Source organism: Pseudomonas sp. WP18, assembly GCF_036689585.1.
Lineage (GTDB): Bacteria > Pseudomonadota > Gammaproteobacteria > Pseudomonadales > Pseudomonadaceae > Aquipseudomonas > Aquipseudomonas chlororaphis_E.
The window spans coordinates 2,048,446-2,105,228 of record NZ_CP144758.1; the positions used below are offsets into that span (position 1 = coordinate 2,048,446).

Annotated in this window: 50 protein-coding genes, 4 tRNA genes and 1 pseudogene (2 of these 55 only partly in view); 23 read left to right on the forward strand and 32 right to left on the reverse strand. The window is 61.5% G+C overall.

Annotated features, from left to right (window positions below; genetic code table 11):
- The 6 genes from purF to V5F23_RS09045 form a co-directional block, all read left to right on the forward strand.
- A protein-coding gene (gene purF / locus V5F23_RS09020; protein WP_042728273.1) for an amidophosphoribosyltransferase crosses the window boundary here: on the forward strand, window positions 1-1,209 show its 3' portion. It extends 297 nt beyond the left edge of the window; the window shows 1,209 of its 1,506 coding nt (coding positions 298-1,506); its start codon lies beyond the left edge, outside the window; the stop codon is at window positions 1,207-1,209.
- 50 nt (window positions 1,210-1,259) lie between these two features.
- A complete protein-coding gene (locus V5F23_RS09025; protein WP_042728274.1) occupies window positions 1,260-2,471 on the forward strand; it encodes an O-succinylhomoserine sulfhydrylase in 1,212 nt (403 codons plus the stop codon).
- Complete coding sequence (locus V5F23_RS09030; protein WP_042728275.1) at window positions 2,468-3,241, forward strand: SDR family oxidoreductase; 774 nt, start codon at window positions 2,468-2,470, stop codon at window positions 3,239-3,241. Before V5F23_RS09025 ends, V5F23_RS09030 begins: the two co-directional genes overlap by 4 nt.
- Before the next feature lie 103 nt (window positions 3,242-3,344).
- Window positions 3,345-3,420, forward strand: a tRNA-Val gene (locus V5F23_RS09035).
- Between the two features lie 58 nt (window positions 3,421-3,478).
- Window positions 3,479-3,555: transfer RNA gene (locus tag V5F23_RS09040), tRNA-Asp, on the forward strand.
- 87 nt (window positions 3,556-3,642) lie between these two features.
- Window positions 3,643-3,719 (forward strand) — tRNA-Asp (locus tag V5F23_RS09045).
- A gap of 168 nt (window positions 3,720-3,887) precedes the next feature.
- Here the strand turns inward: V5F23_RS09045 and V5F23_RS09050 are convergent.
- The 7 genes from V5F23_RS09050 to ilvD all read right to left on the reverse strand — a co-directional run bounded on the left by V5F23_RS09050 (window position 3,888) and on the right by ilvD (window position 12,860).
- On the reverse strand, window positions 3,888-5,183 hold the full coding sequence (locus tag V5F23_RS09050; protein WP_123578641.1) for a hypothetical protein: 1,296 nt from the start codon (window positions 5,181-5,183) through the stop codon (window positions 3,888-3,890).
- A gap of 16 nt (window positions 5,184-5,199) precedes the next feature.
- Window positions 5,200-6,453, reverse strand: a complete 1,254-nt coding sequence (locus V5F23_RS09055) for an OprD family porin (RefSeq protein ID WP_123578642.1) — start codon at window positions 6,451-6,453, stop codon at window positions 5,200-5,202.
- 108 nt (window positions 6,454-6,561) lie between these two features.
- The gene (locus V5F23_RS09060; protein ID WP_123578643.1) at window positions 6,562-7,932 is read right to left on the reverse strand and encodes an MFS transporter; all 1,371 of its coding nucleotides are present in this window, start codon (window positions 7,930-7,932) and stop codon (window positions 6,562-6,564) included.
- Between the two features lie 82 nt (window positions 7,933-8,014).
- Window positions 8,015-9,292 carry an FAD-dependent oxidoreductase gene (locus V5F23_RS09065; protein ID WP_123578644.1) on the reverse strand — a complete coding sequence of 426 codons (1,278 nt, stop codon included), beginning with the start codon at window positions 9,290-9,292 and terminating at the stop codon, window positions 8,015-8,017.
- 96 nt (window positions 9,293-9,388) lie between these two features.
- Window positions 9,389-9,871 (reverse strand): DUF126 domain-containing protein, encoded by a 483-nt coding sequence (locus tag V5F23_RS09070; protein ID WP_123578645.1) that lies wholly within the window; start codon window positions 9,869-9,871, stop codon window positions 9,389-9,391.
- On the reverse strand, window positions 9,868-11,151 hold the full coding sequence (locus V5F23_RS09075; RefSeq protein ID WP_123578646.1) for an aconitase X catalytic domain-containing protein: 1,284 nt from the start codon (window positions 11,149-11,151) through the stop codon (window positions 9,868-9,870). Before V5F23_RS09075 ends, V5F23_RS09070 begins: the two co-directional genes overlap by 4 nt.
- Entirely contained in the window at window positions 11,151-12,860 is a 1,710-nt protein-coding gene (gene ilvD, locus V5F23_RS09080; protein WP_123578647.1) for a dihydroxy-acid dehydratase, read from the reverse strand. Before ilvD ends, V5F23_RS09075 begins: the two co-directional genes overlap by 1 nt.
- 124 nt (window positions 12,861-12,984) lie before the next feature.
- On the opposite strand from ilvD, the gene V5F23_RS09085 reads away from it, so the two are divergent.
- Entirely contained in the window at window positions 12,985-13,926 is a 942-nt protein-coding gene (locus V5F23_RS09085; RefSeq protein WP_123578648.1) for a LysR family transcriptional regulator, read from the forward strand.
- Window positions 13,927-13,948: 22 nt separating this feature from the next.
- Here the strand turns inward: V5F23_RS09085 and V5F23_RS09090 are convergent, their stop codons facing one another.
- Window positions 13,949-15,232, reverse strand: a complete 1,284-nt coding sequence (locus V5F23_RS09090; RefSeq protein WP_338498105.1) for an FAD-binding oxidoreductase — start codon at window positions 15,230-15,232, stop codon at window positions 13,949-13,951.
- Window positions 15,233-15,415: 183 nt separating this feature from the next.
- Between V5F23_RS09090 and V5F23_RS09095 the strand changes: the two genes are divergently transcribed.
- From V5F23_RS09095 to V5F23_RS09105, 3 genes are all read left to right on the forward strand, one after another.
- Window positions 15,416-15,492, forward strand: a tRNA-Val gene (locus tag V5F23_RS09095).
- Between the two features lie 291 nt (window positions 15,493-15,783).
- Complete coding sequence (locus V5F23_RS09100; protein ID WP_047737331.1) at window positions 15,784-16,026, forward strand: hypothetical protein; 243 nt, start codon at window positions 15,784-15,786, stop codon at window positions 16,024-16,026.
- Window positions 16,027-16,125: 99 nt separating this feature from the next.
- On the forward strand, window positions 16,126-16,746 hold the full coding sequence (locus V5F23_RS09105; RefSeq protein ID WP_338498107.1) for a hypothetical protein: 621 nt from the start codon (window positions 16,126-16,128) through the stop codon (window positions 16,744-16,746).
- A 610-nt stretch (window positions 16,747-17,356) separates the two neighbouring features.
- Here the strand turns inward: V5F23_RS09105 and V5F23_RS09110 are convergent.
- The gene (locus V5F23_RS09110) at window positions 17,357-19,255 is read right to left on the reverse strand and encodes an acyltransferase family protein (RefSeq protein ID WP_338498109.1); all 1,899 of its coding nucleotides are present in this window, start codon (window positions 19,253-19,255) and stop codon (window positions 17,357-17,359) included.
- A gap of 488 nt (window positions 19,256-19,743) precedes the next feature.
- Between V5F23_RS09110 and V5F23_RS09115 the strand changes: the two genes are divergently transcribed.
- Complete coding sequence (locus V5F23_RS09115; protein WP_338498112.1) at window positions 19,744-21,120, forward strand: D-glucuronyl C5-epimerase family protein; 1,377 nt, start codon at window positions 19,744-19,746, stop codon at window positions 21,118-21,120.
- A 95-nt stretch (window positions 21,121-21,215) separates the two neighbouring features.
- On the opposite strand, the gene V5F23_RS09120 is transcribed toward V5F23_RS09115, so the two are convergent.
- A complete protein-coding gene (locus V5F23_RS09120) occupies window positions 21,216-21,641 on the reverse strand; it encodes a GTP pyrophosphokinase (protein WP_338498114.1) in 426 nt (141 codons plus the stop codon).
- Window positions 21,642-21,803: 162 nt separating this feature from the next.
- On the opposite strand from V5F23_RS09120, the gene V5F23_RS09125 reads away from it, so the two are divergent.
- Window positions 21,804-22,004, forward strand: coding sequence for a hypothetical protein (locus V5F23_RS09125; protein ID WP_338498115.1), 201 nt, complete (start codon window positions 21,804-21,806; stop codon window positions 22,002-22,004).
- Between the two features lie 25 nt (window positions 22,005-22,029).
- Here V5F23_RS09125 and V5F23_RS09130 read toward each other — a convergent pair whose 3' ends face one another.
- Window positions 22,030-22,929: a LysR substrate-binding domain-containing protein gene (locus tag V5F23_RS09130; RefSeq protein ID WP_338498116.1), complete on the reverse strand. Its 900-nt coding sequence runs from the start codon at window positions 22,927-22,929 to the stop codon at window positions 22,030-22,032.
- A 106-nt stretch (window positions 22,930-23,035) separates the two neighbouring features.
- Here V5F23_RS09130 and V5F23_RS09135 point away from each other — a divergent pair, with 106 nt between their 5' ends.
- Both V5F23_RS09135 and V5F23_RS09140 read left to right on the forward strand, forming a co-directional pair.
- Window positions 23,036-23,479, forward strand: coding sequence for a PACE efflux transporter (locus tag V5F23_RS09135; protein WP_338498117.1), 444 nt, complete (start codon window positions 23,036-23,038; stop codon window positions 23,477-23,479).
- A 299-nt stretch (window positions 23,480-23,778) separates the two neighbouring features.
- Complete coding sequence (locus tag V5F23_RS09140; RefSeq protein ID WP_042728285.1) at window positions 23,779-23,979, forward strand: hypothetical protein; 201 nt, start codon at window positions 23,779-23,781, stop codon at window positions 23,977-23,979.
- A gap of 267 nt (window positions 23,980-24,246) precedes the next feature.
- Here V5F23_RS09140 and V5F23_RS09145 read toward each other — a convergent pair whose 3' ends face one another.
- Both V5F23_RS09145 and V5F23_RS09150 read right to left on the reverse strand, forming a co-directional pair.
- Complete coding sequence (locus V5F23_RS09145; protein WP_042728304.1) at window positions 24,247-24,678, reverse strand: DUF2628 domain-containing protein; 432 nt, start codon at window positions 24,676-24,678, stop codon at window positions 24,247-24,249.
- A 214-nt stretch (window positions 24,679-24,892) separates the two neighbouring features.
- Window positions 24,893-25,099 carry a hypothetical protein gene (locus V5F23_RS09150; RefSeq protein ID WP_042728286.1) on the reverse strand — a complete coding sequence of 69 codons (207 nt, stop codon included), beginning with the start codon at window positions 25,097-25,099 and terminating at the stop codon, window positions 24,893-24,895.
- 513 nt (window positions 25,100-25,612) lie between these two features.
- Between V5F23_RS09150 and V5F23_RS09155 the strand changes: the two genes are divergently transcribed.
- The gene (locus V5F23_RS09155) at window positions 25,613-26,107 is read left to right on the forward strand and encodes an anti-virulence regulator CigR family protein (protein WP_042728288.1); all 495 of its coding nucleotides are present in this window, start codon (window positions 25,613-25,615) and stop codon (window positions 26,105-26,107) included.
- 128 nt (window positions 26,108-26,235) lie between these two features.
- On the opposite strand, the gene V5F23_RS09160 is transcribed toward V5F23_RS09155, so the two are convergent.
- Window positions 26,236-28,086: a sigma-54-dependent Fis family transcriptional regulator gene (locus tag V5F23_RS09160; RefSeq protein WP_042728289.1), complete on the reverse strand. Its 1,851-nt coding sequence runs from the start codon at window positions 28,084-28,086 to the stop codon at window positions 26,236-26,238.
- Between the two features lie 423 nt (window positions 28,087-28,509).
- Here V5F23_RS09160 and V5F23_RS09165 point away from each other — a divergent pair, with 423 nt between their 5' ends.
- Genes V5F23_RS09165 through V5F23_RS09190 form a run of 6 tightly spaced genes read left to right on the forward strand, consistent with a single transcriptional unit; the run spans window position 28,510 to window position 34,461 of the window.
- Window positions 28,510-29,604 carry an ABC transporter ATP-binding protein gene (locus V5F23_RS09165; protein WP_042728290.1) on the forward strand — a complete coding sequence of 365 codons (1,095 nt, stop codon included), beginning with the start codon at window positions 28,510-28,512 and terminating at the stop codon, window positions 29,602-29,604.
- Window positions 29,604-30,713, forward strand: coding sequence for an ABC transporter ATP-binding protein (locus V5F23_RS09170; protein ID WP_042728291.1), 1,110 nt, complete (start codon window positions 29,604-29,606; stop codon window positions 30,711-30,713). Before V5F23_RS09165 ends, V5F23_RS09170 begins: the two co-directional genes overlap by 1 nt.
- Entirely contained in the window at window positions 30,710-31,576 is an 867-nt protein-coding gene (locus tag V5F23_RS09175) for a sugar ABC transporter permease (RefSeq protein ID WP_042728292.1), read from the forward strand. The genes V5F23_RS09170 and V5F23_RS09175 overlap by 4 nt, the downstream gene beginning before the upstream one ends.
- Window positions 31,577-31,586: 10 nt before the next feature.
- Window positions 31,587-32,387 (forward strand): carbohydrate ABC transporter permease, encoded by an 801-nt coding sequence (locus V5F23_RS09180; protein ID WP_042728293.1) that lies wholly within the window; start codon window positions 31,587-31,589, stop codon window positions 32,385-32,387.
- Window positions 32,388-32,397: 10 nt separating this feature from the next.
- On the forward strand, window positions 32,398-32,670 hold the full coding sequence (locus V5F23_RS09185) for a DUF2160 domain-containing protein (protein ID WP_042728294.1): 273 nt from the start codon (window positions 32,398-32,400) through the stop codon (window positions 32,668-32,670).
- A 48-nt stretch (window positions 32,671-32,718) separates the two neighbouring features.
- On the forward strand, window positions 32,719-34,461 hold the full coding sequence (locus V5F23_RS09190; RefSeq protein ID WP_042728295.1) for an ABC transporter substrate-binding protein: 1,743 nt from the start codon (window positions 32,719-32,721) through the stop codon (window positions 34,459-34,461).
- 302 nt (window positions 34,462-34,763) lie between these two features.
- Here the strand turns inward: V5F23_RS09190 and V5F23_RS09195 are convergent, their stop codons facing one another.
- The 18 genes and pseudogenes from V5F23_RS09195 to V5F23_RS09280 form a co-directional block, all read right to left on the reverse strand.
- Entirely contained in the window at window positions 34,764-35,705 is a 942-nt protein-coding gene (locus V5F23_RS09195; protein ID WP_042728296.1) for an alpha/beta hydrolase, read from the reverse strand.
- An 89-nt stretch (window positions 35,706-35,794) separates the two neighbouring features.
- Window positions 35,795-35,948 (reverse strand): annotated as a pseudogene (locus V5F23_RS09200) (transcriptional regulator); the annotation flags it as partial.
- 163 nt (window positions 35,949-36,111) lie between these two features.
- Window positions 36,112-36,906 carry a ChbG/HpnK family deacetylase gene (locus V5F23_RS09205; protein ID WP_042728297.1) on the reverse strand — a complete coding sequence of 265 codons (795 nt, stop codon included), beginning with the start codon at window positions 36,904-36,906 and terminating at the stop codon, window positions 36,112-36,114.
- The gene (locus V5F23_RS09210) at window positions 36,878-38,047 is read right to left on the reverse strand and encodes a GNAT family N-acetyltransferase (protein ID WP_212803593.1); all 1,170 of its coding nucleotides are present in this window, start codon (window positions 38,045-38,047) and stop codon (window positions 36,878-36,880) included. Before V5F23_RS09210 ends, V5F23_RS09205 begins: the two co-directional genes overlap by 29 nt.
- Window positions 38,047-38,736 (reverse strand): hypothetical protein, encoded by a 690-nt coding sequence (locus V5F23_RS09215; RefSeq protein WP_047737317.1) that lies wholly within the window; start codon window positions 38,734-38,736, stop codon window positions 38,047-38,049. Before V5F23_RS09215 ends, V5F23_RS09210 begins: the two co-directional genes overlap by 1 nt.
- Window positions 38,733-40,628: a hypothetical protein gene (locus V5F23_RS09220; protein WP_338498883.1), complete on the reverse strand. Its 1,896-nt coding sequence runs from the start codon at window positions 40,626-40,628 to the stop codon at window positions 38,733-38,735. The genes V5F23_RS09215 and V5F23_RS09220 overlap by 4 nt, the downstream gene beginning before the upstream one ends.
- Window positions 40,629-40,789: 161 nt before the next feature.
- A complete protein-coding gene (locus V5F23_RS09225) occupies window positions 40,790-42,094 on the reverse strand; it encodes an oligosaccharide flippase family protein (RefSeq protein ID WP_338498122.1) in 1,305 nt (434 codons plus the stop codon).
- Window positions 42,091-43,095, reverse strand: coding sequence for a polysaccharide deacetylase family protein (locus tag V5F23_RS09230; protein WP_042728301.1), 1,005 nt, complete (start codon window positions 43,093-43,095; stop codon window positions 42,091-42,093). Before V5F23_RS09230 ends, V5F23_RS09225 begins: the two co-directional genes overlap by 4 nt.
- A 15-nt stretch (window positions 43,096-43,110) precedes the next feature.
- A complete protein-coding gene (locus tag V5F23_RS09235) occupies window positions 43,111-44,247 on the reverse strand; it encodes a glycosyltransferase family 2 protein (RefSeq protein ID WP_047737311.1) in 1,137 nt (378 codons plus the stop codon).
- Window positions 44,240-45,199, reverse strand: a complete 960-nt coding sequence (locus tag V5F23_RS09240) for a glycosyltransferase (protein ID WP_212803594.1) — start codon at window positions 45,197-45,199, stop codon at window positions 44,240-44,242. Before V5F23_RS09240 ends, V5F23_RS09235 begins: the two co-directional genes overlap by 8 nt.
- Window positions 45,196-46,566, reverse strand: a complete 1,371-nt coding sequence (locus V5F23_RS09245) for an O-antigen ligase family protein (RefSeq protein WP_042732882.1) — start codon at window positions 46,564-46,566, stop codon at window positions 45,196-45,198. The genes V5F23_RS09240 and V5F23_RS09245 overlap by 4 nt, the downstream gene beginning before the upstream one ends.
- Window positions 46,563-47,666: a glycosyltransferase family 4 protein gene (locus V5F23_RS09250; protein ID WP_338498124.1), complete on the reverse strand. Its 1,104-nt coding sequence runs from the start codon at window positions 47,664-47,666 to the stop codon at window positions 46,563-46,565. The genes V5F23_RS09245 and V5F23_RS09250 overlap by 4 nt, the downstream gene beginning before the upstream one ends.
- Window positions 47,663-49,255 carry a Wzz/FepE/Etk N-terminal domain-containing protein gene (locus V5F23_RS09255; protein WP_212803595.1) on the reverse strand — a complete coding sequence of 531 codons (1,593 nt, stop codon included), beginning with the start codon at window positions 49,253-49,255 and terminating at the stop codon, window positions 47,663-47,665. The genes V5F23_RS09250 and V5F23_RS09255 overlap by 4 nt, the downstream gene beginning before the upstream one ends.
- Before the next feature lie 14 nt (window positions 49,256-49,269).
- Window positions 49,270-50,295, reverse strand: a complete 1,026-nt coding sequence (locus V5F23_RS09260) for a polysaccharide biosynthesis/export family protein (RefSeq protein ID WP_042729728.1) — start codon at window positions 50,293-50,295, stop codon at window positions 49,270-49,272.
- Window positions 50,296-50,315: 20 nt separating this feature from the next.
- Entirely contained in the window at window positions 50,316-50,960 is a 645-nt protein-coding gene (locus V5F23_RS09265; protein ID WP_042729729.1) for a CpsD/CapB family tyrosine-protein kinase, read from the reverse strand.
- Entirely contained in the window at window positions 50,961-51,707 is a 747-nt protein-coding gene (locus tag V5F23_RS09270) for a sugar transferase (protein WP_042729730.1), read from the reverse strand. It abuts the gene before it with no gap.
- Window positions 51,704-52,774, reverse strand: a complete 1,071-nt coding sequence (locus tag V5F23_RS09275; protein WP_338498128.1) for an NAD-dependent epimerase — start codon at window positions 52,772-52,774, stop codon at window positions 51,704-51,706. The genes V5F23_RS09270 and V5F23_RS09275 overlap by 4 nt, the downstream gene beginning before the upstream one ends.
- Window positions 52,771-54,135 carry a UDP-glucose/GDP-mannose dehydrogenase family protein gene (locus tag V5F23_RS09280; RefSeq protein WP_042729732.1) on the reverse strand — a complete coding sequence of 455 codons (1,365 nt, stop codon included), beginning with the start codon at window positions 54,133-54,135 and terminating at the stop codon, window positions 52,771-52,773. Before V5F23_RS09280 ends, V5F23_RS09275 begins: the two co-directional genes overlap by 4 nt.
- A gap of 429 nt (window positions 54,136-54,564) precedes the next feature.
- On the opposite strand from V5F23_RS09280, the gene V5F23_RS09285 reads away from it, so the two are divergent.
- Window positions 54,565-56,262, forward strand: a complete 1,698-nt coding sequence (locus V5F23_RS09285; protein WP_338498132.1) for a sulfatase-like hydrolase/transferase — start codon at window positions 54,565-54,567, stop codon at window positions 56,260-56,262.
- Window positions 56,263-56,452: 190 nt separating this feature from the next.
- Window positions 56,453-56,783: the start of an ABC transporter ATP-binding protein gene (locus V5F23_RS09290; protein ID WP_047737297.1), read on the forward strand. It continues 338 nt past the right edge of the window; 331 of the gene's 669 nt are visible here — the first part of the coding sequence; it begins with the start codon at window positions 56,453-56,455; its stop codon lies off the right edge, out of view.

Below are 56,783 nucleotides of genomic sequence, written 5' to 3' on the forward strand. Positions count from 1 at the left end.
CACAACGGCAACTTGACCAACGTCGAGCAGCTGGCCAAGGAAATCTACGAATCGGACCTGCGCCACGTCAACACCAGTTCCGACTCGGAAGTGATGCTCAACGTGTTCGCCCATGAGCTGGCCCAGCGCGGCAAGCTGCAGCCTACCGAGGAAGATGTGTTCGCGGCGGTGACCGACGTGCATAACCGTTGCGTCGGCGGCTACTCGGTGGTGGCGATGATCACCGGCTACGGTATCGTCGGCTTCCGCGATCCCCACGGCATTCGTCCGATCGTGTTCGGCCAGCGTCACACCGACGAAGGCGTCGAGTACATGATCGCCTCCGAAAGCGTGTCCCTGGACGTGCTCGGTTTCACCCTGATTCGCGACTTGGCCCCAGGCGAAGCGGTCTACATCACTGAAGACGGCAAGCTGCACACCCGCCAATGCGCGACCAACCCGAGCCTGACCCCCTGCATCTTCGAGCACGTCTACCTGGCGCGCCCGGACTCGATCATCGACGGCATCTCTGTCTACAAGGCCCGCCTGCGCATGGGCGAAAAGCTGGCCGAGAAGATCCTGCGCGAGCGCCCGGACCATGACATCGACGTGGTCATCCCGATCCCGGACACCAGCCGCACGGCGGCCCTGGAGTTGGCGAACCACCTGGGCGTCAAGTTCCGCGAAGGCTTCGTGAAGAACCGCTACATCGGCCGTACCTTCATCATGCCGGGCCAGGCTGCGCGGAAAAAATCCGTACGCCAGAAACTCAACGCCATCGAGCTGGAATTTCGCGGCAAGAACGTGATGCTGGTGGATGACTCCATCGTACGCGGCACCACGTGCAAGCAGATCATCCAGATGGCCCGCGAAGCCGGCGCCAAGAACGTGTATTTCTGCTCGGCCGCTCCGGCGGTGCGTTATCCGAACGTCTACGGCATCGACATGCCGAGTGCCCACGAACTGATCGCGCACAACCGCAGCACCCAGGACGTGGCCGACCTGATCGGCGCCGACTGGTTGATCTACCAGGACCTGCCGGACCTGATCGAAGCGGTGGGCGGCGGCAAAATCAAGATCGAGCAGTTCGATTGCGCGGTGTTCGACGGCAAGTACGTCACCGGCGACATCGACGAGGCCTACCTGAACCGGATCGAGCACGCGCGTAACGATGCGTCCAAGGCCAAGACCCAGGCGGTCAGTGCGATCATCGATCTGTACAACAACTGAGTGACGAACCGGCCCCGAGGGGCCGGTTTGCGATTTGAAGGAGTGGCAGCATGAGTCAGGATTGGGATGCCGGTCGGCTGGACAGCGACCTTGAGGGCGTAGCGTTCGACACCCTGGCGGTGCGCGCGGGTCAGCACCGCACACCGGAAGCCGAACATGGCGATCCGATGTTCTTTACCTCCAGCTACGTATTCCGCACGGCCGCCGATGCGGCAGCGCGGTTTGCCGGCGAGGTGCCAGGCAACGTCTACTCGCGCTACACCAACCCGACCGTGCGCGCTTTCGAAGAGCGCATTGCCGCCCTGGAAGGCGCCGAGCAAGCGGTCGCTACCGCTACCGGCATGGCGGCGATCATGGCGGTGGTGATGAGCCTGTGCAGCGCCGGCGACCATGTCCTGGTTTCGCGCAGTGTCTTCGGCTCGACCATCAGTCTGTTCGAAAAATACTTCAAGCGCTTTGGCGTGGAAGTCGACTACGTGCCCCTGGCGGACCTGTCCGGCTGGGACGCGGCGATCAAGCCCAACACCAAGCTGTTGTTCGTTGAATCGCCCTCCAACCCCTTGGCCGAGCTGGTGGACATTGCCGCGCTGGCGGAAGTCGCCCATGCCAAGGGCGCCATGCTGGTGGTCGACAACTGCTTCTGCACCCCGGCGCTGCAACAGCCGCTGAAACTGGGGGCTGACGTGGTGGTGCATTCGGCGACCAAGTTCATCGACGGCCAGGGCCGATGCATGGGTGGCGTGGTGGCCGGTCGCGGCGAGCAGATGAAGGAAGTGGTGGGGTTCCTGCGCACTGCCGGGCCGACCCTCAGCCCGTTCAACGCCTGGATCTTCCTCAAGGGCCTGGAAACCCTGGGCCTGCGCATGAAGGCGCACTGTGCCAACGCCCAGGCCCTGGCCGAATGGCTGGAGCAGCAGGACGGCATCGAGAAGGTCCATTACGCCGGTCTCAAGAGCCATCCGCAGCATGACCTGGCCCAGCGCCAGCAGCGCGGCTTTGGTGCAGTGGTGAGTTTCGAGGTCAAGGGGGGCAAGGAGGGCGCCTGGCGCTTCATCGACGCGACCCGGTTGATTTCCATCACCGCCAACCTGGGCGATAGCAAGACCACCATTACGCACCCGAGCACCACGTCCCACGGTCGCCTGTCGCCCCAGGAGCGTGAAGCGGCGGGTATTCGTGACAGCCTGATTCGCGTTGCGGTCGGCCTGGAAGACGTGGCCGACCTGCAAGCCGACCTGGGTCGCGGGTTGGCGGCCTTGTGATCGAGTTGGCAACGCCGCCGGGCGGCACTCACGGCCGGGTTGCACTGGTCACGGGGGCCGCGCGGGGCATCGGCCTGGGCATTGCTGCCTGGTTAATTTGCGAAGGCTGGCAAGTGGTGTTGACCGACCTGGATCGCGAGCGCGGTTCCAAGGTTGCGAAGACCCTGGGCGACAACGCCTGGTTCATCGCCATGGACGTGGCGGACGAGGCGCAGGTCGCCACCGGTATCGCCGAGGTGCTTGGCCAGTTCGGCCGTCTCGATGCGCTGGTGTGCAATGCGGCCATTGCCGACCCGCACAACATCACCCTGGAAAGCCTGGACCTGGCCTACTGGAATCGGGTCCTGGCGGTGAACCTGGGTGGGCCGATGCTGCTGGCCAAGCATTGTGCGCCGTACCTGCGTGCCCACAACGGCGCGATCGTCAACCTGGCCTCGACCCGCGCCGCACAATCGGAGCCGGACACCGAAGCCTATGCGGCAAGCAAGGGCGGCCTGCTGGCCCTGACCCATGCCCTGGCGATCAGCCTCGGGCCGGAGATCCGCGTCAACGCCGTCAGTCCTGGCTGGATCGATGCGCGCGACCCTTCGCAGCGCCGTGCAGAGCCACTCACCGATTCCGATCACGCCCAACATCCGGCGGGCAGGGTAGGGACCGTGGAGGACGTGGCGGCGATGGTGGCATGGCTGTTGTCGCGCAATGCCGGTTTTGTCACGGGCCAGGAGTTCGTGGTGGACGGCGGCATGACCAAGAAGATGATTTACAAATAAGTCCATGGGCGCGCGGCGCTTGAAACTGTTTTGAAAAAACTTCAACCCTGCTATTGACTTAGCTTCGGTACCTGCGTAAATTTCGCGGCCTCAGCGAAGCAAAGGGTGATTAGCTCAGCCGGGAGAGCGTCTGCCTTACAAGCAGAATGTCGGCGGTTCGATCCCGTCATCACCCACCATGTTTCAAGAGAGTCTTGCGAAAGCAAGATGGAAGCTGTCAAAAGCCTCCACCGACGCGCAGCGGTAGTTCAGTCGGTTAGAATACCGGCCTGTCACGCCGGGGGTCGCGGGTTCGAGTCCCGTCCGCTGCGCCATATTTTCCGAAGCAGGTTCGCCTGGTTCGAGATCAATCCCAAGGGGCTGGTCAGACGAGTTAACTGGACGCAAGTCCACAGCGATACGCAGCGGTAGTTCAGTCGGTTAGAATACCGGCCTGTCACGCCGGGGGTCGCGGGTTCGAGTCCCGTCCGCTGCGCCATATCTGCTTCGAGGCACACTGAACGCCTTGAAGCTACGAAACAAGCGGCCTAAGGCCGCTTTTTTCGTTTTTGGCTTCCATTGAATTCAGTACCCACCCCGATTTTTCCAGTCAAACATTCAAATATGCCGCCCGGCGCCAGGCCGAGCGGCGTGCCTCGACGTGCCTTCAAGAAAAGGCTTCGATCATGGCTTTATGGGCTTCCACCACCGGTACCAAGAGGCAGGCATCGACTTTTTCCAGGGTGTCCTCCTGGGTATGGAACCAGCGATGTACGCCCAGCACCGCGAAGGCATTGAGGTATCCGCGCTCGATGATGCCGGATAGTTCTCCTTTGCCTTTCAAGGCATTGAGGGGGCGCTCCAAGCCCGACAGACCGGCGAATACCCGTGTCGCCTTGTCCATGAGCGCAGGCGATACCATCAACGCGCGTTGCGGGTCAGCGGAGGGTAGGAAGAAGGGCTTGTCCCGGCTCGCCAGGTCGAGACAGTCGCGCGTAGCCAAGCCTGCGCCGATATGGGTCCAGATCGCCGTGGCCTCTGGTGACGGCGCGAGCGGCACGGCTTTGTGCATACCGGCAAAATCCATTTCATGGCCACCGGAATTGATGACACAGATGGAGTGGTCGGCAAAGCGCTTCGCTGCCCATTGAGCAAGATGCAAAAAAGCGGCAGTTCCCGTGCCGCGCTCGGCCACGCAGGAGAACCAGCCGGTGCGTGGCGTGGAAATGACCAACCATTTCTTGCCTGCCACTCTTCGTCCTATCAGGTTGACGGTGTCGCGCTGGCTTGCCTGCCCCGACACTGTCAGCGTGATGCTTCTGTCCTGCACGATTGCCGGTATCAATGACGGCAGGTCACTGGGGGCCATGACGACGATGGGCACATCGGCCATCGGTTTCAGTCGTGTATTGAGACCGACGATCCCTCCTGTCGGCCCGACCGGGACGATGACGATGGCGGCAGGAGCTGCCTTGACGGCGGCCTCAAGAAAACGCCCCGCCTGCCCCATGAACAGCGCCGCATGTTTGTCATGGGGCAGCACCAGTATTGCAATCTTTCCCGAAGCCTCGGGCGCCTGGGAGGGGTCATGGATCAGGACGGCCTTTGCAGTCAGCCCTGCCGCCGACGTCGACACCACGACAGGTTGGGGTTTCACCTCGACTTTATGCCCTTCCCAGGCGAGCTCGGAACGCACTGATTCGAAGTACGGGAGCGACACGTTCTGCTCTTCGACGACGTACCCGGACGCTTTGAGCCGCGATGCAATCCAATCGGCTGTCGCACGGTCGCCTTTGCCCCCACTGCCTTTGTCACCCAGGGCCGCGTGTTTCTCGAGGTCGCGTTGCAGTTGCTGCAGCAAGTCGTCGTTGGTCATCGCCAGCGTCATCTCCTGCGCTTGTGCGATCGTGGCCAACGAAGCCAGCGCCAGCGAACTGCCCAGTAATTCCCGTCGATTCATCATCGCAATGGTCCCTTGATTACCGGAGTTTCCAGGTATAGGCGGCAATGAGCCGGTTTTCGTCCAGGTCTTGCGTCAAGCCATTGCTGGAGCGAAAGGTCGCATTGCGCCAGCGCAGGTCCAGGCCCTTGAGCGCGCCGCTCTGTATCACGTAGGTGATGTCGGTATCGCGTTCCCATTCAGTGCCGCTACTGACCGTACGACTTTCCACGCCTGTGCCTTTTACGTAACGCGTCATGAACGTCAGCCCGGGTATGCCCAAGGCGGCAAAATCATAGTTGTAACGCAATTGCCAGGAGGTTTCGCCGATCTTGGTGAAGCTGTTGTAGGTGACCAGGTTCACCACGTAGGGCGTGCCGGTTTCGATGACAGGAAACGCCGTATCCCCGCGCATTTCCTGATAACCCATGGAGAACTTGTGCGCTGCCACACCCAACGTGACGATGCCGTTGAAGTTGCGGTTATCGATGCGCCCGGCCTTGGCATTGCCCGTATCGCGGCTATCGAAATACCGCAGGTCACTGCGCAGGCTGACGCCTTCACCCAGGGGTAGGGTGTGGATCAGGCCGGCAAATTGCTGGACATAAATATCGTCCAGTTCGCCGTGATGGTAACGCAGCGTCAGTTCCTTGGTCAGCGCAAAGTCCCCCCCTACCAGATCCAGATGGCTGGATTTCTGGCCCGCATAACCGATGTCATCGTTGCTGGATGAATCGCGCGCATTGCCCTTGGTCAGGCGTCCGGTGGTGAAGGTCAATCGGTCTATGTCATTGGAGGTCAGTAATCCGCCTGTGAATGTCGAGGGCAATAGCCGCATATCGTTGTAGAAGGCCAGCGGGTGGGTCGGCATAAGCGTGCCGATCTTCAGCTCGCTCTTGGCGAGGCGTACCTTGGCGGTGGCGCCCAATTCGCTGTAGTTGTCGGTTGGCTCATTGCTGTCAGGGCCGTAGGGCAACAGGCCTGAGCCGCGTCGCCCTGCACCGGAGTCCAGCTTCACACCCAACTCAGCCAGCGCGTCCAGCCCGAAACCGACGGAGCCCTCGGTGTAACCGGACCGCAAATCTATGATGAAGCCCTGGGCCCATTCCTCGGTTTTGGACTGAGGTGCGTTGTCTTGTCGGAAGTCGCGGTTCAGATAGAAGTTGCGGGTAGTCAGCGTTGCGGTGCTGTCTTTCAGAAATTCTGCATTTGCCGGTTGGCTGATGAGGAGCAGAACGCTGGCGGCCAGGGCAGCGTTGCGTCGTGACAGCAGTAAAAACGGGATCCTGATCATTGTTATTGGTCTCCAGGAATGGAATGAGGCGAAATTTGCGCACACGCCTTCCGGGCCACGGTGTTGGCCGTGGCGTTTTACGAATCGTTATGTTCTGAAGCCCAGGCGTCAGGCTTGGGAGGTGTCCGGTACTGGCTCGGCGGCAGAAGGCTCGCCTTTTTCAACCAGCCGTCCGATGACGAAAGCGCAGACGGAGAGCAGGGCCGGACAAATCGCCAATACCAGGAAACTCTTCACCACCGGCAGGCCGCTGTTGAGCACGTAGGCACCGAGCAGTGGGCCTAGGATCGAACCGATCTTGGCAATTGACGTGGCCCAGCCGGCGCCATTGGCGCGGATGGCGCTGGGATAGAAGATCCCGGCAATACTGAGGATGCCGTAGTGTGAGCCTTTGACGAACAGGCCGCCGGCCAGGCTCAGCATCAGGAAGGCGGTGCCCTGCATGCCGGTAACGCCGAGTACCAGCAGGAAAGGCAAGGCCAGCAGCGGATAGACCATCACCATGTAGGGCCCGCGGGTGTCGACGAAGCGCATCATCACCAGCCCCGCCATCGCCCCGCTGAACGACGCGATCGAGCTGACCCACGACGCGGTCGCGCGATCGAATCCTGCGTATTGATAGACCAACGGGCTCCAGGAGGCGAGGAAGTACATGGCCATGGAGCTGGCGGAGTAGCCCAGCCAGATCATCGGTGTGATCCATTTCAGGCGGCCGATGAACAGTTGGCTGACACGAAAGGGTTGGCGGCCGATGTCCGGCTCGTCCAGCAGGACGAACTGGTCGTCGGGGCGTACATCCAGGTGCCGGTCCATGCGCTTGAGAATCGCCGCGATTTTCTCCGGCGCCTTGCGCTTGCTGGCCAGGAAACGAACCGATTCGGGCAGGGTGAACAGCAACAGCACCCAAGCGAGCAGCGTCAGCACGCCGCCGAACACGAATACGCCTTGCCATCCGACATGCGGCGCCAGCCATACCGTCAGCGGCCCGGCTACTGCGCTGCCAAGGCTGAAACCGACCATGATCACGGTGACGACCGTGGAGCGGTAGCGCTTGGGGACGAACTCAATGTTCAACGCCCAGCACAGGGGCAGCATGGCGCCCAGGGCAAAGCCGTTGAAAAAGCGCAGGACCATCAACGATTCATAGCTGTCGGCCATGACAAACAGCAAGGTCAGCAGGCCAAACGCGCAGTTTGAGAACAGGATCGTGGGGCGGCGCCCGATGCGGTCGCCCAGGTAGCCGAAGAAGAACCCGCCGAGCATCATCCCCAGCAGGCCGATGGAGAAGATTTCGCCCAGTTGGATCTTGTCCAGGCCGACCTCATCGGCGATATAGGACGCCGTGTGCGAGAGCACCAGCAGATCGAAACCGTCGAGGAAGGTGATCAGGACCGAGACGAGGATCACCACATAGTTGAAACGTGACAATTTGCGGCCTTCTATGAGTGCCGCGACATCCAGGGGGCGTGACTGTGACATGTACGTTCTCCACCGCATTTCTTATTGTTGTTGGAGTGGCGCCCGCGTTTGCACGACGGTCGCATCGAACCGCTTGAAAAAGCTATTCCAGGTTGAACGCAAGTCGCTCACGCAACGCGTGGGCGGGTATATCGGCCAGCCGGCCGCCGGGGCCCGCAAGGTCCAGCGCATGAGCGGCCGCGGCGCCCATCGCGATACACGGTCCCATCACGCGCACACTCGACAGCGCGGCCGCGTCGGCGTCGATGCAGCGGCCGGCGACCACCAGATTGTCGCTGCCCTCGGGGAGCATACTGCGCAGCGGCACGCTGTGGATGTGATCGTCGCCGAAGGGTTCCCATTGATAACCGCTGGTATTGCCGTGCAATTCCACCGGCCAGGAGGTGCGAGCCACTGCGTCCGGGAACATCGTGGCGGCCCGTACTTCATCGGCCGTCAGGTGATGCAGCCCGACAATCCAGCGCGTCTGGCGAATGCCTGGCAGTGCATACGAGCGCACTCTGGCCTTGCCATAGGCCTCGGGGTATTCCGCCTTGAGGAACTCGATCACCTGTTCCACCTGTTGGCGACCGGCGATGGCGACGTGGGACGCGGCAATCGGGTCCAACGGGGTTTCGATGTGAGTCATGTTGAACGCCGCCGTACCCCGGCCGGGAAACTGGAAGAACAAGCCATCATCGCGCTCGATACCGTAGTGCCTGGCTGCTTGTTTGACCCGTTCGGTGAACTGCGCGCGGGTAGGCAGGTGTGCTTCATTAATGTGTTCCAGCACGAACATTTGAGTGCCGTAGATTGGTGTATCCGGTTCGCGGCAGGCAAACCCGGCATTCCAGACCAGCGCAGCATCGCCACTGGCATCGATAAACCCGTCGGCCGCCACGCGTACGTCGCCATAGCGGGTGGCCAACTCCACTTCCTGGACCCGCGGGCCTTCGCGTACGACATCCCGCAATACCGCGCCGAGCACCACGGTGATACCGGCGTCGAGCACCTTTTGTCCCATCCAACGGCCCAGGGCGACTTCGTCGTAGTAGACCACGGTGGTCAGCGGACCAATGGCCTGGTGCAGGTCGCCCGAGGCACCCAGGTCACGCAGGATGCCGTCGGCGATGCCGTGGGTCAGCAATTGACGGTTCGGGCCATTGGAGAACAAGCCGCAGAAGGTGCCGATGATCGAGCCGACCGCCTGGCCGCCCAGCATCGGCAGGGCGTCGAACAGCACCACGCGCTTGCCGAGGGCGGCGGCTTCAAGGGCGGCGGAAATGCCGGAGATGCCGGCGCCGGCGATGCAGACGTCGGCCTGCAGGCGTTGAACGGTGGGGGCGCTGGTGCGACGCACCGTGCGAATAACATGAGCCATGACATTACCTTTGGGGTGACAAAAGGGCGGCCGAGCCCGAAACCGTTGGCCAGAGGCCTCGGTGGTGGTTGTTTCGGCAAACAAAATAGTTGTGGGCTACGACGGGTCTGGCGGTCGCGTCGTCCTGTCCAGTGGTTGCTCTATGGGTTGGGCTGGGCGGGGTTGTTGCGGGGTCACTTCGACGATCCCGGCGTCGGCATCGACGCGCACCCAATCTCCGGTGCGGATCCGGCCCAGCGGATCCTCGGTGAAGTCGGTCATGGCGGGTGCGTGCACGACGACAACCCCCAGGCCTATTTTCGCGGTCATTTCATTGAACAGCATGGCGCCGGGCGCGACACCGGCGAGGCGCGCGATATGAAACTGCGAGGACCAGCCGGACGACCCCTTGGCACCGGGAAACACCAGGACCTTGCCCGCAAAACTGATGCCCTTGAGTTCGTGACGTGTTTCGATGACGGTGCCACTGCGCGGGTCGATGCCGCCCCAGCCGGAGATGCGCTCATGGGTCACCAACGCTTCGCCTTCGAAGCAGCCGCCGACCACTTTGCGGCCTTTGATCGTAAAGGGTGTGCTCATTGCAAACCTCCTTGCCAGCGGCCTTCGATGGCCGCCTCGACGCAGTCGGCGGTGGTGCCGAACCACGCCTGGATACCCATGATCGCGGGCAGGTAATGGGCCTGTTTGGCCGAGTCCACGGCCGCTACCCGGGTGCCCTTGGGAATCACCCTGCCAATCGCGGAGCAGGTGTCTGTCATCACGTGCCCACCCGCCTGTTCGATGATGCGCGTATAACCGGCGACGTCGGCCAGGTGCTTGATCGATGCGGCGGTGAACAGCCAGAGTTCGGTATTGGGACTCAGGCGTTGGCCTTCGAGCAGTTGGCAGACTTCCCAGATCTGTTCGAGGCTGTAGTGCGGACAGCCAAGCATGACGAAGTCGACCTGCGCATCTCGCGCGGTGACGTTGACTTGTTCGTAGGCCCAGCGCCGTTCGGCTTCACCGAAGCTCAGGATCGTCGAAGGCCGGGATCCGCCGAATGCCTGCTCGCGGGTGCGGGCTTCGGGGGTGACACCCACCAGGTGGTACATCTCCACGCCGCCGCTGGAGGCCGCCGCAGCGCCGAAGTGCTTGAGACGAGCCAAGTTGGGTTGGTGCGTCACGCCTTCGATGACCGGGATGCGATCCTGCACCTGTTCACCCACCCAGTAGCCGAGCAGCCCCCAGTCGGCTGTGGTCGTCACATCGGTCTGCAGATGGATCAGGTGGCTACCGCGACGGTTTTCATCGAGGTGCAGGCCCCAATGGGGGATCTTGCCGGTCAGCATCGCCGCGCCGGTGCTTTCCCGGCCTTCGGCGTTGGTACGCGCGCCAAGTACCGAGTTGATGTAGATGACGGCGGAGGATTCCATCCAGGCGCAGTGTTCGCCTTTCACTGGCACGTTTCCTACCTGGTAGGGCGTGCACGTGTTCAAGGGCTGAACGCCCAGGCTGCTGCTGTAGGCCTGGCCTGTCTCGTAGATACGCACCACGTCTTCGCTGACGCCCTGGCGTTCGGCGTGGTGCGGGTCGATGCCCTGTTGCAGGTGGCTGCTGGGCACCTTGACCCTAGGGATCTTGACCACTTCGGCGCTGTCGAGATTGAACTCGCTGAACACGGCGTCCATGCCGCCTTCGCGCTCGGCGTAATGACGCAGGAACGGCGTCGTGGCGCCGATGGTCCCGGCCACGTTGCGGGTGTTCACCAGGTATCGCGCGCCCAGGGCTTCGCCATAGCGCACGAGCAGGTCCATGGCCTTCTGCACCGCCGGGCCTTGATCGCCGGCGAGCATGGCTTTTTCGTCGTCGAGCAATCTCATCACTGCGGTTCCCGCTGGTCGGTGCGGTCGAGCGGCTTGATCAATACGGCACCGTGCTCCATGGCCGAGACGCTGTTGCGATAGATATCCAGCCAGCCTCCGCCGAACTGCGGTGCCCGAGGCTGCCAGCGGGCCCGGCGGGCCTCCATTTCAGTGTCGCTGATGGCGGCATTCAGGGTGTGGAGGTCCAGGTCGATGTCGATGATGTCTCCGTTTTCAATCAACGCCAGCGGGCCCCCGACAGCGGCTTCTGGCGCCACTTCAGCCACCACCAGGCCTTTGCAGACCAACCCCGAGAGATGACCGTCGGTCAGCATCGCGACATGATCGCCAAGGCCGGCGCCGTCGATGGCGAACACCACCCTTGAGGCGCCACCGCCCATGGCCGGGCCGCCGCGCACGCCCGCACCGCGCATGACCACCACATGGCCGGGTTGTATGCGCCCATCCTGCAAGGCCTCGATAGCATCGGCGGAGCGCTCGAAGCAGATCGCGGGGCCTTTGAAGCGGCGCATTTTGCCCGGGTCGATGCCATATTTGACGATGCCGGCCTGGGGCGCGATGTTGCCGCGCAGCATCACGATCGCCGGCCGGGTGGCGAAAGGGTTGTCCAGCGGACGGATCACTTCGGCGTCGTCGACGCTGACCCCTTCCAGGTTTTGCGCAAGCGTCTTGCCGGTGACAGTCAGCACATCGCCGTGCAACAGCGGCTGCAGGCGCTTGAGTAGCGCCCGCCCGCCACCTGCGGCTTCCATCTGCTCGATGCTGTGCTGACCTACCGGGCGCACGCCGACCAATACGGGTACTTGTTGACCCAGGTCCTTGAAAAGCTGATAGACATCCACCTCGATCCCGCCTTCGGCGGCCACTGCCTGCATGTGCTTGATGGTATTGACCGACCCTCCGGCGGCAAGCATGGTCGCCACCGCGTTGGCGAAGGCGCCCGGAGTGAGGATGTCGCGGGGCTTGAGGTCCTCTGCGACCATTTCCACGATGCGCTTGCCGGCCTGGTCCACGAAATCGAACATCTGCGGGCTGTTAGCGGCAATGGGCGCACTGCCGGGCAGGGACATGCCCAGGGCTTCACACACCAGATGCATGGAGTTGGCGGTGCCCATGCCCGAGCACACGCCTGGCCCCTTGATGGCATTGCGGGTCATGCCCACCAACTCTTCGACCGGGAGTTTGCCGGTGACTACGTGCATGGAACTGATGAACACGTCTTCAATGTCGACGTGCTGGCCTTGGTATTCGCCGCTGGGTTGATACCCGCAAATCACGATCAGCGTCGGAATATTCAGCCGGGCCGCGGCCATCAGTTGGCCCGGCACCGTTTTATCGCAGGAAGCCAGGCAAATCATGCCATCGAGCTGAGCACCTTCTACCGCCACTTCGATGTCGTTGGTGATGAGGTCGCGCGCGGCCAGCATGTAGGCGCCTCCAGCGCCGGCCCCGGTGATGAAGTCACTGGGCGCCGCGGTGCGGATCTCGAAGGGCAGGGCGCCGGCATCGCGTATCGATTGCTTGATCCTGGCGGCGATACCGTCCAGGTGACTGAAACAGATCGCCAGGTTCGACGAGGAATTGACGATCGCGATCTTGGTTTTCTCCAGCTCGCTTTCGTCAATGCCCAAGGCACGCCACTGGGCAGCGCGCACGGCCCATAAGTAAGACCCGTGGGGGAAATTGCTGCGCAGCTTCTTGGGCATGGTGAGCTCCGTTTATTGTTATAGGACTCGCAAATTGGTTAATCGCGTTAACGATCTTGTAACGAGTCTAGGCTTCACCCTAGAATCCGAAAACCTTATTTTGCTTATAGATAAAATCCAAAATATGGATATTAAAGATGTCGACCTCAACCTGCTGAAAGTCTTCGATGCGTTACGCAAGAAACAGAGCGTGACACTGGCCGGCGACCTCATGGGCCTCAGCCAGCCGGCCATGAGCTTCGCTTTGTCCAAGTTGCGAGCGTTGTTCGATGATCCGCTGTTCATCCGTACTTCCCGGGGCATGCAGCCTACCGCCAGGGCTTTGCAGATCGCTGAGCCCGTGCAACGGATCCTGGAGATGGTCAGCAGCGACGTGCTGCCATCCACCGGGTTTGTCGCCGAGCATTCCGAACGCCAGTTGGTGCTGTGTATGTCGGACATTGGTGAAATGGTGTTCCTGCCCCGATTGATGCGCATGCTCGACAGGAAGGCGCCGCAATTGCGGATTCGGACCCTGGCCTTGTCCTCCGAGCAGTTGGAAGAGGGATTGGACGCAGGCGAAGTGGACGCGGCGATCGGTTATTTCCCACGCTTGCTCAACACCTCGATCCGGCATCGGGCGCTGTACCGCCACTCCTTCGTGTGCATTGTACGCAGCGATCATCCGACGATCGGCGACAGCATGAGCGCCGAACAGTATCAGGCCGCTGTGCATGTCGCGGTCCAGGCGGAAGGGCGGGGCATGGACGTGCTGGATCGTGAGCTGGCAGCCCACGGTATTTCACGCCGGGTGCGTTTCAGCCTGCCACGCTTCATGGGGGTGCCTTTCCTGGTGGCGGAGTCCGACATGATCGCCACCGTTCCCCTGGCGGTAGGCCGGCGGTTCGCCGAAATCACCGACGTACGCCTGGTCCCGCTACCTTGGGACATCGGTGGTTATGAGATCCACCTGTATTGGCATACGCGTTTCCACCATGATCCGGCGAACCGGTGGTTGCGTCAGTCCTTCATTGAATTGCTCGGTGACTTCTTTCCTGCCGAACAGGCAGGCAACTCGATTTCCTGATGGCTGGTTATGAGCGTGAGCCTCAGAATCCGAGTCTATCCCGCAGCCCGTAATACCATGCACCCATCGCCGCAAACGGCGTACGCAGCAGTTGGCCGCCGGGGAACGGGTAGTGGGGCAGGTCGGCAAACGCATCAAAACGCTCAGCCTGACCACGCAGCGCCTCGGCCAGGACCTTGCCTGCCAGGTGCGTGTACGTCACGCCATGGCCACTGCAGCCCTGGGAATAGTAGATGTTGTCCCCCAGGCGCCCGACCTGAGGAAGACGTGACAACGTCAGTAGGAAGTTTCCGGTCCAGGCGTAGTCGATCTTCACCTGTTTGAGCTGAGGAAACGCCTTGAGCATCTTCGGTCGGATGATGGCCTCGATGTTCGCCGGGTCCCTGGCGCCGTACACCACGCCACCCCCGAAGATCAGGCGCTTGTCGCCGGTCAGTCGGTAGTAGTCGAGCAGGTAATTGCAGTCCTCGACACAGTAATCCTGCGGCAACAGACTGTGGGCCAACTCGTCCCCCAGTGGCTCGGTCGCGATCACCTGGGTGCCGCACGGCATGGATTTGGCAGCCAGTTCCGGCACCAGGTTGCCCAGGTAAGCATTGCCGGCCACGATGATGAACTTGGCCCTGACCTTACCCTGAGGCGTATGCACGACGGGACTGGCGCCGCGCTCGATACGCACTGCAGGTGACTGCTCATGGATGACCCCGCCGAGCGACTCGACGGCCGCTGCTTCACCCAAGGCCAGGTTCAGTGGATGGATATGCCCGCCGCTCATGTCCAGCATGCCGCCAACATACTCCTCACAAGCCACCACCTCGCGAATGCGACGCTGGTCCAGCAACTCCAGCTGGGTATGCCCGAAACGCTCCCATAAGCGCTTCTGCGACTCCAGGTGGCCCATCTGCTTGGCGGTCAGGGCGGCAAACACGCCACCGTCCTTCAAATCGCACTGAATCTGATACTTGGCCACTCGTTCCCGAATGATCCGTCCGCCCTCGAACGCCATATTGCCCAGCAATTGCGCCTGTTGAGGGCCGACGCTGCGTTCGATCACATCGATGTCACGGCTATAACTGTTGACGATCTGCCCACCGTTGCGACCCGACGCACCGAAGCCCACCTTGGCCGCTTCAAGGATGGTGACCTTGAAGCCGTTTTCCAGCAGGAACAGCGCAGAGGACAGGCCGGTGTACCCCGCACCGATTACACACACATCCGTCTCGACCTCACCCTGCAGGGCTGGGCGCGACGGAGCCGGGTTGGCCGACGCAGCATAATAGGACGCTGGGTAGGATGTGTTCGCCATTCTGCAACCTCTGTTTTATATTTTTTACGAATGCGCCGATCCTACCCGAGATAAAAATCGGCCGCCAGCCACTGCAATATCTTCGTCGCGTGGGCGAAATTAAATATTTTGCATATTCATAGGGTTAGGTGAAAAAAAGGTGTTGACACCCCTTTGGAATTCCGTAGAATGCCGCCTCACAGCAGGCACGTAGCTCAGTTGGTTAGAGCACCACCTTGACATGGTGGGGGTCGTTGGTTCGAGTCCAATCGCGCCTACCAAACAAAATCCGCTCTGCTGGGCGGTCTAGAAGGGGTTACCGGAAACGGTAGCCCCTTTTTGCTTTCTGCCATTTGCAAAACTCTTGCAAAACCCCCACCTCAGAACGCCAATTCGGCGCCCACCTCGACGTACTCAATCGTCTTTTCCCCCATTCCCTTCCGGATATTGCTTGGTCATAGACGAACCACTTGTTCTTGTACGAAGCGTTAGGTGTATAACTGTTGGGGCAAACCCGCAAGAACTCAGGCAGGAGGCGCCGCTGCTAAGAGCAGGGGGGCAAACGGTTTACCATGTCCAATGACACCTTTCGATTCGAAGCACACCAGTCACTTTTAGAGCTGGACGCCGCCACAACCAAAATGATGATGCTGGTGGTTGCTGGCGAGGTCTCAGGTTGCCTTTGGAAGGAGGCCTTTTCTCGGGTTGGTTCCGCCTACACGGCTCTTGCGAGCGTCGTGGCTGGAGTTCAAATAGACCCGATGCCAGCTTTGGATGGCCGCTCGAGTGATGATCTGATCACCCCGGAAAAGTGAGAATGGATGGGGCGACATATTGAAAAAAGTCCCGTGATCCGTTTCCAGGCTGTCCGCTAGTAGTGGTAACGTCTGCGCCGCAATCCTTGAGACAGCCAGATGAATCATCGAAGACCCGCTAGCGTTACAGCAGCGCCTGCTGGCGTGCCGGGCACTGCCCACCCACCTATCTGGTATTACGGTCCTGAAATACCCATTATCGAAAGCAATGGCATGGGCGTTTTTGGCTTCTCTCTTGCATTGCTTCTGCTTTTACCGGCCTATGGGCTTGTGACGTTCCTTTTCCCAGGGCCGGAGGTCATGCATGGGGTGCAGCCTGACCATGGTGAGAGCCTCACAGGGTCATCCTTTATTCTGTTAATGCTGGCCAGTGCAGTGTTCATCGGTGCGTTCTTTGCGTGGATTGTCCCTGCGTCTCAAGTGCGGGCTTTCACGTTTGACGAAAACCAGCAGATGTTGACCCTCACCATCACTCGTCGTGGCCTAAAAGCCACTGAAGTGCGCGTGCCATTTAGCCAAATCATTCATATCCGTCCTTGCGTGCTCGCAGCGTTTGATCACGATGGCTATTTTCTCGTCGCTTATCGGGGGGCGAAGGGTAGGGTTTTCGAATACCCGTTAGCGCACGGTACCTCGCTGGAAAATATTGAGTTTCATGGTGCGTGGTTACGTGGAATGTTAGGGGAGCGGATGTGCGAGTTGCTAAATCTCGACAAATGAAAGCAACCTAAAGCCAGCCTGACCTGGCGCACTATTGGTCGGCCCCATCAGGTATTCAGCTATGCGGTCCTCCTTGCCGGGCAAGGCCCGAGCGGTGGTGTGGAGGCGTTACGCAGCGTGTGCGTCGCGTTCTTCCTCCCAAAGGACGAAAGGCCAGTTGCCAGGGGATTTAAATAGCGTTGTCACAAGATCGATGGGGTTGCGAATGCCCGTTCAGGTGGTGGCTGTTTTCAAGATGGCCGGATGGCAATAAAGCTGTCTGTTGCCGAATGGGTTGGACTGGTATGAGAAAAGTAGTTTTGGCTCTTTTGTTGGTCACACTGGTAGCCTGCATGCCTTATCAAACTGTGACTTCGACCGATCCGAACTGGATGCGTCTTGGTGGAGATGAGCCTGAAGGCTACCCAAGGACGTTTGTCGAGAACCTGGGCGGTAATTGCGCTTTGGTTACCGAATCGTGGTCTGAGGGAAGAATCAACGGTCGTCTGCTGTGGACCAAGAAGCAGTCTCGAAAGGCGGTTACCTGCCCATAGGCGTCTTTGTAAAATCGCGCTTTCCAAACAAACACGGAGCCTGCTTTCACGCGTCAGGCTCCTGCCGAGGATGGCTTTCACCAAAGATTTTTCGTGTTCGCAAGGATATCGAAAGCTTTTGCAGAACCAACGTAAGAAAGATGCCCCGAGTCACGGTACATGGGCACTCCGTCTACAACGGTGCGGCAAACGGTGTCATCACACAGTGCATTGCTTAGACGAATGACGCGTATCGCGTATTTCGTTTCAATAGTATCGAGCAACGTAAGGACGCCGGCGTTGTATTCCCTGTAATTCTTTAATGGGATCGTGCAGTCGTGCGCAACTGTGCTGTTGGACAGCTGCTGCTGCATGCAGCTGATATTTTCATTGCCTACGGAGGGAGGTGGGCCAATGACGATGACTTCTTTGCCGATCCGCTTAAGCTCGCTGATGGTCCTGCCCAGGTCATTTTCAACTTGATCAAGGCTTGTAGGTACTATGCGAGTCGAACCCTTGTCTTGTTCGTCCCTTGTCAGCATTTTGTTGGTGGGCACGGTGTATTGCCAAAAAGAGGCGGCAAGGATGACCGTCTCAATGGTTTTGTCTGCTTTGATCGCAGAAAATACAGTGTCGTTAAATGCTATGCAGTAATTTGCTAGCTTCCCTGCATCTGCTCGTGCCGGGTTGTAAGGCGCAGTATCCAAGAAGGGAGGGCAAGCGCTGTAGGTCGCCTGTGCGATCCCTCCTTTTCTGTGGGTCTTAACTCCCTCGATGGTGTGCATGGCATAGGAATCGCCCCAGACTATATTGCGAGCCGGGGTGGAGGTTCGGCATTTTTCATCGTTCTTGAACAGATAGTTGTCGCAAGCTTTATCAAGGCCGTAATTGGGCCGTAACAAAGCGTCGAAATCTACTTGATTATTGTTGTGTCGGGTTGCGGTGTATTGGATTGATACCAGTACGGCCGCTCCGAGAGTTATCGTCCATGTCAGTCCGGCTTGAGGAATCAGGGACCGACGACTGGGTTGCTCAACGAAGATGTAAAGAACCCCCGCACATAACAGCGATACTAGAAACAAGGATATTTGACTAAACAGTGTAAGCTCATTAGGCAGTACCGCGTGTGCGAAAACAATGACCGGCCAATGCACTAGGTACAGGGAGTAGGAAATATCGCCAAGCTTGACAAGTGGTCTGATAAAAATGGACGTATTGGCTATCGTGCTATTGGCCCAGATGATGAAAAGGGTCGAGAGGCATACAACAACTGCTGCCGGTCCTGGGTGGCCCCATTTTATTTCCATCGTGGGGATGATTAGAACTGCAAGGATGGCCAGTAAAAATACGGGGCGGGGAATCTTTATGTTGAATTTCTGGGCAGCCAGATAGCCGCCCGAGCCGATCAATAATTCCCAGCAACGCGTGGGCAGCAGGAAAAAAGTCGCTGAGGGATGGGTTTGTTTCAGGTACAGGCAGGCTAAGAGGCTGCCGATTAAGACAGTGATAACAATGCGCAACCAGAGGCGAGCGGGGCTGAGAATAAGAATAAGTGGAAAAATCAGGTAATACTGTTCCTCGACAGCCAGAGACCATAAGTGCAGCAATGGCTTGGTGGACGCATCTGCATCAAAATATCCAGTCTGATTCAATAGAACAAAATTGGTAGTGTAGGTCACCGCTCCTGCAACTTGAGAGAGCAGGTTCCTGTTTTCCATCGGAGTTAATAACAGATAGGCGCCGATGCAGGTGGCTAAAATTGTCACGTAGGCAGCCGGCACCAATCGTTTGGCGCGCCTGTAGTAAAAATCAGAAAGATCAAAGCCTCCATTGGTTATCTTGCTGGCGATGATTCCGGTAATTAGATACCCGGAGATGACAAAGAATATATCTACGCCTAAAAAACCAGCTTTCAAAGCTGTGAAGCCAAGGTGATCTATCACTACAAATGCTACGGCAAGCCCCCTGAGAGCTTGTATGTCGAGCCGAAAATTCATACGTCCTCTGTACATTATCAAGCTGCTGTCCGGCAGCTGTTTCTCATTCAAGGTTGCGGTCACGTGCGCTTAGCGTGCACGCTTTCGGGTTTTTCATCCTCTAGGCTGGATGGTGGGGTTGCACCTCGGGACTGAGCGTAGCAGCTGGAGGCAATGAGGCCAGTGTGGATGTTACCAATGGGAGAGCGCTGTAGGAGTCTTCGACAATTCATCGATTTTTTGGGAGCGTTCTGGGGATTTCCACCGCTGTGCGTCGATTAAATTTCTTGTAAATGAGGGGTTTGGTCCTATCATCCGTTGAGCGGAATGCAGGGGGCGATTCGAGGCCCGCACTGCATACGAAAAATTGCAATGGGGGGCTCAAGTAGGGTTGTCTGGAGCTCCGCGCTGGTTTCTGTTATAGCCGGCGTTGAGACGTCTGCGCCAAATCTTCCTGATGGACCAACTCTGTTTCGTCCGCGAGCTGGGGGTAGGCTGGGGGGTGGTTAATGGGCGCACTGATGATCTTGCGTGGGATTTTTATAAGGCTGTACGTGACTATGCTAATAAACTCAAAAAAACTGCTGTTTCTTTTCTTCTGTTTGGCGATGTCCTGTGTTTCTGTACAAGCGCAGCAGTCAGATCTACTCAAGTTTTATGCAGAGGGCTCGCCCAATTATCCTTGGGCATTTGGAACCAGCAAGGAGTGTGATGCGACAGTGGGGATGTCCAGTCGGACAAAGAATTTCAGGTCCCCAAGCAAGCTGGCAATACGGGGTCTTGAGGCGGCACTGTCCGGAGACCTTGCCGGTGCTGTGGTGTGTGAAGAAAAGTTGAGAGTTTTTGAAAAGATGAGAGATGGCGGTCTCTTTTATGCCTTTATGGATGATTACATAGATGCGTGGCCTTTCCAGCTCAGGGCGCCTTGGGTATCTGCTTTTACCCAAGGCATTGCGCTTGAGTTTTATATGGAAATGGCAAAAAAGACGGGAAACATCTACTACAAAAACAAGGCTGAAGCGATTTATTTGTCATACTCGATGCCCGTTGACAAAGGAGGTTTTGCCAGGACTGTTGGCAAGGATGTGTTGTTTGAAGAGTATCCGGTAAACGAACGGATTGCGGTGCTGAATGGTAATTTGATTGCAACCATTGCCTTGTATGATTATGCGCAGTTTTCTAAAAGCAAGGCACCCTTGCGACTGGCTACTCGATCAGTTGCCTGGCTTGAAAAAAATATCCAAAGCTATGTAATTCAACGCCCTGAATACCCCGGGCCGATTTCGGCGTACTCTCTGGCTCCTTCAAGGCTCGATGTGCTATTTAGATTTTATCTGACCCATGAAACGCTAGATGTTTTTTCTATAAAACTGGCTGCGAAGGATGTTTCGAGGAGCATTCTTCCCGGTACGCCTGGAGACCATGATATTACTCGGGATGCAAGTCTGATCGTGTCTGTGGACATGAATTGGTCCGAGCCGTACAAAGAGTCGAAACAGCCACGGACTGATTTCAGGAAAATAGTCGAAGCAGCAGGGGCGTTTAACCATGCACCCTTCAGGGTGGAGGTAAAGACGATCGAAGAGTTGAGCTCCTTGAAGCAAGGTGCTTCCCTTGAGGTGTCCTACAGGGCCCAGGGCAGTTCCGATGTACAAATTTCCGACGGGAAGACGTTCTACAAAATAGGCACGTTAGGCCCTACTCGTGGGGAGGTTGTGACGGTGGTATTCGAGCTTCCCGCAGCAGCTATTGCCAATCTCACGTTTCCCGTTGATTTGAAATACAACGTGTTGTATCTGGAGCACAACCAGAAGCTGCTGGAGATCGTCGCAGGCCTCTCTGAATCTGACGTGTTGAAAAAATATGCGACGTTACTAAAGCGGTAATCAGTAAATGATCCAGTCACTTGCAGCGCAAGTGCAGCCCTGATCTGGCGTTGGGGATCATCTCCCACTTCTGCTCGTGATAAGGGTCAGGGGTGTCACGCTTGCGTTGCCAGGTAATCGATGGCCTTGCGGTACTTCGCGATGCGCTCCAGATCTTTTTGGCCGGGCGTGCCCAGGCGTGACAAGTCACTGTTCTCCGCCAGGTCGGCCAGTTTCACCCGGCGCGCCATAGGGTCACGTGCGGCGCGTTCGATAAAGGCCTGATAGGTTTCGCCGTCGCGCTTGGTGAGTGAATCGATGGCGTTCAGAGTCGCTTCGCTGAAGCCTGCATCGCGCAGGTCTGCCAAGGTAACGGCAGTGTCTTCGACGACGTCGTGCAACACCGCGACGATGCGTTCTTCGTCACCGGATAGACGCAACATGACTTTCAACGGGTGCAGGATATAAGGAGCCCCCCCTTTATCGGCTTGCCCTTCATGGGCCAGCGCGGAAATCGATATTGCTCTTTCAAGCGTACTCATTGCTCGCTTCCCCTTGTCAGTCCTTGGTTTCCTATCGGTCATCTCCCTGGGCGCATTTTGGGTAGACGTTCGGAAAGTCCAGCGCAAGTATAGGGCTCGGCTTGCACATGAGCCCAGCGTACAGTGGAGCGTCTTGATCCAGGTTCCGAAGAGAGTAAGGCAATGCCGAAGAAACATCAGGAAAGCACCGCCGTGACGGCTGCCGACATTGAGCGCTCTATCCAGGCGTTGAACAAGATGGCGGAACGTGTTTGGGGCGACGGTCGGGAAGCCGAGGCGAAGGCGCTATTGGGCGCTTTGGATGCTTTGAACAGGGCGCTCGATCGCATCAGGATTGGCGAGAGCCGCAGGGTTCTTCATTGACCTGAAGACAGTGTAGGGCCCCGGGTTAATGCCCCGCCTGCGCCATGAGCGCCTGTTCCCGCAACCACTCACTGAACCTGTGCACCACCGACTGGCGCTCCCGCCCCGGCACGCACACTACGCTGTATCGCGCGCCAGCCAGGCGAATGTCAGGCCGATAGCCGACCAGTTGTCCACGTGCGACCGCTTCGGCAACCAATACATTGCTGGCAAGCACCAGTCCATGCCCGACGATGGCGGCCTGCAGGGCGTGCTGTTCCTCGTCGTAGCGTCGAAAGCGCGCGGTACCCAACCAGTCCGGGGTGCCTGCCTTGGCGCACCAGGTCGGCCAGTCGACCGCTGCGCTTGAGCTGCTCAGCCAGGGCACGTCGATCAACTCCACGGGTGAGTCGGCGGTGGGCGGTTGCCAGTCGGGGCGACAGTAGGCGCCGAAGAACTCTTCCAGCAACGGTTGCTGGAACAGCTGAGGATCAGGCGTGAACTGGGCGCGGATGGCCAGGTCGATGCTGGCGTCGCGGAGCAGGTCGACCACCTCGTTGCTGCTGTGCAGCCTCACGTCGATGTCCGGGTATAACCGATGAAAATCCCCGAGCCGAGGGATCAGCCACAGGCTGGCGAACGCCGGGGTGGTGCTCACCACCAGCGACTGTGAAGCGCAGGGCGGTGACAGCGCCTGCAAGCCGTGCTGGATGTCCAGCAGGGCGCGGTGCAATTGTGGGTGAAGGCGCTCGCCGTCGGCGCTCAAGCGCACGTTCTGGCTGGAGCGTTCGAACAATCGCACGCCCAGGAATGCCTCGAGGCTCTTGACTTGATGGGAGATCGCCGCCGGGCTGACGTGCAGCTCCTGGGCCGCCGCCTTGAAGCTGCCCAGCCGTGCGGCAGACTCGAAGCCGCGCAAGGCGGTGAGGGGCAGTTTGGCAAACATGGGCGGCTGGATTACTCGGGTTGAGCGTGGCTCAATTTAGCTCATTTGTACGCGTCGGCTCAACTTGCCAGGCTGTGGTCCCGCACTGCCAACAGGAGATCACCCCATGCAAGGCGCGCCCCGTAAAATCCTCCAGGCCGTACTCTATGAAGCCGGCGGTATGCTGTTCGTGGCACCGGCGCTGGCGCTGATCTATGACCAGGGCATGGGTTATTCGACCCTGTTGTCGCTGGTGATTTCTGTCGTCGCACTGGCCTGGAACATGCTTTTCAACGGTCTGTTCGAATGGTGGGAACGCCGTCAGCACAACCGTCATCGCAGTTGGCGGCGACGGTTGCTTCACGCCTTGGGGTTCGAAGGTGGCTTGACCCTGATCCTTACCCCGGTGATCGCGGCGTGGCTGGGCGTCAGCCTGTGGCTGGCGCTGGTGACCAACCTGGGGTTGTTCGTGTTCTTCTTTTTTTATTCGCTGGTGTTCCAGTGGGCGTTCGATCGGGTCTTCGATGTTCCGCTCTCGGCGCAGCCTGCCCGGCCACTCGAAACAAATTGAACTGCCGGTACCGCCGGCAGCCCAACGGGGTATCACTCGGAGGGCAACGCCATGGCAGATGAAAAAGAACAGCAACAACCCAACAATGACACGCCGGCTCATGCCACTGAGCAAGAGCGTGAGCGTCTGAAGGATTTCAACAAGGACGGCATTCCGCCCGGTTCTTCGTGAGTGCTGGAATAGAACGGTTGAGCACCCACAACGCCCTGCGCCGTTCATCCATTGCCCCGCACTTGCGATGTTCCGCTGCCTCTTATGTTTTAGCGCGGCTGTCCCGCGCGCCAGAATGGAGAGCCAGCATGGAAATCGACGAAAATGCGCCTGGAAACAGGTCCCAGCAGGAAGTCACGCGCGGCACGGATAACGAAACAGGTCACGACCCCAGCAAGGATGCACCTGAAGTCCCGCTGCCGCCGGACGACGACGCACCTATCGAAGAGGATATGTCCGATGTGAATGCCGCCGATTCGGTGACGACCGAGCATCCCGACCCTCGATGATGATGCCTTTGCTCCTGAAGCCCGGCCACTGCGCCGGGTTTTTGGAGCCCCAAGTCTGGCCTGCGCCGGTTTCCCTGATGCTATTGAGTACCTGAACATTCACTGTTCGTGTTCCCCGCCTCAGCCTTGTTCGAAGAGGCGTTCAAGAACTACTTCGACACTGTCGTGAGTGGCAATACCCGTCATCAGTTTCGCGGGCCTCAATAGCTTGAGGCGCGAGGGCCTGCACATCCGTGGAGAAGTGCGGGCCCTCGCCAAGCAAAATCGCTACCGCAAACTCATCCCTTGGAACGGGTTCCAGCCTTGCTCGCCTTTGACTTCTTTCAAGTAGTAGGCGTAGTTGGTCATGATGGCGTACATCACCGAGGTGGCACCGTTCAGGCCGGCGTTCAGCGGCTTGGGGAAGTCCATGCCCAGGGCCGCGAAGATCACGCTCAGCACAATGTTGACCAGCAATATGATGCCCAGCAGGGCCAGGTTCTTTTTCCACAGGCCCAGTACGAACAGGTAGATGGGACCGAAGAAAAACGCGATCACGTTGGCATTGATGAGGATTTTTTTCTTGAAGCCGGGCAGCTTCTTGAGGGCTTCCTTGTAGCGCGGGTCGGTGGGCGCGCCATAGGTGTCAAAGAAGTTGAAGCGTTCCTGCCATTTGGCGCTGTATTTTGCGCTGTTGTGCACGTGTTCGGTTGCGCTCATTTTTTGCTGCTCCTGGTGTTCCATTAAACGAAGTTGTTCTTCCGAGAAATCCTGTGCTCGGCTTTATAATCGTTCGGATGGAAAAATGCCCCTGCTCGCTGAAGCGGCCGTTCAATTTGTGATGGGCATCACTGTGCGCAGAGTTCTCACCTGAAGCAGGAATCCGTGGCGAGGGCGCCAGCCTCGCCACAAGAAGCAGTATTCGCGTCGCCCGTCAGAACGCCAGCGCAGCGGCCTCTGCGAAGCCATGTTCCGGTACACCCGCCATGAAGTGCAACGGTATCGGCTGTTTCTCCTCAATCGGCGAAATTTCAAAGCTACCGACTATTTGCCCCTGGAGCGCCCCCAGCCGTATCGACTCTTCTTCCTTTGCCTTTGCCATTCTCGCGTGGTTCGCTGCGATTTCGTTGAGAGTTGACACGGTACATCTCCGTTTGCTGACCCTAGCCTTGATTGATTTGCCGCCGCGTCAGAATCACGTCGTTCTTGGCTGCTGGAGCAAGCCGAAGCAAACCCTAAGCCAGACACGGTCACCGGTTGATCTTGTTATTGGAGAGGCGACGGATGGCGGTTTGCCGTGGAAGCCCTAGCCCAGACCCCGCGACGACGCTGCAACGTGCCAACCATGCCTTAGCAATAAGTCATTGATAATACAAACCGGGACATTCGAGTCGCCGTCCAGCTGGTACCCGTGCCGCTTATTGCGAATCGACGCCATAGGCGCCTGGCGCGGGTGTCGCGTTCCTGTACATCACGATCACGGCGATGCCGATCAAACTGGTGGCGCATGCCAGCTGCAGGCTGACCTGTTGCCGATGGGCGCGGCCAGCACGGCGACCAACAGCCATGCCAGCGGCGTGTAGCGTGATAGGCGACTAATATCATCCTTGGCGTCTATATAGGCAGCCATCTTCCCTTTTTAGTGAGAACCATCATGTTTGAATCGCGCTCGTTGATGGCTGTACTGACCTGCTTCGCCCTGGTGGCCGGGCCTGGGGTTGTCGTGGCAGACCCAGGTAACGGCAAGGGCAATGCCCCATTCGACCAAGGGCCCGGCCATGGCCAAGGCAAGGGTGGGCAAGGCCACAAGGGCGATCAGGGCAATCAAGGCAACCCGGGAGGGCAGGGTAACCGAGGTGGCGGCGACTGGCATAACGGCCCCAGTATCGACCGCGGCGGCGTGCTGGGTGTGATCGGTGGCTATCGTGACTACTGGAGTCCGGGGCCTGCGTTGCCGCCGGGGATCCAGAAAAACCTCGCCCGGGGCAAGCCGCTGCCACCGGGCATTGCCAAGAAACTCGATTCACGCCTCTTGGGCCGGTTGCCGCACTACGACGGTTATGAATGGCAGCAGGTAGGCACCGACCTGATCCTGGTGGCCATCGCCAGCGGCATTATCTATGAAGTGCTGAACGGCGCGTTCGACTGACACGTTGGACAGTCAGTGAAACGAACCTTATGTGGGAGCGAGCCTGCTCGCGATGACGGCCTGTCAATTACTGCATTATTGGCTGAACTGACGCTATCGCGAGCAAGCTCGCTCCCACAGGTTTCGTCTCAGTTTTCAAGTTGGCGCAGGCGCTTGTACAAGGTGTTGCGGCTGACCCCCAGCCGTCGCGCCAGATGCGAGATATTCCCGCCGACGGCCTGTAACTGCCTGTTCAAGTCCTCGGCATCGTTCAAGTCCACCGCCAGCGGTTCGGGGGTGTCTACCGGCTCCATTTCAAGGTCGACGAAGAAGTCGTCCGGCAGGTGTTCCGGGCGGATCGGCTGTTCCTCGGCCATGGCCAGGGCGACTTGCAGCACGCTGCTGACTTGGCGCAGGTTGCCCGGCCACGGGTGGCGGTCGAACAGTTCCAGCACCTCCCGACTCAGGCCGGCCCATTGGGTCGGTTCACGGTGGTGTTCCCAAAGGCGTTTGAACAGGGCCTGTTTGTCGCTGCGTTCGCGCAGCGGTGGCAGTTCCAGGGTCAGGCCGCCGATGCGGTAGTACAAGTCTTCGCGAAAGCGCCCCAATTGCACCTGTTCACGCAGCGAGCGGTTGGTGGCGGAAATGATGCGGATGTCCACCGGGAACAGCTCGGCGCTGCCTACCGGTTGCACGCAGCGCTCTTGCAACACCCGCAGCAGCCGAGCCTGGGTCGGCAGGGGCATGTCGCCGATCTCGTCGAGGAACAGCGTGCCGCGGTCGGCCTTGCGGATCAGGCCGATGCTGCCCTTTTGATTGGCGCCGGTGAAGGCGCCTTTTTCGTAGCCGAACAGTTCCGACTCCACCAACTCGGCGGGAATCGCTGCGCAGTTGACGGCAATGAACGGTTGTTTGCAGCGCGAACTGGCCTGGTGAAGGGCCTTGACGAACACTTCCTTGCCGACGCCGGTCTCGCCATGGATCAGCAGCGGAATGTCTTTCTCCAGCAGGCGCTCGGCCTGGCGCACGGCTTTTTCCACACGGCTGTCACCGAAGTGCAGAGTGTTGAGGTGGATGACGTTGGCGGCAGGCGCGGGGGCCGGCGAAGGGGGGGCTTCGGTGAATACCCGCGCCTTGATCGAGACCTGGCTCGGCCGCCGCAGCAGGCACTGGAAGCGGTTGCGTCCAGACGCTTGCAGGGCGAACGGCAGGCCATCGGGCTGGTTCAGCAGTTCCAGCAACGAAACCTTGAACAGGCTTTCGATGCTGACCCGTGACAGGCTCAGGCCCAGCAGGTTGTCGGCCCGGCGGTTGGCGGAAAGCACCTGGCCGCTCTCGTCGAAGATCAGCAGCCCGGCCCATTGGCTGTCCAGGTTGTTCAGCCCGGTGTTGAAGGTCAGTTGGAAGTGTTCGCCGCGAAACAGGTTGAGGATCAGCCGGTTCTCCACGGTCTGGCTCATCATTTTGACCATGCCCAGGGTGTGGGAGGGCGGCAGGTAGCTGTCGCTGGAGACGTCCAGCACGGCGATGACCTTGCGCTCGGCGTCGAAGATCGGCGCGGCGGAGCCGGTCATGAAACGGTTGGCCTTGAGGAAATGCTCATCGTGCTCGATGTGCACGGCCTGCTCGCAGGCCAGCGCGGTGCCGATGGCATTGGTGCCGGTGCAGCGTTCCATCCAGCTCGCCCCGGCGCTGAAACCGTGGGCCAGCTTGGGTTCGATGAAACGCTGGGTGCCCCAGGACGTCAGGACCTGGCCCTGGTTGTCGGCCAGCATGATCAGGCAATTGGAGTTGCTCAGGATGTTCTCGTAGTACGGCAAGACTTCCTGGTGGGTGGTCTGCACCAGTGAGTGCTGGCTCTCCAGCAACTGGGCGATGCCATCGGCGGGCAGCGGGTCGAAGGCCGGTATGCTCTGATGGTTCAGGCCGAAAGCGCGGCAACGGGACCAGGAGGCCTGGATGATGGCCTCGTGGGACAAGGCGGGGGCAGGTGCGGCCATGGGGCACTCTCGCAGGTGCTGTTTTTATTGTGGTGGTGAGTCTCGCACATACTCCTTGTGCAGGGGCAGGTCTGGATAAGACTCAATTCACATTCCCATGTAGGAGCGGGCTTGCTCGCGAAAGCGGTGGCTCAGCTATACACGTGTCGGCTGATATACCGCTTCGCGGGCAAGCCCGCTCCCACAGGAGGATTGCCTGCGGCCCGGCTAAAGCATTCCAGTCAGTGTTGTTCAAATTTGTTCATTGTCAAGGCTCGAACTGTTCAGTTGTTCAATCCGAGTTGTTCACTTTTGTTCATCAACGAACACGTAACTTTGAGAAATCCCAGGTAGACGCAGCTAGATCAATGGCTTGCATTTTCTGGCACGGCTTTCGCTTTGAAGCTCGGGTCGCTTGACTCCAAATAATAAAAAGGCCGAGCCATGTCATTAAAGCTTGAGCACATCTGTCGCACCGTCGAAGGCCAGACCTGGATCGACGATGCCAATCTGAGTTTCGAACCCGGATCCTTCAACGTCCTGCTGGGCCGCACGCTGTCCGGCAAGACCAGCCTCATGCGCTTGATGGCCGGGTTGGACAAGCCCGACAGCGGACGCGTGCTGATGAACGGCGTCGACGTCACGAACAAGCCCGTGCGGCTGCGTAACGTGTCGATGGTCTATCAGCAGTTCATCAATTACCCGACCATGACCGTCTTCGAAAACATCGCCTCGCCGCTGCGCCAGGCGGGTGTGTCCGACGAGGTGATCCAGGACAAGGTGCTGCAAACCGCCAGGATGTTGCGCATCGAGAAGTTCCTCAAGCGCCATCCGCTGGAGCTGTCCGGCGGCCAGCAGCAGCGCACCGCCATGGCCCGGGCGTTGGTCAAGGACGCCGAGCTGATTCTGTTCGACGAGCCGCTGGTGAACCTCGACTACAAGCTGCGCGAGGAACTTCGCCAGGAAATGCGCGAGTTGTTCCAGGCCCGCCACACCATCGCCGTCTACGCCACCACCGAGCCCAACGAGGCCTTGGCCCTGGGCGGTACCACCACGATCCTGCACGAAGGCCGGGTCATCCAGAGCGGCAAATCGTCCTCGGTGTACCACCAGCCGCAAACCGTGCTGGCCGCCGAGCTGTTTTCCGAGCCGCCGATCAACCTCATGCCGGGCCGCATCGCGGGCAACGAGGTGAGTTTCGCCAATTTCGTGCACTTCCCGCTGAACGTCGACCTACGGCCGGTGGGCGAAGGTGAGTTCCGTTTCGGCGTGCGCCCAAGCCATATTTCCCTGGTGCCAAGCAACGACGATGACCTCGAGCTGGCGGTGACCGTGGAGGTGGCCGAGATCAGTGGTTCGGAAACGTTCCTGCATGTGCGCAACGAGCATTTCCTGCTGGTGCTGCACTTGCCCGGCGTCCATGAATACGACGTGGATGCGCCGATCCGCATCTACATCCCGACCCATAAACTGTTTGTCTTCGATGCCCAGGGCAAGTTGGTCCAGGCGCCGGGCCAGCGCATCGCGAGGGTTGCCTGATGGCTGAAATTCGTTTGCAGAACCTCGCCCACAGCTACACCAGCACCCCGGCGAGCCCCGAAGACTATGCGATCCGCGAGATGAACCACATCTGGGAGCAGGGCGGCGCCTATGCCTTGCTCGGGCCTTCGGGCTGTGGCAAATCCACCTTGCTCAACATCATTTCCGGCCTGCTCAGCCCGTCCGAGGGCCAGGTGCTGTTCGACGGCAAGGCCGTCAACGAGCTGAGCCCGGAGCGGCGCAACATTGCCCAGGTGTTCCAGTTCCCGGTGGTGTACGACACCATGACAGTGTTCGACAACCTGGCGTTCCCGCTGCGCAACCAGGGGCTGGCCGAGGCGCGGGTCCACACCAAGGTGCAGGAAATAGCCGAAGTCCTCGACCTGCAGAACCTGCTGGACAAGAAGGCGCGCAACCTCACCGCCGACGAAAAGCAGAAAGTCTCCATGGGCCGAGGGCTGGTGCGCGACGACGTGTCAGCGATCCTCTTCGACGAACCGCTGACGGTGATCGACCCACACCTGAAATGGAAGCTGCGGCGCAAGCTCAAACAGATCCACGAGCAGTTCAACATCACCATGGTCTACGTCACCCACGACCAGTTGGAGGCCTCCACCTTCGCCGACAAGATCGCCGTGATGTATGGCGGCCAGATCGTCCAGTTCGGCACGCCCCGGGACTTGTTCGAGCGTCCGAGCCACACCTTCGTCGGCTATTTCATTGGCAGCCCGGGAATGAACCTCATCGAGGTCACGGCGCAACCCGGAGGCGTCGGTTTTGCCTCGACCCACCTGCCTTTGTCGGGCCCCCTGCAACAGCGCGTGGCCGAGGCCCAGGGCAAGCGCCTGAAGGTCGGCATCCGGCCAGAGTTCGTCCATGTCTGGGACGGCCCCTACGACGACGCGATGCGCGCGCAAGTCGTCCACGTCGAAGACCTGGGCACTTACAAGATCCTGACCCTCAACCTCGATGGCGCGCCTTTGAAAGTGCGCCTGGCCGAAGACAAGCCTGTGCCGGAAGGCACCGCGTACATCAGTTTTCCGGCCCAATGGTTGATGGTCTATGCCGATGAATACCTGCTGGAACCGTTGAGCGAGGTGCAGCCATGAACAAGGTGCAGAACAACAAAGCCTGGTGGCTGGTGCTGCCGGTGTTCCTGCTGGTGGCGTTCAGCGCCGTGATCCCGATGATGACGGTGGTCAACTACTCGGTGCAGGACATCTTCGACCAGTCCAGCCGCTACTTCGTCGGTGCCGACTGGTACAAGCAGGTGCTGCTCGATCCGCGCCTGCACGACTCGTTGCTGCGCCAGTTCATCTACTCGGCGTGCGTGCTGCTGATCGAGATCCCGCTGGGCATCGCCATCGCCCTGACCATGCCGACCAAGGGCAAGTGGTCGTCCCTGGTGCTGATCATCCTGGCGATTCCGCTGCTGATTCCGTGGAACGTGGTGGGCACCATCTGGCAGATATTCGGCCGCGCCGACATCGGCCTGCTGGGTTCGAGCCTCAACGCCCTGGGCATCAACTACAACTATGCGGCCAACACCATGGACGCCTGGGTCACCGTGCTGGTGATGGACGTCTGGCACTGGACGTCTCTGGTGGCCTTGCTCTGCTACTCGGGGCTGCGGGCGATTCCCGACGTGTATTACCAGGCGGCGCGGATCGACCGGGCCTCCAACTGGGCAGTGTTTCGGCACATCCAGTTGCCGAAGATGAAGAGCGTGCTGTTGATCGCGGTGATGCTGCGTTTCATGGACAGCTTCATGATCTACACCGAGCCGTTCGTGCTCACCGGCGGCGGGCCGGGCAATGCCACCACGTTCCTGAGCCAGACCCTGACGCAGATGGCCATCGGCCAATTCGACCTGGGCCCGGCAGCGGCGTTTTCCCTGGTGTACTTCCTGATCATTCTGTTGGTGTCGTGGCTGTTCTATACCGCCATGACGCACTCCGACGCCAACCGTTGAGGCCCGCACGATGAGCAAGAAAAAGCTGGTTCCATTGCTGATCTACATCCTGTTCCTGCTGGTGCCCATCTACTGGCTGCTGAACATGTCGTTCAAGAGCAACACCGAGATCCTCGGCAGCCTGACCCTGTGGCCCCAGGACTTCACTTTCCACAACTACAAGGTGATCTTCACCGACCCGAGCTGGTACACCGGTTACCTGAACTCGCTGTACTACGTGAGCCTGAACACGGTGATTTCCCTGGCCGTGGCGCTGCCGGCGGCCTATGCGTTCTCGCGCTACCGGTTCCTGGGGGACAAGCACCTGTTCTTCTGGCTGCTCACCAACCGCATGGCGCCACCGGCGGTGTTCCTGCTGCCGTTTTTCCAGCTGTATTCGTCCATCGGGCTGTTCGACACCCACATCGCCGTGGCCCTGGCCCACTGCCTGTTCAACGTGCCGCTGGCGGTGTGGATCCTCGAAGGCTTCATGTCCGGGGTGCCGAAAGAAATTGACGAGACCGCCTACATTGACGGCTACAGTTTCCCCAAGTTCTTCGCCAAGATCTTCATCCCGTTGATCGGCTCCGGCATCGGTGTGACGGCGTTCTTCTGCTTCATGTTTTCCTGGGTCGAATTGTTGCTGGCCCGCACGCTCACCTCGGTCAATGCCAAGCCGATCGCCGCGGTCATGACCCGCACCGTGTCGGCGTCCGGCATCGATTGGGGCGTGCTGGCGGCGGCGGGGGTGTTGACCATCCTGCCGGGCATGCTGGTGATCTGGTTCGTTCGCAACCACGTGGCCAAGGGCTTTGCCCTGGGCCGGGTCTGAGGAGTCGATGATGGAATGGATGAACTGGACCGTCCCGACGGCGGCGTTTTTTGGGGTCATCGCCTTGTTCCTGATCGGCATGACCACTTGGGAGTTGCGTTCGCCGAGCATCCCTCGGCGTGGTTTCCTGCCGATTACCACGACCCGTGGCGATCGGTTGTTTATCGGTCTTCTCGGTAGCGCCTACCTGCATCTGCTGGTCATCGGCGCCACCGACTGGAGCATCTGGACAGCGTTCGCGTTGTCTTGGGTGTGGCTGTTGGCAGTGATGCGGTGGGGCTAGTCGCGCGTATTTGACGATCAGGCTCTCAAATCCAAACAGGAGGTCTCTATGTTCAATAAAAACAATAAGCTGCGACATAGCGTTTCATTGGCAGCCGCACTGGCACTCAGCGGCTTGAGCGCTGTGGCCTGGGCTGACGCCTATGAAGACGCCGCTAAAAAATGGATCGGCAGTGAATTCAAACCGTCAACCTTGACAGCCGAGCAGCAGCTCGAAGAGCTCAAGTGGTTCATCAAGGCCGCCGAGCCGTTTCGTGGCATGAAGATCAACGTGGTGTCGGAAACCCTCACCACCCACGAATACGAGTCCAAGGTACTGGCCAAGGCCTTCACCGAAATCACCGGGATCCAGTTGACCCACGACCTGCTGCAAGAAGGCGACGTGGTGGAGAAGATGCAGACGGTGATGCAGTCGGACAAAAACATCTATGACGGCTGGGTCAACGATTCGGACCTCATTGGTACGCACTTTCGCTACGGCAAGACTGAATCGATCACCGACCTGATGGCCAACGAAGGCAAGAACTTCACTTCGCCGACCCTGGACCTCAAGGACTTCATCGGCACCTCGTTCACCACTGCACCGGACGGCAAGCTGTATCAACTGCCCGACCAGCAGTTCGCCAACCTCTACTGGTTCCGCGCCGACTGGTTCGAGCGTGCGGACCTGAAGGCCAAGTTCAAGGAGAAGTACGGCTACGAGCTGGGCGTACCGGTGAACTGGTCGGCTTATGAAGACATCGCCAAGTTCTTCAGCGAAGACGTCAAGGAAATCGACGGCAAGCGCGTCTACGGCCACATGGACTACGGCAAGAAAGACCCGTCCCTGGGCTGGCGCTTCACCGATGCCTGGTTCTCCATGGCCGGCGGCGGCGACAAGGGCCTGCCCAATGGCTTGCCAGTGGACGAGTGGGGCATTCGCGTCGAGGACTGCCATCCGGTCGGTTCCAGCGTCACCCGTGGTGGCGATACCAACGGCCCGGCGGCGGTGTTCGCCACCACCAAATACGTCGACTGGCTGAAGAAGTACGCGCCACCGGAAGCGGCGGGCATGACGTTCTCCGAGTCCGGCCCGGTGCCGTCCCAGGGCAACATCGCCCAGCAGATCTTCTGGTACACCGCCTTCACCGCCGACATGACCAAGCCGGGCCTGCCGGTGGTCAACGCCGACGGCACGCCGAAATGGCGCATGGCACCTTCGCCGCGTGGTCCGTACTGGGAAGAGGGCATGAAGCTGGGTTATCAGGACGTGGGGTCCTGGACCTTCATGAAGTCCACGCCTGAGAAGCAGAAATTGGCGGCCTGGCTGTACGCGCAGTTCGTGACGTCGAAAACCGTGTCGCTGAAGAAGACCATCGTTGGCCTGACGCCGATTCGTGAGTCGGACATCAACTCGCAGGCGATGACCGACCTGGCGCCCAAGCTCGGTGGCCTGGTGGAGTTCTACCGCAGCCCGGCCCGCGTGCAATGGACCCCGACCGGGACCAACGTGCCGGACTATCCGCGCCTCGCGCAACTGTGGTGGAGCCACATCGCCGAAGCGGCCAGTGGCGAGAAGACCCCGCAACAGGCGCTCGACGGCTTGGCCAAGGACCAGGACGCGATCATGACGCGCCTGGAACGCTCCAAGGCCCAGGCGACCTGCGCCCCGAAAATGAACCCGGAGCGCGATGCGCAGTACTGGTTCGATCAACCGGGGGCACCGAAGCCGAAGCTGGCGAACGAGAAGCCTAAAGGTGAGACCGTGAGCTACAGCGAACTGCTGAAGTCGTGGGAAGCGGCCCGCAAGTAAAGCGTCTGACAGTGAAAGACAAACGGCACCGAAAGGTGCCGTTTTTTTTCGTCCAGCCCCCTGGTTGATTGGGGTGGATTTGAGCCTTGCGGCTGGCGCGAGCCTTGTGGGAGCGGGCTTGCCCGCGAAGGCGTCAGCCCATCCAGCCTCTCAGCAAACAGACCCACCGCCTTCGCGAGCAAGCTCGCTCCCACAGGGGGTTGGTGGTGTTTGCAGGTGCTTGATTCACTGCACTCATCTGTGGGAGCGAGCTTGCTCGCGAAGGCGGCCTGCCCGTCGACCCATCCCTTGGGCGGATCGGCTCAGCCGGCCTTGGCGGCGTTCACCTGGGGCGCTCCGGCCACGGGGGAAGGGCGAGGTTTGAGCAAGGCGTCCAGTGCCTGGCGATACTGCCGGCCGGCCAGGCTCATGCTGTTGTTGTGGGTGGCACCCGGCACCAGCAGCAGGCGCTTGGGCTCCTGGGCGGCGTTGAACAGCTGTTCGCTGAAGCGTGGCGGTACGTAGCGGTCGGCGGCGCCATGGACCACCAGCAAGGGCATGTTGATCTCGTGGATCTTGTCGATGGAATCGAATTTCTGCGACAGCAACCAGCGTACCGGCAGCGACGTGTCGGCCATGGCCGTGGCGACATCGCCCAGGGACGTGAAGGTGGATTCGATGACCAACCCGCGGGCCGCTACGACGCTGCCGTCTTTCGCCGCTTTCTGGCCCAGTTCCGCTGCCAGGTCCACCGCGACGGCACCGCCCAGGGAGTGGCCATAGATCAGCCGCAGCGCCGGGTCGGGTTGCAGCGTTTCCAGGCGTGCCCAGGCGATCCGGGCGTCTTCGTAGACACTGGCTTCCGAGGGCAGGTCGCCATGGCTTTTGCCAAATCCCCTGTAGTCGATCGCCAGCACCGAAAAGCCCAGGTCCCTCAATTGCTGGATGCGAAACAACTGCCCGGTCAGGTTCCAACGCACACCGTGCAGGTACAGGATCGCCGGCGCACTCTTGCGCTCGGCCGGCCACCACCAGCCGTGGATATTCTCCCCGGCCTTGAACTGACTGGGCTTGAGGTCGAACTCCTGCACGCTGCTCGGCAAACCGCTGAACCAACTGGCCGTGCCGGGCTCGATCCTGAACACCAGCTCGCGCTCCTTGTGCTGCAACACCGCGCAGCCCACCGGCAGCCCGACCACCATCGCCGCCATGCACAGCATCGCCAGCCAGCGCCGACCAGGACGAGGAAGAAAAAAAGAACGCATCGAAGGGTTTCACTACTCAAGACGGAAAGATGCCTTTTAACAGATTCGCCCGAAGAGTGGCGTGATTTCAGACGGCTGCGGGCTTGCGCTCATGCGGTCGTCGGATTCTGCGTGGGAGTGGGGCGTGCACATAAATCGATACCCATTGCGTGGACGACCTTGAGTACGGTATCAAAGCGCGGCTTCGCCCCCCGGAGCGAAGGCCTTATAGAGACTTTCACGGCCCATACCGGAGTCTTTGGCTTCGCCTCACTCGAAAACTCGACCCCCTAAAACATTGAGGACGATGCCATGATGACTCAGGCCTCCAGAGACCAGGCCCGGACGAATGGAACAGGCGGGCGCGGCGGCGACGGATGCCAGTGGCGAACCGGTTGGGGGCAGCGTGATGTCCATTATCCGCCGGTCAGTGCACGTCCCCATACTCAGCCAACCTCAGAGGCTGCCGCTTGCTGCCGTAGGGCACTTTGGGCACGCCCGCCAGGCGCTTGTGCAGCACCTGGGTCAGTGATTCGCCGGGTGCCAGGCTGGCGTCGCCGAAGTCGCCGTCCAGGTCCTGCGGGTGGACGATCACTTCGAGTGAGCCATGCTCCGGCGGGGCTGCGTGGTCCAGGTCGGCCGGGGTGCAGACGTAGTCGGCCGTCGCGCCGCTGAGGCTGCGCATGCGTCGGTTGAGCAGGGTCTTGAAGATGCGTTTGGGCACGTTCAGGTTTGCCCCCAGGTTGCGCGCCAAGCGGATGGGCACGCCATGGCGCTCGGCGAAACGGGCCACCAGCTCGCCGATGGGCCAGATGTTGTGCACGTGTTGGTGGGAGTCGAGGTGGCTGGGGTGCAGGCCGTGGTCCAGGCAATGTTGCCATTGCGCCTCAAGTTCGTCTTGCACCGCCGCGAGGTCTTTTGAACCCAGGCGCAGGCAGTAGCGCGACACGTTGAGGTCGAATTCGCCGTTGGGGGCACAGAACGCGGGTCGCGAGGTGATTGCCTGGCTCAGCGGCGCACCGTGGCTGAGGTTGAAATGCAAGCCGATACGTCCGTTGAGCAGGGGTTGGCGGGCCAGCTCGCAAGCCTGTTCGAACCCTGGCATGTTGGCCATGGCGGTGGCGGAGCTGATCACGCCGGCCTCGAAGGCTCGCAGGATGAGTGCGTTTTCACTGAGGCAGAGCCCGAAATCGTCAGCGTTGACGATCACTTGTTGAGGCATTCACGTTCTCCTGGCGCTTGGAAGTGGGGGGCAAAGGTGTTGCGGCGGCCGGGCGCTTGCGTAGCCATGGCTTGAGACTCTTCCATAGTCGCAAGGCGAACCCCAGGACCAGCCCGCCGGGTTGCCATGAATAAAAACTCCAACGCCAGTGTTCCAATTGTCCGGTCATGCGTTCATGCAGTTGATGGCTGGAGTTTTCCAGGCTGACCCGGGACGCATCGACCCAGCGCCAGTTGTCCTCCAGCCCCCAGCGGATCCACTCCTCCAGCAGTACCCGGCCGCTGCCCAGGTCGGCATGCTCCGGCAGGAACGCCAGGTTGTAGTCGTACAGTCGGCCCTGTTCCAGCAGGCCCAGTCGGTAGCTGATGCAGCGTCCTTCCAGCTCCAGCACCACCACGCGCACCAGGCCTTGGGCGGCGAGGGCGGTGAAGGCGTGTTTCATCCATTGCCGGCGCACCGGGTCGGAGAAAATGCCGACGCCTTCTTCACCTTTCCAACTGGCCGACTCGACCTCGGCAAGTTCCTGCAGCAGCAGGCCCATGCTGATGGCATCGGGGGTCAGTCGACGGATCTGTGCGCCGCATGCGGCGATACGCTTGCGTGCCTTACGTAACTTATAGCGTGGATCGCCGGAAATTTCCTGATGGTCACTGTCGCTGATCAGATGCACCGGGACCCGGCAGCTCAACCGCCGCTCCCCGGTGGAGCTCAATGCCATCCAGGCACTCAGCGCGCTTTGCTCGCCGACGGCCTCGACCACTTCATTCAATTGCAGCAACGCGTGGGGCAGTTGTTGCCGGATCTGCATCAACGCCTGGCCCATGCTGTCAGCGTCGACGCGCACCAGCAGGGCGATGCGGTCCGCCAGCGGATAACCCAGGTGACGCAGCACCCGGAACCGCAGCCCGCCGATGCGCTCGCGCGCGCTGACCAGGGGCAGGCACAGGCTCAGCGCCTGGTCTTGCCAGCCCAGCAGCACGTGCAGGTCCTGGCCGGGTTGCAGCGCCAGTTCCGCCGCTTGCAGCCAGGCCAGGTTATTGAACGGCGTGTAGTCGGCCACCCGGGTGCGCAGCTGCTCATAAGCCGTTGCCGGGAAGTCCGTGGCGAGCAGTGAGCGTCGCCATTCGAAGCGGATTGCCATCAGGCCGCCGCCGCCGTGGGGGCGGGCTGGGCCGGTTTGCGAAAGGTATCCAGCACCGAGCCGGTGTAGAACGTATCGCGGAAGAAGCGCCAGCGCCCGAACAGGCAATACACGTGAGTGATCTGGCCGCGCTCCTTGAAGTCCATGCGGATGTGCATCTTGATCGCCGGGATGTTCTGCAAGTCGCAGACATCGACCATCTTGGTGCAGCCTTTTTCCGCCATGATCCTCCACATGTCCTGCTGGACGTCCGCCGACATCTGGGTTCCCCAGTAAGCGCGGGTCATCTCCCCACCGAACTGGAAATACTCGCCCGGCTTGATCGGGAACAGGCAGCGATAGAAATGCCGATCGAAATAATCTCGGGTACTGCCCCAGGCAAACCCCACGGCGTCGCCCTGGCCATCCAGGTACATCAAGCCGGTGTAGCCTTCGGCCGCCAGTTCGCGCATGGTTTCGACGCGGTCGCCGAAGTACTTGGCAAACGCGTCGGCATTGCTGACCGTGATGAATTCCCGGCGCGCCGGCGGGTAGGGCTTGAGGTTATGGGGCGGTAGCGGGACTCGCACGTCGTGTTCCAGCCACACCAGTTGCGAGTGGAAAAACACGAAGTGCCGGATCACCTGTTTGAACACGGCGCGCAGGCCTTTCTTCTGGATGCGATCACGCAGTTTCTGCAGTACGTTCATGGTGCCTCCTGACGGGTGGCGGGTTGAGGAATGGAAGAGGTGGTCCAGCCCAGGGCAAACAGGGTTTGGCCTGGCAATAGAAAATGGATTTGCCCGGCTTCGCAGGTGAATGAGGCGCTGCGGCTGCGGTTGTCCGGGCCGAAATACACCAGGGTTGCCTGCGCCTGAGGACAGAGCCCGGCGTCGATATCGACCTGTTGCGCCCGAGTGCTTTTGTTCACGCCCAGCAGGCCGCGCTGCATGCCGGTGGCCATGGCCAGTGCGTCGACTTCGAAGGCGTCGTTGTCCAGGCGTAACACCTGGTCGAACCAGTGCTGCTGGATGAACTGCTGGGCCAGGCCCACCGGCTTGAGCTCGAAGCGATCGTTGTCCAGGACCCTCACCATGCCCTTGGGGTACTCCGGCTCGTCGGCGGCCTGGAACCAGTTGAGCATGTCGAGCAGGCCATCGGCGGAGGCGTTGATCACCACCGAGGTCCACCACAGGGCGGCGTAGTGGGTTTCCTGGTCGTAGGGGCTCAGGCTCGAGCCGCTGGACATATTGGTCTGGTCCAGCAGCAGCGCCTTGCGTGGCCGGCCCGTGGCGTCCAGGCCCACCAGCCTGGCGGCGCGCCGCACACTGCTGCGATACACCCGTGTCGCCAACAGGTCGCGAATCATCCATTCATGCCAGGCCAGGGCGTCGACCTGGTCGCCGTACTGGGCCAGCAGGCGCCGGGCCCAGTCGATGCCGCGTTTGTCGGCGGCGTTTTCGGCCAGCGGACCGTTGGTGAACCGGGAGCTGGCCGGGATCGCGATGCGCACCCCCGCGCGGACGTTGGCGGGCAGGGCGCGGACCTCATTGGCCATGCTCTCGAACACCGCCTGATAACTGGCGAAGTCGGGGTAGTTGAGGTTCGGCTCATCGGCGAAACCTAAGTAATGCACGCCTTTGCCGCCCAGGGCGCGGGTGGACTTGAGCCAGGCTTGCAGGCCGCTGTTGCTGGTCCGATCGGCCACAAGGTCGGCCTTGCGTCCGCTGCCGGCGAGCAGGGTAATGTCCTGGTTGATGCCGAAGCGATCCTGGTACAGGCGCCGGAACCGATCCTCGTGGTCGGGCTTGGCGGCGGTCACGTCGACCATGCTGTAGTAACTGGCCGCCTGGGGCTTGAGTGCATCGATGACCGCGTAGGCGGCGGGCGGCGGCATGACGTAAGGCAGCGAAATCCCCAGTTTCGGCGTGTTGCCCAGCACCTCGGGGTAGACCTTCAACTGCACGTGCCCCGGGGCTTCGCGAAGCGGCTGCAGTTGCGCCGGGGCTTGGGCGAACAGGTTGGCAGTGCCGTCCAGCCAGAACGCCGCCTTGCCGTTGCCCAGCAAGTGCAGGCGCCAGACCTGCTCGACGTCGGCGACCGGCAGGGCCACTTGGTCGAACTGCCAATAGGCGGGGTAGGGCTTGAGGTTCAGTTGCAGTTGTTTGCCGTCGGCCACGCGCCGGGCTTGCAGGCCGCGCACGCCACCGTGGAACTTGCCCGCCAGCACGGCACGCTCGCCCGCGGCGACCTTGAAGTACAGTTCGTCGCCGTCATGGGCTTCGGCGCTGAAGTGCACCTTGGCCGGGGCGAACAGCGCCTGGGTGCGTGCATCGTGTTCAAGGGTATAGCGACGGAAACTGTAGCCGGGGATTTCCAGCCGATAGCTGGCGGGGCCGGGCAGCAAGGGCCATTGCTGCTCGCCGCGTTCCTGCTCGGCCTTGATGAGGCGTTCACCCACCAGGCGGCCCTGGCCATTGAGCAGGTAGATATGCTCGGCATTGGCGTTGGCTTGCCAGGCCGGCACCCAGCGCACGGTCACGGTGTCTGGCCGATCGGTCTGCAAGTACAGGCTGCCGTCGCGAATGCCGGTCCAGGCCATGGATGCGCCATGGGCCGAGAGCGCCAGCGCCCACAGGCAGGCGCCCAACGCCCAGTGCCGCGTCGTCCTTTTGGCGAGCAAGCTCGCTCCCACAGGGTTCGGTGCCGCGCCTGTGGATGCGAGCCAGCTCGCGAAGGCGCACGGCCAGGCGCCAGGAAACTTCATGCCGATTTCCCCAGTAGCATCTGGCGCATCGGCAGTAAATCGCTGGGCAGGATGATCAGTGTCTGCCACGGCGCCACGCCGCTGAGGCGGCAATACATCGCCAGCAGCGCCAGGGTCACGCCCAGGTAGGCGATGGACGATGCGGCGGCGGCACCGACGATGCCATAGCGCGGGATCAGCAACACATTCAGCGCCAGGTTCAGCAGCGCCCCCAAGCCCATCAAAAACGAGACAGCACCGGGCCGGTTCTTGCCCAGCAGGTCCAGGCGCAGGATGCTCGCGTAGCACAGCCCGAACAGCCCCGGCAGCAGTGCCAGCAGCGCCGGATACGCCGGTTGGTAGGCGACGCCGAACAAGGTGACGATCAACCATTCGCCGATCAAGGCCATGCTCAGGCAGGCCCCCAGCATCACCGTGGCGGTCAGGCGCAAGGCCAGTGGGGTCAGGCGCTGCATGTCCCGGTCCTGCTGCAACAGGCGCTTCATTAGCGGTGTGGTGACGGCTTCCGGCACGATCAGCAGCAGCTCGGCGGCGGCGCTGGCCATCGCGTAGTGACCCAGGGCGGTGCTGCCCAGCAGGGCGCCGATGAACAGGTAGTCGGAGCGCAAGATCACTTGCTGGAACAACAGGTCCGGGTGGCTGCGGGCGCCGTAGCGCAGCAGCTCGTTCTGGCTGCTGCGATCCCATTGCAGGGTGACGTCCTGGTCCCGGCGCAGCCAGACCCAACCGGCCAGCACCACCAGGCTCAGGCCGGCCAGCCAACTGATCAACGCCGCTTCCAGGGCCGCGTCTTTCCAGAGCCAGAACAACGCCAGGAACAGCAACAGCGGCGCTACCGATTCCACCAGGCGCAGGGCATTAAAGGCGCCGACGCCGCCGGACGCGTTGTGCAGGGTCAGCAGGCCGCTCTTGAGCACGGTCAACGGCACGGCGAGCAACAGCAGCCAGGCCAGTAACCCCAATTGTGTGGTGACGTCCAGGTCAGTGCCAAACTCGCGCGCCAGCGCCACCACCAGCAAGGTCAGCAGCCCGGCCAGCAGGCAACCGAACACCAGCACCTGGCTGAGCAACAAACCCATCGAACGCTGCTGCGCTGCCTGGTAGCCGACGGCGGAGTTCAGGCCGCCGCTGGTGGCGGCGCTGATCAGGTCCGGCAGGGTGCTGAGCAGGGCGAACAGTCCCCGTTCGCTGGGCCCGAGCACCCGTGCCAGCAGCACATTACGCAGCAGGCGCAGGCCGATCATCGCCAGGCGCGTCCCCATGCTCAACAGCAGATGCTTGAGGTAATGACCACGGCTCATGAGCGTGTTCCTCGGCGAATTCGCCAGGCCAGCAGTTCAGGGTGATGAGCGTTGCGTTGGCTGACGCCGAAGCGCGGCAGGTTCAAGGGGTCGCCGTCGTGGCGGTACAGGCCGGTCTCGGTACCCAGGGCAAACGGATAACCGTGGGCGGCCACCTGCTGGCGCACGCGGGCATCGTGGTCGCCGTTGGGGTAGCAATACACCGGCAGGGGTTGTGCGCAGCCGTTTTCCAGGGCGATGCGGCTGCGCGACAGTTCTTCGTGCAGGCGCTGGTCGTCCAGCCCGGTGAGGATCGCGTGGCTGGCGCCGTGAGGGCCGAAGCGAATCAGGCCGGAGTCTTCCAGCATGCGTACTTGGGACCAGTCCAGCGCCTGGGGCTGGGCGCCATGGGGACAGCTTTCGGTGAGGTCGCTCAGCACCTGTGGGTCGAGGCTCTTGAGGCTTTGCAGGTAGTGCACGAGCGCCAGGCTGCGGCGGTCGTCGTCGATGTCATCGAGCAGCACCGGCAGTGGCCGGCCGACTTGATGCAAATGTTCGATCAGCGAGTGACGCGCCACCTGGCCGTGGCTGCCCCAGAGGGTTTCGCCGAGGGTTTCCCACCAGAAATGTTGACGGCTGCCGATGAAGTCCGTGGACAGGAAAATACTCGCCGGCACCTGGTACTGGCGCAGCAGTGGAAAGGCATTCATGGCGTTGTCGCGCCAGCCGTCGTCGAAGGTCAGTGCCACCCGTGGGCGGTTCGGCACGTGTTCCGGGTCGGCCAGCAGCAGCGTCATCAAGGGCACGCAATCGAAGTGGCGTTGCAGCCAGAGCAGCAGGTGCTCGAAGGCTTCCGGGCCGACGCACAGCTCGTTGCGATGGGGCAGTTCGGCGGCGCGGTCGTTGCTCAGCACCCGGTGCAGCATCAGGATCACCCCGGCACCGCGCAAGGGCCCGCGACCCAGGGCCGTGTTCAGGTACAGCCAACCGCCGGTGCGCTTGAAAACGTGTTTGATCGACATCGGCCATCCTCCTTTTCAGCGGTTCTGCTCGGGGTTCCATTGGCTGTAGCGCTGGCCCCGCAGAAACTGCCACAGCCCGATGCTCATGCCCGCCAGCGTCACCAGCACGAACGCGGCCAGGCGAAAGGGTTTGGGCAGGCGGTGTTGCGAGTCCATCAGCCCGAGCAGCGCCATGCTGTAGCCGATCAGTTGTGCCAGCAGGCTCAGGCGATAGAACGGATGCTCGTTCCACAGCCAGGCATTGCTCAGCAGCAACGGCAGCAACAGCACCGGCGCCAGGCGGCGGATCAACTTGTGGCTGATCAACCCGATGGCGTAGAGCCCATGACGCAGTGGGTTGAGCAGCGCGCGCCGCTGGGCCAGGCTTTGCAGGCCGCCGACGGTGACCCGCTGGCGGCGACGGAACTGCTTGTCGGCCTCGTCCACGCCCTGGTCGAGCACCCGAGCCCGTGGCGCATAGACGATGCTCTTGCCGGCGGCCGGCGCGCAGGTGCTGAGGAAGAAGTCATCGTTGACCTGCGCCGGTATGGGTTCGAACAGTTCGCGCCGCAGTGCCAACAGCGCACCGTCGGCCGACACCATGCAACCGGTGCGGCTTTCCACCCGGCGCAGCCAGCCTTCGTAGTGGCGATACAGGCTGTCGCCCAGGCTCAGGCCTTTGCCTGGCACGGGGATTTCCATGTGCCCGGCACACGCGCCCACTTCCGGGTCGCTCAGCGGCGCCAACAGGTGGCCGAGGGTGTCGGTGGCCCATTGGTTGTCGGCGTCGGTGAAAACCAGGATCGCGCCGCGGCTGTGGGCCACCCCGGTGTTGAGGGCGGCGGCCTTGCCTTGGCGGGGCAGGTCGAGCACGGTGATGCGCGGGTCCGCCACGTTGCGCGCGCAGGCCACCGTGTCGTCGCTGGAGCCGTCGCTGGCCAGGATGATCTGCAGCGAATGGGCCCGGTAATCCTGGGCCAGCAAGGTGCGCAGCTTCTGTTCGATGTGCCGCGCCTCATTGTGGGCGGCAATCACGATGCTGACGTCCATCGGCACCGCCTTGGCGTAGTAGCGCAGCGGAAACAAGGGGGCCAGCAGGCTCAGGATCACCGGGTAGCCGAGGTAGGCGTACACCGGCAGCAACAGGCACGACCAATAGATGAATTCAGCCACGGGCAGGTCTCCTGACGGTCCAATGACAAAGATTGAGCAATAGCGCGGCGCCGGTCAGGTGCAGGCGCACCCCATGCAAGGCCCACAGTTGCAGGGTCAGGCGCGGGTCACGCCGGCTCTGGCGCAGGCTGAGCAACAGCGGCGGGAGTGCGGTGATCAGCAGCAGCATCAGGGCTAGACGCGGCTGGCCCTGGAGCAAGGCGAGCAGGGCCAGGACGTCCAGCGCCCAGGCGCCCACGGACAGCGCCGGGAAGCGCAACAGCCGCAGGCTCGGGCCATGGCTGCGCAGCAGTTGCAGATGACTGCCCTGGCGCCACAACTCCTTGCTCATCCATTCGCGCCAGCTGCCTTCGTAACCCCAGTGCAGGGCCACGCTTTCGTTGACCAGCAGCAGCTGCGCGCCGGCCTGGCGCAGACGCAGGGAAAAATCCTTGTCCTCGCCGGTGCGCAGGGTTTCGTCGAAACCGCCGATCTGGGCGAACCAGGTGCGGCGCAGCAACAGGTTGGCGCTGGGCAGCCACTGCACCCGGTGCAGGCGATGGGCCCCCGGACGCTGGCTGCGACGTTGCCAGGCTTCGGCGAACCAGGGGGCTTGGCGCGGCGTGTCCAGGTCGAGGCCGAGCACATCGCCCTGCTGGCCTTCGAGTTCCAGCAGCAGCTTGAGCCAGTTGGCCGGCATTTCGATGTCGGCGTCGATGAACGCCAGCCAGTCGCCGTGAGCCACCGCCGCACCGCGGTTGCGCAGCGCGCCGATGTGCACGCCGGGCACGATCAGCACCCGTGCGCCCAGCTCGCTGGCGATGTGTGGGCCGCGGTCGTCGGAACCGTTGTCCACCACGATCAGCTCGCACTCCAGCTCGGCCTGACGCGCCGCTTCCCGGGCCGCCAGCAGTGTCCGGCCAATGTGTCGGGCCTCGTTGTACATCGGGATGACGATGCTGATCCGCTTCATGGCTGGGTCTCCCGTGGCGCGCCCTGTTCGGCTTCGTAGCGCAGCACGCTGGTGAGGGCGAGCATGATCCACAGCAACTTGTGGTTCGGCGCACTGAGGAACATCAGGAAAAGGGTCAGCGACAGGAAGCTCATGCCCAGGTGCGTCAGCAGGTCGGCTTGCGCCCAGTCCCGGCGTTGCAGCCAGAGCTGGCGGGCGTGCATCAGGTTGTACAGGCCCAGGCCGAGCATGCCGACGAACATCAAGCCGCCCGGTATGCCGATCTCACTGAAAATCTCCAGGTAAGTGTTGTGGGCCCGGCGATACAGGTCCCCCAGCTTGCGATTGGCCGAGAACGCCTTGGCGTAACCGGTGGGTGCGTAGTGCAGGGGGAAGGTCCCAGGGCCTGCGCCCAGCACCGGGTTCTCGCGGATCATCTGGCTGCCGACCACGATGTACGAGGCGCGCCGTCCGAGGGACTCGTCCTTGTGGGCATTGGCGCCGGCACTGAGGATGCTCAGCGACTGGATGCGTGCCACGTAGCCGGCCGGCAGCACCGCGACCGCCAGCGGAACCATCAGCGCCAGCCCGAGCATCGCGAACCCCAGGTGCCGCGGACGGATCCGTGGCAACTGCGCGCGGTAGTGGTACAGGCCGATGATCAGGCTGAGCAGCAGCACCACCAACCCCGAGCGCGATTCGGTCTTGGTCATCCCGCCCAGCAGCAGGACGAGGCAGCCACCCCAGAACAACCGGTACAGCAGGTACGGGCCCCGCACGATCAGCAGCAGGGCCAGTGGCACGGTGAAAGCGATTAGCAGGGCAAAGGCGTTCGGGTCTTCCAGCAGGCCGGACGCGCGGCCCTGGTCCTGGTACTTGGCCGAGAACATCGCGAGCACGCAGGTGGCGGTCACGCTCAACGTCACCAGGCGGCAAAACATGTCCAGGTTCAGTTCGCGGCCGATCAGCAACGTGATGCCGAACAGGATCAGGCCCACGCTCAGTTCGCGAAAATGGGTCATGGACAAGTCCATGTTTTCCGTCAGCAGCATGCTCAAGCCGTAGAGCAGCATGAAGCCGATCAACGGCCGCCAGATGTTGCTGCGCAGGCGCGTGGCGGGAATCTGGTGCACAGCCAATTGCAACATCAGGATCAGCGCCAGGGCCAGGCCGAAGAACTTGGTGCCGGAGAAAGCGTTGTCCTTGAACAGGCCTTCGAAGGGCACCAGGGCGGCGATGCCCAGCAGCCCCCAGCCGGGCTTGCGGTACAGCACGGCGACACCGACCAGGCCCAGCACCGCGCCTGGCGCCAGGAACGGATAAGGACTGGCCAGCAACGCCAGGCAAGCCAGGCCCAGCAGGCTGATGATCGAGAGCGGGACGATCATGGGTGAGCCTCCTGTGCCGTGCGGATGTAGAGCTGCGACCAGCGCTCGGCCAGCGTGCGCAGGTCGTAGCGATCCTGCTGGGTGCGACGGGCGTTGTCGGCGAGGATCCGCGCCAGGGGCGGTTCGCTGAACAGCGTCTCGATCTGTTGCGCCAGTGCGTGGCTGTCGGCCGGTGTCGCGAGCAGGCCGTTGTGCCGGTCCTGCAGGACATCGGGAATGCCGCCGACGCCGAACGCCACCACCGGCACACCGGCCTGCATGGCTTCGAGCAGGATCATCGGCGTGCCTTCGGTGCGCGAGCTGATCACCAGGGCATCGAGGCGACTCCACCAGGCGTTCATGTCGGTCTGGTAGCCCGGCAGCTCGATGCGCGTCGGCAGGCCGGCGTCGTTGATGCGCTTGAGCAGCGTCTGGCGTTCCGGACCGTCGCCGAGCATCACCGCATGCAGTGACGAATGCCGCTGGCACAGCGGGATCATGGCGTCGAGGAACAGGTCCGGGCCTTTCTCGCTGCTCAAGCGCCCGACGTAGCCGACCCGCCAGCGCTGTTCATCGGCGCGGTGGGCCGGCGGCGCGGTGACCGCCGGCAAGCCGTTGGGGATCACGTCGAGTTTCGACGCGCGCACGCTGGCCTTGCGGTGCAGGGCGGCAATGCTCTCGGCCACGCAGACCACTCGCTTGACCGAGCCGGTGCGGCACAGTTGCAGGCTCAGCCAGGTGTAGAAGCGCTGCTTGGGGCTGCGCGGGGTGAAGCCGTGCTGGGTGATCACCAGTGGCAGGCGCAGCAACGTGGCGGCGGACCAGCCGAACAACAGCCCCTTGAAGTTGTGGGTGTTGATCAGCGGCCGGTCCTCGCGGCGCTGGCGCAGGTGCTGCAACAGCTCGGCCCAATTGGCGCAATGGCGGCAGTCGACCCCGGCCTGGCGAAAGCGCGTGATCAAGGTCGGCGGCGCCGCCAGGAACAGCACCTGGTGCTGTCCGGGCGTGGCCAGGCAATGATCGAGCAGCATCCGCTCGGCCCCGTAGAAGCCGCCGCTGTCGAGCAGGTGAATGATCGACAGGGGGCTGCTGTGGCGGGTCGGGCCGAACGGCGCGTTCAATTGCGCACCCAATGGACAAGGCTGGGCAGGCTCCAGTTGCGGTGCGGGTTGACCTGGTCGGGGGACTGCTCGTTGATCACCAGCAGCACCGGTACATCCAGTTGTTGGCTGATCTGGGCCGGATGCTTGAAGCGATGGTCGAAGAACTCACGCACATAGACCAGGGCGATCGCCAGCAACAGGCCGCTGAACAGGCCGAACGCGATGATCAGCATCGGTTTGGGGAACGCCGGGGCGGTCGGTTCGAAGGGTGGGCTCAGGACCCGGGCGTTGGACAGGTCGCTGTCCAGCGAACGGGCGGTGCTGGCTTCGGCGAACCGTTGGGCGTAGGTGGAGAACGCCGCATGCAGGGCGTCGATCTCGGTGTCCATCTGCCGCAGCTTGCTCTGGGTTTCCTGCAACTGGTGGATGCGTTCCTTGAACTCGGCGATGCGCTCGACCTTCTGGTTGATCACCGAGCTGACCACGGCCAGGTCGGTGGTGCGTTCCTGGATCCGGTTGCTCACCACCTTCAGGAACTGCTGGCGGGTGCGCACGATCTGCTCCCGGGCCAGCAGCATCGGTTCGCTGCCGGGTTGGAAGATCGCCAGGTCATTCATGTAGCGGGCGACCTGGCCGGTCAGTTGCTCGCCCAACTGTTTGATTTCCCGGTCTTCGAAGGCGATGTTGTCCACGGTGGTGGTGAAGGTGAACGGGAAGGTGTAGTCGTTGAACCGCGAGCTGTTCGCCGACGCCAGGCTGGTCTTGAGGTAGTCGAGCCAGCGTTGGCTTTGCAGCAGGCGATCCTGGTACAGGTTCAGGGCCTGTTCTTCGGTGTTGATGGCGTTCAGGCGGAAGGTGATTTCCTCCTTCGGATCCGCCGAGCCGACGCCTTCGAGCAAGGTCAGGCGGGTGCTTTCCAGGCCGTCGAGGCGATGCTGGTACTGGCTTTTCTTCTGTTCGTAGAAGGTTTGCGGCAGCTCGATCGATTGCAGTTCCTGGCGGCTGGCGAGGTAGTTCTGCAGCAGTTGTGCGACGAACCGGGTGCCTTGGGCCGGGTCACCGAAGCTGTAGACGATGGAGATGACGTTGGAGCCGGGCAGGGTCTCGATCTTGAGGTTTTCGACGGCTTCGTCGGTCAGGGTATCGAGCACGGTGTCACGCACCGGATCCACCTCCAGCCCCAGCGCGTCGCGCAGCGGGTTGATGGCGTACTCGCGCAGTGGCGTGGTGATGTAGCGCTTGAACGGATCGCTCACCCACCTGTTGAAGATGCCGGGGCTGGGCGTGTACTCGCCCTGATCGCGCAGGGTGCTGATGGTCTGGCGGATCAGCGCGGGCGAACGGAGGATATTGCTCTCGGTTTCCATGTCCGCCAGGGACGGTGGAATGAACGTGGCGTTCTCCTGGTTGAGCGACGTGGTGGCGTCGCCCTGGGAGATTTTTTTCGACTGCACGATCACCTGGGCGGTGATATCGAAGCTCTGCTTGAGCATCAGCGGCAACACCAGGGCGATGACGGCGAAAATCAGGAAAACACGCTTCACCCACTGCTTGTTGGCGAAGAAGATCCTGAAGAACTCGTGCAGATAATTTTCCTTGGGATTCATGTCGATCACCTGGGTCAGTTGCTGTTGCTGCCTTTGTTATCGAGGCGGTAGCCGAAGCTGACCCCCACGCCCTGGAACAGCACCACGTCGGCCAGTTGCCTGGCGAGTTCGCCGGCGCTGGCGAGCTTGGTCTTGGGTACGAACAGCATGTCTTCGGGTTGCAGGTAGGCGATTTGCGACGCGTCGCCGCTCAGGGCTTTTTCCACGTCGTAATGCCGGGCTTCGACCTGGTTGCCGTTGCGGCGCATGATCACCACCGAATCGAGCCGGGCCTTGACGTTGGTGCCGCGGGCCAGGGTCAGCGCCTCAAGCACCGAGATCGGCCGGCGGATGGGGTAGGAGCCGGGTTGGGCGACTTCACCGAGCACGTAGATCTCGTTGCCGGCGGTGGACTTGAGCAGCACATCGACGGTCATGTGCCCGGGCAGTTGGGCGTAACGCTCATTGAGAAACGCCTCCAGCTGGGTGACGGTCATGCCTTGCAGCGGCACGGCCCCGATTTCCGGAAAGCTCGCATAGCCGTCCCGGCCCACGGTGATTTCCCGGCTCATGCCGGTGCCGGGGTGACTCAAGGTGCTGCGCAGGTTGTTCTCGCCGGCCAGCGGGCTGGTGACCAGCACCGTCAACTGGTTGCGGTTGGGTTGGAAGAGCATTTTCTGGTCGTAGGCCCGTTGCACCGCGAGGCGGGCTTCGTCGGTGGTCAAGCCGGCGACCTTGACCGCGGTGTTGGCGCCCGGCAGTTCAATGCTGCCATCGGGCATGACCTGTTGCGTGCCGTTGAGCTGGCTGGCGGCGGTGAAGTTCAGGGCCACCTGGTCACCCGGTTGTACGCGGTAGGCCTGTGGGCCGGTGGTGCTGATGTGAAAGATCACATCGAGCACATCCTGAGGCCGCAGGGTCTGCTCGACCTTGGGCATGTCGGTGGCCTGGGCGTTGGCCGGCGCGGCCGTGAGGATCTGCACCGGCATCGAACGGGTATCGGTGGTGCTGGAGCAACCGGCGAGCGGCAGCAACAGCAGGACAAGTATTCTGGCGTTCATCTCGTCATCCTTCTGCACGCTTACAGGTTGTTGTAGAGCCATTTGGGCATGTAGTACTTGCGGCGGTTGAACACGCTGCCCACCACCTTCGCGCCGGCCTGGGACAAGCGCTGGCGAGTGGCCTGGGCCACTTCCCAGCGGGTGTCTTCACCGCGCACCACCAGCACCACGCCGTCCACCTGGGTGCTGAGCACCAGCGTGTCGCAGGCCGAATACACCGCGTCGGCGTCGATCACCACGAAGCGGTACTGCGCCGCCAGTTGCCGGAACAGCGGGCGCAGTTGCTCGGGGCTCAGGCGTTCGGCATTGCGGCCCAGGCGTCCGAGCGGCAGGAAGTCGAAGGGCAGGCTGGAGATCTGCACCACGCAGTCCTGCAACAGGGGCGGGGCGAGGCTGTTGAACAGCAGGTCGCTGAAGCCGCGCTCCTTGTACAGCGACAGTTGCTGGCTGAGGTTGCGCGGCGAGTGGCTGGCATCTACCAGCAACACGCGCCCCGTGCTCATCTGCGCCAGTTGAGCGGCCAGCGCCATGGCGCTGGTGCTGGTGCCGGTGCCGGTGTTGGCGGCCGTCAGCAGCAGTATCCGCAAGGAAGGGTCGAGCACGGTCGAGGTCAGGTTGGTCTCGCTCGGGCTTGCTATGGTGAGAATATTCGTCGAACCGTCCATTTAACTCGCTCCGTGGCCGCTGAACACTTTGAAGGGGGTCATCATCAGGATCTTCAAATCCAGCATCAGGCTTTGCTCGGCGATGTAGCTGAGGTCCAATTCCACGCGCTGGTCGAAGTCGATATTGCTGCGCCCGGAGATCTGCCAAAGGCCGGTCATGCCGGGGTAGATACTCAGGCGCACAAGGTGGTTGTCCTTGTAGCGGTAGGCGTTGAACGAGGTCGGCCGCGGGCCCACCAGGCGCATGTCGCCGGTCACTACATTGATCAGGTTCGGCAGTTCGTCGAGGCTGCTGCGTCGCAGGAACCGGCCGATGGGCGTGATGCGCGGGTCGTTGTCGATCTTGAAGTCGATGGCATCGACGCCGTGTTTGTTGAGGTGGCGCAGCGACTCCTTGAGGGCTTCGGCGTCGGCGACCATGGTGCGAAACTTGTACATGCCAAAGACTCGGCCGCGGTAGCCGGTGCGCTTCTGCACGAACAGCACCGGCCCCGGGCTTGAGAACTTGACCAGCAGCGCCAGGCCCAGCAGCAATGGGCAGAGCATCAGCAGAATCGTCAGGGCACCGAGGCAGGCCATCACCCGATTGGTCCGTGAGACCGTCCAGGGCCGGCCGCCGTCGCGGCCGGTCAGCCAGCCCCGGCCTTGGCGGTGGATGGCCGCGTCGAGGCGCCTGCGGTGGTCGGGGTCGACACGTTTGTCGCGTCCGGGTGCGTTGATCGGTAGGTCATGCTCATGTCGGGTCATAGACTCCTCCGCTGAGGTTCGTGCGCAGGTTCAGCCGCGAGCGGCGGGTGGGCAGCAGGCCGCGCGTAGTACTCCAGAAACCAGGCGATGAAGCGGCCGAGGCCTTCGTCCAATTCGATGCGCGGCTGGAACCCGGTGGCCCGCGCCAGGCCACTGGCGTCGGCGCAGGTGTTGAGTACGTCCCCGGCTTGCAGGGGCAGCAGTTCGATGCGGGCGCTGCGGCCCAGGTGTTTTTCCAGCAGCGCCACATAGCTGCGCAGCGCCACCGGGTGCTGCCCGCCGATGTTGAAGATCCGCCAGGGCGCCCGGCTGGTGGCCGGGCCCGGTTGTTCGCAGGCGTCTTGGGGCGTGACATGGGGCGGGCGGTCGACCAGCCGGGCGATGCTCTCGATGATGTCGTCGACGTAGGTGAAATCCCGTTGGTGCTCGCCGTGGTTGTACAGCGACAGCACCCGACCTTCGGTGATGGCGCGGGCGAACTGGATCGGCGACATGTCCGGCCGGCCCCAAGGGCCGTATACGGTGAAGAAGCGCAGCCCCGTGCACGGGATGCCGAACAAGTGGCTGTAGCTGTGGGCCATCAGCTCATTGGCTTTTTTGCTGGCCGCGTACAGCGACAACGGATGGTCGACGTTGTCCTGCTCCGAGTACGGGGTGCGCGGGTTGGCGCCGTACACCGAGCTGGAAGAGGCGTAGATCAGGTGCCTGACCGGGTAGCGGCGGCAGCTTTCCAGGATGTTGAGGAAACCGCCGAGGTTGCTGTCGACATAGGCCCGCGGGTTCTCCAGGGAATAGCGCACGCCGGCCTGGGCGGCGAGGTGGATCACCACCTCCGGGCGGTGGTGCTGGAACAGTGCATCGATGGCCGGCGCGTCGCTCAAGTCGATCCGGGCCAGCGGGAACTCGCCGGCCTGCTCGTGCACCCAGGCCACGCGGTCGTGCTTGAGCTGCGGGTCGTAGTAGTCGTTGAAGTTGTCCAGCCCGCACACTCGATGGCCGTCGCGCAGCAGGCGCAGCACGCAATGTGCACCGATGAACCCGGCTGCGCCGGTCACCAGGACATTCACGCTTGCGGCCCTGGTGCAGCGGTGTCCGGCAGGGTGTGCCGCAGGCCGATGCCGCGATACAACAGCCCGGCGGCGGCCAGGTGCTCGGGGTTGTAGAGGTTGCGGCCATCGATGATCACGCGGGCGCGCAACTTGCTGGCCAGCAGGTCGAAGTCCACTACGCGGAAGTTTTTCCACTCGGTGCAGATCACCAGGGCGTCGGCGTCTTCCAGGGTGTCATCGCGGGTGGCGCACAGGTTCAGGTCCTTGCGGTAGCCGTAGAGACGGCGGCATTCGGACATGGCTTCCGGGTCATAGGCCTGGACCCGGGCGCCTTCGCGCCACAGCGCTTCCATCAGGTAGCGGCTGGGGGCTTCGCGCATGTCATCGGTGTTGGGCTTGAAGGCCAGGCCCCAGATGGCAATCGACTTGCCGGACAGGCCGTCGGGGAACTGCTTGGCGAGTTTTTCGAAGAGGATGTGCCGCTGGCTGTCGTTGACGTCGGTGACGCTGCGCAGCAGGCGCAGGGGCATGCCGCTCTGTTCGGCGGTGTGCAGCAGGGCTCGCAGGTCCTTGGGGAAGCACGAGCCACCGAAGCCGCAGCCGGGGTAGATGAAGTGATAGCCGATGCGCGGGTCTGAACCGATGCCTTTGCGCACCGCTTCGATGTCGGCCCCCAGGCGTTCTGTGAGGTTGGCCAGCTCGTTCATGAAGCTGATGCGTGTGGCGAGCATCGCGTTGGCGGCGTACTTGGTCAGTTCGGCGCTGCGGTTGTCCATGAACATCAGTTTTTCGTGGTTGCGGCAGAAGGGCGCGTACAGCTCGCTCATCTGGTCGCGGGCCAACTGATCGGCGGTGCCGACGATGATCCGGTCCGGGCGCATGCAATCGGCGAGGGCGCTGCCCTCCTTGAGGAATTCGGGGTTGGACACCACCCGCACATTCAGTTGCTTCAGGCCCCGGCGTGCCAGCGCCTGGCGGGCGCATTCGGCCACCTTGTCGGCCGTGCCCACCGGCACCGTGGACTTGATGATCAAGGTGCGGTCGCTGTCCATGAAGTCGGCGATCTGGCGGGTGACGCCCAGCACATGGCTCAGGTCGGCCGAGCCGTCCTCATCGGCGGGCGTGCCGACGGCGATGAAGATCAATTCGCCGTGATTGACCGCATCGCTGGCCTGGGAACTGAACGCCAGCCGCCCGGCCTTGATGTTCTCTTCGAGCAAACCGGACAGGCCCGGTTCGCTGATAGGCGGCACCGCTTGTTGCAGTTGCCGGATCTTGTTCGGGTCGATGTCGATGCACAGCACGCGATGCCCGACATCGGCCAGCGCGGCGGCCTGGATCAGCCCCACATACCCCGTTCCAAATACGCTCACGTCCATTCTTGGCGCGCCTCGCAAAAACCCGTTTATGTAACTCGGATGAAACTGTTATGAGGGGGTATAGCGCAGCCTCAGAAAAGCGTGTCAGCAAAATGACAGTTGTCAGTGTTGGCAAAACTCGAAAGAACAGGGCCTTTTGATATCAAGTTATTGACTGTCTTGGAAAAGTCTCGGTTTTAAAGGGTTTTAGAGGCGTTTAAGAAAGCGATGAACGGTCATAATCCATAGATTTTTCGATTTTAAGAGCCTTAATCGTGTCATTTTTGGGCTAACTTTTTTTTGACGCGTTCGTTGGTCAGGGCATTTCTTGCACTTTGGAAGGCCGCTGCTACTGTGCAGAAACGAAGCCTGTCCGGGCACCGCAAAAGCGCCGTTTTACTGGCGCCGGAACGCGCCTCTTTTCAACGTCGCGACCCCACCGAGAACGTCATGACCCGATACCTCAAGGAACTGTTGCTGGTGCTGTACCTGGTTCGGGGTCACGAGTACTACCTCGATCGTCTGGGCGCGCTGGGCGTGGGTGTTGCCACACTGCTGTTCGGCGCGATGTTCGTGGTGCTGGTGATTGCCTTATGGCTGGCCGCGCACATTCGCCTGGCGCTTGTGCGGCACCTGTTCGCCCTGGTGATGTTCGTCTCGGCGGTGTTCTTCGAGGTGTACACGCGGGTCACCGACAGCTACCTGACCTACAGTCAGTTCGTGTCGCTGGTGTATTCGGGCGGGTTCATCCAGGAGGCGGCCTACCAGTATCGCGAGGTGATCATCAGCGCCATGGCCGGTGGCCTGTTGCTGTTGCTGGGTGTCGGGCTCAAGCCGCGGCGGCGGCTGGCGATCCCCGGATACCTGCCCATCGCCGCACCGGTGCTGGGCGTGCTGTTACTCAGTGGGGTGCTGTTCGTACGGGCGGGGGAAGGTGCCCGCGGGTTACCGGTGATGTATACGCCGCTGGTCTACTTGAACCTGTTTCTCTACGAGGCCTGGCACAACACCGTCGGCCCTCGGGAACCGGTGGGTATTGCGCGGTCAACGGCGCCCATCGACCACGATATCGTATTGATCATCGACGAAAGCATTGCCGGCAACTACCTCGACATCAATACCCCTTCCGGCGTGCACAGTGGCCTGGAAACGGCGCCGGACGGCGTGGAGATTTTCAACTACGGGTATGCCGCCTCCATCGCCAATTGCAGCGCCGACACCAATGTCACCCTGCGTTATGGCGGCACACGCGCCGACTACATGCGCATCAACAGCACCCTTCCATCGATCTGGCAGTACGCCAGGAAAGCGGGCCTGCGCACGGTCTACATCGACGCCCAGCGCACCGGCGGCAACTTGCAGAACCTGATGACCGACCTGGAAAAACAGGACATCGACGCCTTCGTCCAGTTCGACCAGGTGCGCGTACGCGACCGCGACATGGCGGCCGCGGCGAAGCTGGTCGAACTGCTGGGTGACGGCCAGGCCGAGCTGGTGGTGATCAACAAGGTGGGCGCGCACTTTCCGGTCCACGACAAATACCCCGACGATTTCATGAGCTATCGACCGGCGCTGCCGCGCGGGCAGTACCAGGACGTGGCCGACACCGGCAAGCGCGACGGTTTCAACGGCCAGAACGACGATTGGGTGTTGTACCGCAATGCCTATCAGAACACGTTGCTGTGGAATGTCGGGGAGTTCTTCAGGCGCATTTTCCAGCAGGCCGACCTGAGCAATGCCGTGGTGATCTACACCTCCGATCATGGCCAGGACCTGCATGAGCGCGGCAACCCGGGCCTGAACACCCACTGCGGCGGCGACCCGGTGGCAGAGGAGGGGCTGGTGCCGTTGGTGGTCATCCAGGGCAAGGCCTTGCACACCCTCGACTGGCGTGATGCCCTGGCGCAGAACAAGGACCGTTCGAGTCACTACAACATCTTCCCGACCCTGTTGCAGTTGATGGGCTACGACACTGCTGGCGTCGAGTCGGTCTATGGCAGGTCGCTGGTCCAGCCTACCGATGACGATTTCACCTTCAACTACCGCTTCAACGCGCGCCTGGGGGCGAAACCGGCCTGGCGGCACATCGACCTGAGCCACATCGTCACCCCGAAACCGACCCAGGCAGAAATGGCCGTGGGGCATTGATCAGGTCGCCCACTGTTGGGCCTGTGGGATCGTGCCAGGTCGGGCCCTGACTGATCGCTGGAAATTAACGCTAAACGAACGTGCCTGCAGCCTCTGACAAGCGGGCGAGCGCAATAACAATGCACCAACGAAGGGGCTTGGCGCATAACTCCGCTATCCTGAGCCTCACGTTTCCCATCCGAGCCTGTCCATGCTGGAAGTCCGCGACGTTTTCAAAAGCTATCCTACGCCCCAGGGCCCGCTGCCGGTGTTGCAGGGCGTCGATTTGACGCTGGCGCCGGGCAGCAGCCTGGCGTTGATGGGGGAGTCCGGCAGCGGCAAGAGCACGTTGTTGCATCTGGTTGCCGGGCTGGACAAGGTCGATCGCGGCAGCATCCGCAGTGGCGAGTACCGGCTCGACGGCATGAGCGAAAGTCAGCTGGCCAACTGGCGGCGTACGGAAATCGGCCTGGTGTTCCAGCAGTTCAACCTCATCAGCAGCCTGTCGGTGGCGGACAACCTGGCGTTCCAGGCGCGGCTGT

Bases quoted from the DNA above. Each gene is read 5' to 3' on its own strand.
- V5F23_RS09085 (WP_123578648.1), top strand. From the start codon at position 12,985: ATGGATATTAAAGATGTCGACCTCAACCTGCTGAAAGTCTTCGATGCG.
- V5F23_RS09090 (WP_338498105.1), bottom strand. From the start codon at position 15,232: ATGGCGAACACATCCTACCCAGCGTCCTATTATGCTGCGTCGGCCAAC.
- V5F23_RS09215 (WP_047737317.1), bottom strand. From the start codon at position 38,736: ATGAACGTACTGCAGAAACTGCGTGATCGCATCCAGAAGAAAGGCCTG.
- V5F23_RS09065 (WP_123578644.1), bottom strand. From the start codon at position 9,292: ATGGCTCATGTTATTCGCACGGTGCGTCGCACCAGCGCCCCCACCGTT.
- V5F23_RS09125 (WP_338498115.1), top strand. From the start codon at position 21,804: ATGCCGAAGAAACATCAGGAAAGCACCGCCGTGACGGCTGCCGACATT.
- V5F23_RS09070 (WP_123578645.1), bottom strand. From the start codon at position 9,871: ATGAGCACACCCTTTACGATCAAAGGCCGCAAAGTGGTCGGCGGCTGC.
- V5F23_RS09175 (WP_042728292.1), top strand. From the start codon at position 30,710: ATGAACAAGGTGCAGAACAACAAAGCCTGGTGGCTGGTGCTGCCGGTG.
- V5F23_RS09195 (WP_042728296.1), bottom strand. From the start codon at position 35,705: ATGCGTTCTTTTTTTCTTCCTCGTCCTGGTCGGCGCTGGCTGGCGATG.
- V5F23_RS09265 (WP_042729729.1), bottom strand. From the start codon at position 50,960: ATGGACGGTTCGACGAATATTCTCACCATAGCAAGCCCGAGCGAGACC.
- V5F23_RS09285 (WP_338498132.1), top strand. From the start codon at position 54,565: ATGACCCGATACCTCAAGGAACTGTTGCTGGTGCTGTACCTGGTTCGG.
- V5F23_RS09140 (WP_042728285.1), top strand. From the start codon at position 23,779: ATGGAAATCGACGAAAATGCGCCTGGAAACAGGTCCCAGCAGGAAGTC.
- V5F23_RS09270 (WP_042729730.1), bottom strand. From the start codon at position 51,707: ATGACCCGACATGAGCATGACCTACCGATCAACGCACCCGGACGCGAC.
- V5F23_RS09230 (WP_042728301.1), bottom strand. From the start codon at position 43,095: ATGTCGATCAAACACGTTTTCAAGCGCACCGGCGGTTGGCTGTACCTG.
- V5F23_RS09115 (WP_338498112.1), top strand. From the start codon at position 19,744: ATGGGCGCACTGATGATCTTGCGTGGGATTTTTATAAGGCTGTACGTG.
- V5F23_RS09135 (WP_338498117.1), top strand. From the start codon at position 23,036: ATGCAAGGCGCGCCCCGTAAAATCCTCCAGGCCGTACTCTATGAAGCC.
- V5F23_RS09280 (WP_042729732.1), bottom strand. From the start codon at position 54,135: ATGGACGTGAGCGTATTTGGAACGGGGTATGTGGGGCTGATCCAGGCC.
- V5F23_RS09060 (WP_123578643.1), bottom strand. From the start codon at position 7,932: ATGTCACAGTCACGCCCCCTGGATGTCGCGGCACTCATAGAAGGCCGC.
- V5F23_RS09225 (WP_338498122.1), bottom strand. From the start codon at position 42,094: ATGAGCCGTGGTCATTACCTCAAGCATCTGCTGTTGAGCATGGGGACG.
- V5F23_RS09145 (WP_042728304.1), bottom strand. From the start codon at position 24,678: ATGAGCGCAACCGAACACGTGCACAACAGCGCAAAATACAGCGCCAAA.
- V5F23_RS09055 (WP_123578642.1), bottom strand. From the start codon at position 6,453: ATGATCAGGATCCCGTTTTTACTGCTGTCACGACGCAACGCTGCCCTG.
- V5F23_RS09050 (WP_123578641.1), bottom strand. From the start codon at position 5,183: ATGATGAATCGACGGGAATTACTGGGCAGTTCGCTGGCGCTGGCTTCG.
- V5F23_RS09205 (WP_042728297.1), bottom strand. From the start codon at position 36,906: ATGCCTCAACAAGTGATCGTCAACGCTGACGATTTCGGGCTCTGCCTC.
- V5F23_RS09025 (WP_042728274.1), top strand. From the start codon at position 1,260: ATGAGTCAGGATTGGGATGCCGGTCGGCTGGACAGCGACCTTGAGGGC.
- V5F23_RS09260 (WP_042729728.1), bottom strand. From the start codon at position 50,295: ATGAACGCCAGAATACTTGTCCTGCTGTTGCTGCCGCTCGCCGGTTGC.
- V5F23_RS09255 (WP_212803595.1), bottom strand. From the start codon at position 49,255: ATGAATCCCAAGGAAAATTATCTGCACGAGTTCTTCAGGATCTTCTTC.
- V5F23_RS09075 (WP_123578646.1), bottom strand. From the start codon at position 11,151: ATGAGATTGCTCGACGACGAAAAAGCCATGCTCGCCGGCGATCAAGGC.
- V5F23_RS09155 (WP_042728288.1), top strand. From the start codon at position 25,613: ATGTTTGAATCGCGCTCGTTGATGGCTGTACTGACCTGCTTCGCCCTG.
- V5F23_RS09185 (WP_042728294.1), top strand. From the start codon at position 32,398: ATGGAATGGATGAACTGGACCGTCCCGACGGCGGCGTTTTTTGGGGTC.
- V5F23_RS09160 (WP_042728289.1), bottom strand. From the start codon at position 28,086: ATGGCCGCACCTGCCCCCGCCTTGTCCCACGAGGCCATCATCCAGGCC.
- V5F23_RS09130 (WP_338498116.1), bottom strand. From the start codon at position 22,929: ATGTTTGCCAAACTGCCCCTCACCGCCTTGCGCGGCTTCGAGTCTGCC.
- V5F23_RS09170 (WP_042728291.1), top strand. From the start codon at position 29,604: ATGGCTGAAATTCGTTTGCAGAACCTCGCCCACAGCTACACCAGCACC.
- V5F23_RS09210 (WP_212803593.1), bottom strand. From the start codon at position 38,047: ATGGCAATCCGCTTCGAATGGCGACGCTCACTGCTCGCCACGGACTTC.
- V5F23_RS09180 (WP_042728293.1), top strand. From the start codon at position 31,587: ATGAGCAAGAAAAAGCTGGTTCCATTGCTGATCTACATCCTGTTCCTG.
- V5F23_RS09190 (WP_042728295.1), top strand. From the start codon at position 32,719: ATGTTCAATAAAAACAATAAGCTGCGACATAGCGTTTCATTGGCAGCC.
- V5F23_RS09240 (WP_212803594.1), bottom strand. From the start codon at position 45,199: ATGAAGCGGATCAGCATCGTCATCCCGATGTACAACGAGGCCCGACAC.
- V5F23_RS09100 (WP_047737331.1), top strand. From the start codon at position 15,784: ATGTCCAATGACACCTTTCGATTCGAAGCACACCAGTCACTTTTAGAG.
- V5F23_RS09220 (WP_338498883.1), bottom strand. From the start codon at position 40,628: ATGGCCTGGACCGGCATTCGCGACGGCAGCCTGTACTTGCAGACCGAT.
- V5F23_RS09165 (WP_042728290.1), top strand. From the start codon at position 28,510: ATGTCATTAAAGCTTGAGCACATCTGTCGCACCGTCGAAGGCCAGACC.
- V5F23_RS09110 (WP_338498109.1), bottom strand. From the start codon at position 19,255: ATGAATTTTCGGCTCGACATACAAGCTCTCAGGGGGCTTGCCGTAGCA.
- ilvD (WP_123578647.1), bottom strand. From the start codon at position 12,860: ATGCCCAAGAAGCTGCGCAGCAATTTCCCCCACGGGTCTTACTTATGG.
- V5F23_RS09245 (WP_042732882.1), bottom strand. From the start codon at position 46,566: ATGATCGTCCCGCTCTCGATCATCAGCCTGCTGGGCCTGGCTTGCCTG.
- V5F23_RS09120 (WP_338498114.1), bottom strand. From the start codon at position 21,641: ATGAGTACGCTTGAAAGAGCAATATCGATTTCCGCGCTGGCCCATGAA.
- V5F23_RS09105 (WP_338498107.1), top strand. From the start codon at position 16,126: ATGAATCATCGAAGACCCGCTAGCGTTACAGCAGCGCCTGCTGGCGTG.